Source organism: Clostridium sp., assembly GCF_032576335.1.
GTDB lineage: Bacteria > Bacillota > Clostridia > Oscillospirales > Acutalibacteraceae > Faecalispora.
This window is the reverse complement of record NZ_JAWFXC010000001.1, coordinates 230,687-288,357: the sequence shown is the minus strand read 5'-3', so window position 1 is coordinate 288,357 and position 57,671 is coordinate 230,687. Positions and strand designations below refer to the sequence as shown.

52 protein-coding genes and 3 pseudogenes (1 of these 55 cut by a window edge) are annotated in these 57,671 nt (G+C 43.8%); 42 read left to right on the top strand and 13 right to left on the bottom strand.

All coding sequences use genetic code 11. From position 1 onward, the window contains the following. The first annotated feature begins 21 nt into the window (after nt 1-21). The 3 genes from E7L17_RS01270 to E7L17_RS01260 all read left to right on the top strand — a co-directional run bounded on the left by E7L17_RS01270 (nt 22) and on the right by E7L17_RS01260 (nt 3,062). Nucleotides 22-723 (top strand): response regulator transcription factor, encoded by a 702-nt coding sequence (locus E7L17_RS01270; protein ID WP_316321445.1) that lies wholly within the window; start codon nt 22-24, stop codon nt 721-723. 4 nt (nt 724-727) lie between these two features. Continuing rightward, complete coding sequence (locus E7L17_RS01265; RefSeq protein ID WP_316321444.1) at nt 728-2,101, top strand: HAMP domain-containing sensor histidine kinase; 1,374 nt, start codon at nt 728-730, stop codon at nt 2,099-2,101. Between the two features lie 175 nt (nt 2,102-2,276). Further along, nucleotides 2,277-3,062: an N-formylglutamate amidohydrolase gene (locus tag E7L17_RS01260; RefSeq protein ID WP_316321443.1), complete on the top strand. Its 786-nt coding sequence runs from the start codon at nt 2,277-2,279 to the stop codon at nt 3,060-3,062. 313 nt (nt 3,063-3,375) lie between these two features. Here E7L17_RS01260 and E7L17_RS01255 read toward each other — a convergent pair whose 3' ends face one another. The 6 genes and pseudogenes from E7L17_RS01255 to E7L17_RS01225 all read right to left on the bottom strand — a co-directional run bounded on the left by E7L17_RS01255 (nt 3,376) and on the right by E7L17_RS01225 (nt 7,163). Further along, nucleotides 3,376-4,146, bottom strand: coding sequence for an ABC transporter permease (locus tag E7L17_RS01255; RefSeq protein ID WP_316321442.1), 771 nt, complete (start codon nt 4,144-4,146; stop codon nt 3,376-3,378). A gap of 9 nt (nt 4,147-4,155) precedes the next feature. Next, nucleotides 4,156-4,925: pseudogene (locus E7L17_RS01250) on the bottom strand (ABC transporter permease). Then, nucleotides 4,909-5,832: an ABC transporter ATP-binding protein gene (locus tag E7L17_RS01240; RefSeq protein ID WP_316321439.1), complete on the bottom strand. Its 924-nt coding sequence runs from the start codon at nt 5,830-5,832 to the stop codon at nt 4,909-4,911. The pseudogene E7L17_RS01250 and the gene E7L17_RS01240 overlap by 17 nt, the downstream one beginning before the upstream one ends. Before the next feature lie 130 nt (nt 5,833-5,962). Then, nucleotides 5,963-6,493: pseudogene (locus E7L17_RS01235) on the bottom strand (sensor histidine kinase); the annotation flags it as partial. Further along, complete coding sequence (locus E7L17_RS01230) at nt 6,465-6,965, bottom strand: response regulator transcription factor (protein WP_316321438.1); 501 nt, start codon at nt 6,963-6,965, stop codon at nt 6,465-6,467. The pseudogene E7L17_RS01235 and the gene E7L17_RS01230, both read right to left, overlap by 29 nt. 14 nt (nt 6,966-6,979) lie before the next feature. After that, a pseudogene (locus tag E7L17_RS01225) lies at nt 6,980-7,163 on the bottom strand (DNA-binding protein). A 464-nt stretch (nt 7,164-7,627) separates the two neighbouring features. Between E7L17_RS01225 and E7L17_RS01220 the strand changes: the two are divergent. The 21 genes from E7L17_RS01220 to E7L17_RS01120 all read left to right on the top strand — a co-directional run bounded on the left by E7L17_RS01220 (nt 7,628) and on the right by E7L17_RS01120 (nt 30,809). Beyond that, nucleotides 7,628-8,746, top strand: coding sequence for a helix-turn-helix domain-containing protein (locus tag E7L17_RS01220; protein ID WP_316321437.1), 1,119 nt, complete (start codon nt 7,628-7,630; stop codon nt 8,744-8,746). 14 nt (nt 8,747-8,760) lie between these two features. Beyond that, nucleotides 8,761-9,669, top strand: coding sequence for a CPBP family intramembrane glutamic endopeptidase (locus tag E7L17_RS01215; protein ID WP_316321436.1), 909 nt, complete (start codon nt 8,761-8,763; stop codon nt 9,667-9,669). Between the two features lie 512 nt (nt 9,670-10,181). Beyond that, nucleotides 10,182-11,030 carry a PhzF family phenazine biosynthesis protein gene (locus tag E7L17_RS01210; RefSeq protein WP_316321435.1) on the top strand — a complete coding sequence of 283 codons (849 nt, stop codon included), beginning with the start codon at nt 10,182-10,184 and terminating at the stop codon, nt 11,028-11,030. Nucleotides 11,031-11,481: 451 nt separating this feature from the next. After that, nucleotides 11,482-12,015: a glycosyltransferase gene (locus E7L17_RS01205; RefSeq protein ID WP_316321434.1), complete on the top strand. Its 534-nt coding sequence runs from the start codon at nt 11,482-11,484 to the stop codon at nt 12,013-12,015. Nucleotides 12,016-12,177: 162 nt separating this feature from the next. After that, complete coding sequence (locus E7L17_RS01200; protein WP_316321433.1) at nt 12,178-12,759, top strand: DUF1697 domain-containing protein; 582 nt, start codon at nt 12,178-12,180, stop codon at nt 12,757-12,759. A 4-nt stretch (nt 12,760-12,763) separates the two neighbouring features. Beyond that, a complete protein-coding gene (locus E7L17_RS01195; protein WP_316321432.1) occupies nt 12,764-13,396 on the top strand; it encodes a Vat family streptogramin A O-acetyltransferase in 633 nt (210 codons plus the stop codon). A gap of 272 nt (nt 13,397-13,668) precedes the next feature. After that, nucleotides 13,669-15,978 (top strand): ATP-dependent helicase, encoded by a 2,310-nt coding sequence (locus E7L17_RS01190; protein ID WP_316321431.1) that lies wholly within the window; start codon nt 13,669-13,671, stop codon nt 15,976-15,978. 374 nt (nt 15,979-16,352) lie between these two features. Beyond that, on the top strand, nt 16,353-16,856 hold the full coding sequence (locus E7L17_RS01185) for a nitroreductase family protein (RefSeq protein ID WP_316321430.1): 504 nt from the start codon (nt 16,353-16,355) through the stop codon (nt 16,854-16,856). A 17-nt stretch (nt 16,857-16,873) separates the two neighbouring features. Further along, nucleotides 16,874-17,164 carry a putative quinol monooxygenase gene (locus E7L17_RS01180; RefSeq protein WP_316321429.1) on the top strand — a complete coding sequence of 97 codons (291 nt, stop codon included), beginning with the start codon at nt 16,874-16,876 and terminating at the stop codon, nt 17,162-17,164. A 14-nt stretch (nt 17,165-17,178) separates the two neighbouring features. Next, the gene (locus E7L17_RS01175; RefSeq protein WP_316321428.1) at nt 17,179-18,027 is read left to right on the top strand and encodes a nitroreductase family protein; all 849 of its coding nucleotides are present in this window, start codon (nt 17,179-17,181) and stop codon (nt 18,025-18,027) included. 232 nt (nt 18,028-18,259) lie between these two features. Further along, nucleotides 18,260-20,089, top strand: a complete 1,830-nt coding sequence (locus E7L17_RS01170) for a glycoside hydrolase family 3 protein (protein ID WP_316321427.1) — start codon at nt 18,260-18,262, stop codon at nt 20,087-20,089. 216 nt (nt 20,090-20,305) lie between these two features. Then, nucleotides 20,306-20,923 carry a hypothetical protein gene (locus tag E7L17_RS01165; RefSeq protein WP_316321426.1) on the top strand — a complete coding sequence of 206 codons (618 nt, stop codon included), beginning with the start codon at nt 20,306-20,308 and terminating at the stop codon, nt 20,921-20,923. A 267-nt stretch (nt 20,924-21,190) separates the two neighbouring features. After that, entirely contained in the window at nt 21,191-21,898 is a 708-nt protein-coding gene (gene vanR / locus E7L17_RS01160) for a VanR-ABDEGLN family response regulator transcription factor (RefSeq protein ID WP_316321425.1), read from the top strand. Nucleotides 21,899-21,926: 28 nt separating this feature from the next. Beyond that, complete coding sequence (locus E7L17_RS01155) at nt 21,927-23,006, top strand: HAMP domain-containing sensor histidine kinase (protein ID WP_316321602.1); 1,080 nt, start codon at nt 21,927-21,929, stop codon at nt 23,004-23,006. A gap of 302 nt (nt 23,007-23,308) precedes the next feature. Then, nucleotides 23,309-24,040, top strand: a complete 732-nt coding sequence (locus E7L17_RS01150) for a M15 family metallopeptidase (protein ID WP_316321601.1) — start codon at nt 23,309-23,311, stop codon at nt 24,038-24,040. 123 nt (nt 24,041-24,163) lie between these two features. Then, entirely contained in the window at nt 24,164-25,171 is a 1,008-nt protein-coding gene (locus E7L17_RS01145) for an FkbM family methyltransferase (RefSeq protein WP_316321424.1), read from the top strand. A gap of 280 nt (nt 25,172-25,451) precedes the next feature. Continuing rightward, complete coding sequence (locus E7L17_RS01140; RefSeq protein WP_316321423.1) at nt 25,452-26,069, top strand: uracil-DNA glycosylase family protein; 618 nt, start codon at nt 25,452-25,454, stop codon at nt 26,067-26,069. A 36-nt stretch (nt 26,070-26,105) separates the two neighbouring features. Further along, on the top strand, nt 26,106-26,900 hold the full coding sequence (locus tag E7L17_RS01135; RefSeq protein WP_316321422.1) for a polysaccharide deacetylase family protein: 795 nt from the start codon (nt 26,106-26,108) through the stop codon (nt 26,898-26,900). Between the two features lie 578 nt (nt 26,901-27,478). Beyond that, nucleotides 27,479-28,669, top strand: coding sequence for a GGDEF domain-containing protein (locus E7L17_RS01130; protein ID WP_316321421.1), 1,191 nt, complete (start codon nt 27,479-27,481; stop codon nt 28,667-28,669). Nucleotides 28,670-28,787: 118 nt separating this feature from the next. Further along, a complete protein-coding gene (locus E7L17_RS01125; protein ID WP_316321420.1) occupies nt 28,788-29,840 on the top strand; it encodes an ElyC/SanA/YdcF family protein in 1,053 nt (350 codons plus the stop codon). A gap of 219 nt (nt 29,841-30,059) precedes the next feature. After that, the gene (locus E7L17_RS01120) at nt 30,060-30,809 is read left to right on the top strand and encodes a ferric reductase-like transmembrane domain-containing protein (RefSeq protein WP_316321419.1); all 750 of its coding nucleotides are present in this window, start codon (nt 30,060-30,062) and stop codon (nt 30,807-30,809) included. A 97-nt stretch (nt 30,810-30,906) separates the two neighbouring features. On the opposite strand, the gene E7L17_RS01115 is transcribed toward E7L17_RS01120, so the two are convergent. The 4 genes from E7L17_RS01115 to E7L17_RS01100 form a co-directional block, all read right to left on the bottom strand. Continuing rightward, nucleotides 30,907-32,844 (bottom strand): ABC transporter ATP-binding protein, encoded by a 1,938-nt coding sequence (locus tag E7L17_RS01115; RefSeq protein WP_316321418.1) that lies wholly within the window; start codon nt 32,842-32,844, stop codon nt 30,907-30,909. Further along, nucleotides 32,837-34,588 carry an ABC transporter ATP-binding protein gene (locus tag E7L17_RS01110; protein WP_316321417.1) on the bottom strand — a complete coding sequence of 584 codons (1,752 nt, stop codon included), beginning with the start codon at nt 34,586-34,588 and terminating at the stop codon, nt 32,837-32,839. The genes E7L17_RS01115 and E7L17_RS01110 overlap by 8 nt, the downstream gene beginning before the upstream one ends. Continuing rightward, nucleotides 34,585-35,046, bottom strand: coding sequence for a MarR family winged helix-turn-helix transcriptional regulator (locus E7L17_RS01105; RefSeq protein ID WP_316321416.1), 462 nt, complete (start codon nt 35,044-35,046; stop codon nt 34,585-34,587). The genes E7L17_RS01110 and E7L17_RS01105 overlap by 4 nt, the downstream gene beginning before the upstream one ends. Before the next feature lie 340 nt (nt 35,047-35,386). Continuing rightward, nucleotides 35,387-35,779, bottom strand: a complete 393-nt coding sequence (locus E7L17_RS01100; RefSeq protein WP_316321415.1) for a pyridoxamine 5'-phosphate oxidase family protein — start codon at nt 35,777-35,779, stop codon at nt 35,387-35,389. 146 nt (nt 35,780-35,925) lie between these two features. On the opposite strand from E7L17_RS01100, the gene E7L17_RS01095 reads away from it, so the two are divergent. From E7L17_RS01095 to trpA, 8 genes are all read left to right on the top strand, one after another. Continuing rightward, nucleotides 35,926-36,264: a helix-turn-helix domain-containing protein gene (locus E7L17_RS01095; protein ID WP_316321414.1), complete on the top strand. Its 339-nt coding sequence runs from the start codon at nt 35,926-35,928 to the stop codon at nt 36,262-36,264. Nucleotides 36,265-36,680: 416 nt separating this feature from the next. Beyond that, the gene (trpE, locus tag E7L17_RS01090) at nt 36,681-38,168 is read left to right on the top strand and encodes an anthranilate synthase component I (RefSeq protein ID WP_316321413.1); all 1,488 of its coding nucleotides are present in this window, start codon (nt 36,681-36,683) and stop codon (nt 38,166-38,168) included. Further along, the gene (locus E7L17_RS01085; protein WP_316321412.1) at nt 38,152-38,739 is read left to right on the top strand and encodes an aminodeoxychorismate/anthranilate synthase component II; all 588 of its coding nucleotides are present in this window, start codon (nt 38,152-38,154) and stop codon (nt 38,737-38,739) included. The genes trpE and E7L17_RS01085 overlap by 17 nt, the downstream gene beginning before the upstream one ends. After that, nucleotides 38,732-39,757 (top strand): anthranilate phosphoribosyltransferase, encoded by a 1,026-nt coding sequence (gene trpD, locus E7L17_RS01080; protein WP_316321411.1) that lies wholly within the window; start codon nt 38,732-38,734, stop codon nt 39,755-39,757. The genes E7L17_RS01085 and trpD overlap by 8 nt, the downstream gene beginning before the upstream one ends. Beyond that, a complete protein-coding gene (trpC, locus tag E7L17_RS01075) occupies nt 39,754-40,536 on the top strand; it encodes an indole-3-glycerol phosphate synthase TrpC (RefSeq protein WP_316321410.1) in 783 nt (260 codons plus the stop codon). The genes trpD and trpC overlap by 4 nt, the downstream gene beginning before the upstream one ends. Further along, nucleotides 40,533-41,168, top strand: a complete 636-nt coding sequence (locus E7L17_RS01070; protein ID WP_316321409.1) for a phosphoribosylanthranilate isomerase — start codon at nt 40,533-40,535, stop codon at nt 41,166-41,168. The genes trpC and E7L17_RS01070 overlap by 4 nt, the downstream gene beginning before the upstream one ends. A 5-nt stretch (nt 41,169-41,173) precedes the next feature. After that, nucleotides 41,174-42,358, top strand: coding sequence for a tryptophan synthase subunit beta (trpB, locus tag E7L17_RS01065; RefSeq protein WP_316321408.1), 1,185 nt, complete (start codon nt 41,174-41,176; stop codon nt 42,356-42,358). Then, nucleotides 42,355-43,146, top strand: a complete 792-nt coding sequence (gene trpA, locus E7L17_RS01060) for a tryptophan synthase subunit alpha (RefSeq protein ID WP_316321407.1) — start codon at nt 42,355-42,357, stop codon at nt 43,144-43,146. The genes trpB and trpA overlap by 4 nt, the downstream gene beginning before the upstream one ends. A 40-nt stretch (nt 43,147-43,186) precedes the next feature. On the opposite strand, the gene E7L17_RS01055 is transcribed toward trpA, so the two are convergent. Next, nucleotides 43,187-44,377, bottom strand: a complete 1,191-nt coding sequence (locus E7L17_RS01055) for an MFS transporter (RefSeq protein ID WP_316321406.1) — start codon at nt 44,375-44,377, stop codon at nt 43,187-43,189. 273 nt (nt 44,378-44,650) lie between these two features. Here E7L17_RS01055 and E7L17_RS01050 point away from each other — a divergent pair, with 273 nt between their 5' ends. Next, entirely contained in the window at nt 44,651-45,385 is a 735-nt protein-coding gene (locus E7L17_RS01050) for an MBL fold metallo-hydrolase (protein WP_316321405.1), read from the top strand. Between the two features lie 326 nt (nt 45,386-45,711). Here the strand turns inward: E7L17_RS01050 and eis are convergent, their stop codons facing one another. Together eis and E7L17_RS01040 are read right to left on the bottom strand one after the other, a co-directional pair. After that, nucleotides 45,712-46,923, bottom strand: a complete 1,212-nt coding sequence (gene eis, locus E7L17_RS01045) for an enhanced intracellular survival protein Eis (RefSeq protein ID WP_316321404.1) — start codon at nt 46,921-46,923, stop codon at nt 45,712-45,714. A gap of 25 nt (nt 46,924-46,948) precedes the next feature. Beyond that, nucleotides 46,949-47,779: an aldo/keto reductase gene (locus E7L17_RS01040; protein WP_316321403.1), complete on the bottom strand. Its 831-nt coding sequence runs from the start codon at nt 47,777-47,779 to the stop codon at nt 46,949-46,951. Between the two features lie 302 nt (nt 47,780-48,081). Between E7L17_RS01040 and E7L17_RS01035 the strand changes: the two genes are divergently transcribed. The 9 genes from E7L17_RS01035 to E7L17_RS00995 form a co-directional block, all read left to right on the top strand. Further along, on the top strand, nt 48,082-48,837 hold the full coding sequence (locus E7L17_RS01035; protein ID WP_316321402.1) for a YitT family protein: 756 nt from the start codon (nt 48,082-48,084) through the stop codon (nt 48,835-48,837). A gap of 391 nt (nt 48,838-49,228) precedes the next feature. After that, nucleotides 49,229-49,795, top strand: coding sequence for a glycerol-3-phosphate responsive antiterminator (locus E7L17_RS01030; protein WP_316321401.1), 567 nt, complete (start codon nt 49,229-49,231; stop codon nt 49,793-49,795). 452 nt (nt 49,796-50,247) lie between these two features. Beyond that, complete coding sequence (gene glpK, locus E7L17_RS01025) at nt 50,248-51,741, top strand: glycerol kinase GlpK (protein WP_316321400.1); 1,494 nt, start codon at nt 50,248-50,250, stop codon at nt 51,739-51,741. 56 nt (nt 51,742-51,797) lie between these two features. Beyond that, on the top strand, nt 51,798-52,505 hold the full coding sequence (locus tag E7L17_RS01020) for an MIP/aquaporin family protein (RefSeq protein ID WP_316321399.1): 708 nt from the start codon (nt 51,798-51,800) through the stop codon (nt 52,503-52,505). A 157-nt stretch (nt 52,506-52,662) separates the two neighbouring features. Beyond that, on the top strand, nt 52,663-54,111 hold the full coding sequence (locus E7L17_RS01015) for an NAD(P)/FAD-dependent oxidoreductase (protein ID WP_316321398.1): 1,449 nt from the start codon (nt 52,663-52,665) through the stop codon (nt 54,109-54,111). Then, a complete protein-coding gene (locus tag E7L17_RS01010; RefSeq protein ID WP_316321397.1) occupies nt 54,108-55,379 on the top strand; it encodes an NAD(P)/FAD-dependent oxidoreductase in 1,272 nt (423 codons plus the stop codon). The genes E7L17_RS01015 and E7L17_RS01010 overlap by 4 nt, the downstream gene beginning before the upstream one ends. 3 nt (nt 55,380-55,382) lie before the next feature. Further along, nucleotides 55,383-55,748, top strand: a complete 366-nt coding sequence (locus E7L17_RS01005; protein ID WP_316321396.1) for a DUF1667 domain-containing protein — start codon at nt 55,383-55,385, stop codon at nt 55,746-55,748. A gap of 283 nt (nt 55,749-56,031) precedes the next feature. Next, nucleotides 56,032-57,444 (top strand): MATE family efflux transporter, encoded by a 1,413-nt coding sequence (locus E7L17_RS01000; protein WP_316321395.1) that lies wholly within the window; start codon nt 56,032-56,034, stop codon nt 57,442-57,444. Between the two features lie 185 nt (nt 57,445-57,629). After that, a protein-coding gene (locus E7L17_RS00995) for a methyl-accepting chemotaxis protein (protein ID WP_316321394.1) crosses the window boundary here: on the top strand, nt 57,630-57,671 show its 5' portion. Its footprint extends 2,106 nt past the window's final position; 42 of the gene's 2,148 nt are visible here — the first part of the coding sequence; it begins with the start codon at nt 57,630-57,632; the stop codon falls past the right edge of the window.

Below are 57,671 nucleotides of genomic sequence, written 5' to 3'. Positions count from 1 at the left end.
TGCTTTGTTGGAGGTGATATCTTGAATCATTCGTTCTTACATGATAAAAAGCTCCTTCTGGTGGATGACGAGCCTGATTTGCTTAAACTGGTGACCGCCATCCTGACGGATGACGGGTTTGAAAATATCGTCTCGGCAAACTCCGTCCAAGCTGGTGCAACGGCCGCTAAAGAGGGAAAACCGGATTTGGCTATTCTGGATGTAATGCTGCCGGACGGGGACGGGTTTTCACTTATGCGGCAGCTGCGGGAATTTACAGATGTGCCGATCATTTTTCTGACGGCAAAGGACGAAGCAACGGACAAGCTGGCTGGTCTTGGACTTGGTGCGGATGACTATATTGTAAAACCGTTTTTGCCCCAGGAATTACTGCTGCGCGTCTATGCTGTCCTGCGGCGGTGTTACAAAGAGGATGCTCCGCTTATTAAGCTGGAGGGGTCTACGGTTGACTTCAGCCGCGCCGAAGTAATAAAAGGAAACGAAGCAATTCCATTGACAGCAAAGGAACACTTGCTGCTGGAGACGCTTGCTCGGAACGAGGGAAAGATTGTAACGGTTGACGCACTGTGTGAGGCTCTTTGGGGCGATAACCCATTTGGGTATGAGAACAGCCTGAATGCACATATACGGCGCATACGTGAAAAAATCGAAACCGACCCATCAAGGCCAGTTTCTCTCATAACGATTAAGGGGTTGGGCTATAAGCTCAACACAAGGAAGTGATGCCATGAAATCATTTGGGAGTTATATTGCAAAGCATTTGGCCTCCTTTGCTGTCTTTGTGATAGCCTTGTTTCTGATTAATGCAGTCTCTTTTGGCTCTACGTTTCATAATGTCATTACCAAAGATTACGGTGAGACTTCTCCGCAAAATATGTTAGAGGAAATTGCAGAATCCTCTAATTTAGGCGGCATATCGGAAGATGCCCGCCAAAAGCTCCAAAGCAATCACATTTGGGCCATGTTTCTGAACCCAGAGGGACAATGTGCGTGGTCGGTTGATACGCCGGAGGATATTCCAGACAGCTATACCGTTCAGGATGTAGCCGTTTTTTCCAGAGGGTATCTTGCGGATTACCCTGTTTTCGTCTGGAACGCTGAGGATGGCCTGCTGGTATTGGGCTATCCCAAAAACAGCTACACAAAACTCACAAGCAATTACTTCTCCATTCAGGCAATTCAGACTTTACCGCTGTATTTTACAGGAATGCTTGCGATTGATTTGCTGCTCCTGTTCCTTGCATATTACCTATCAAAACGAAAAATCATCAGGAATACCGAACCGATCGTCGCCTCTATCGAAACACTCTCACACGGGAAGCCAGTATTGCTTTCCATGAGTGGGGAGCTGTCTGAGGTGGCTGAAAGCGTGAATAAAGCATCGCGGATATTAAGCAGGCAGAATGAAGCGCGTGCCAATTGGATTAGCGGCGTTTCCCATGACATACGAACACCTCTTTCTATGATTATGGGGTATGCAGGGCGTATCGCGGACAGCAACTTTGCAGACAGTTCAATTAAGGAACAGGCAGAAATTATCCGAAGGCAAAGCATTAAGATAAAAGAACTGGTTCAAGATTTGAATCTGGTATCACAGTTGGAATATGAAATGCAGCCGTTACACAAGGAGCCTGTCAGATTATCAAAGCTGCTGCGTTCCTATTTAGCAGAATTATTCAATACAGGTATTTCCGATCTTCATTCCATTGATATTGAAATAACTCCCGCTGCCGAAACAGCCGCAATTAACTGTGACCCCCGCTTAATCTCACGGGCTGTAAGCAATTTGGTACAGAATAGTATAAATCATAATCCGCAAGGCTGTCATATCAGGCTGTCGCTTGAATGCTCCGATAGTTCCATTATCTTGATTATCGCTGATGATGGTATTGGATTATCGGCTGAAAAGCTGCAGGAATTAGAGGAAAAGCCTCATTACATGAACAGCACGGATGAAAGGCTGGATGTGCGGCATGGTTTAGGGCTGCTGCTTGTCCGGCAAATTGTGGAAGCCCATGAGGGAACCATGCAGATAAAGAGTGTTGTGAACCATGGATTTACAACAACCCTGACCTTTCAAAAATTAGCACTTGGTTTATAATAAGACATAATTCAATGTGTAATATATCCGGGTTGGCGGTCAGAGATAATCTTTTATATAGGCTTGTTCAGGAGCTTGGAATGCCAGCCGATGCGATTTTTATCCTGACTAATTGATGGGTTATCCATAGATTTCAAAGAAACACAAAGTGTTAGAAAGATTGGGATGAATGAACTTGGAACACTTCACAATTTTGAATGAAAATGTACATCAGTTTCCGGTGGTGATTGATTTATCCCACAGCGGTACCCTTGTTCCCGAAGACATTCGCAGCCGCTTCCTTGATGGCACCTGTCTATCAAACACAGATTGGTTTTTGCCGGAGCTATACGATTTTCTTCCCGCAATGGGATGTACGACTATAATCAACCGTCTAAGCAGATATGTGGTGGACATGAATCGATCAGCCGAGAATACAAGCATTGGAGATTATCGTAAAACCGTGGTCTATCAGGAAAATACCCAAGGCAGTCCATTGTACTCTTCACTGCTAGATGAAAATGAAATTAACCGCCGGGTAAGCCTATATTATGATCCTTACCATCAGGCGCTTGAAAAGCTGTTACGCGAGAAATTAAAGGTGTATCCGTCAGTCCTCTTTATGGACTTGCACAGTTTCTTCCTTGATTTTGGCGATGGCGGCAGTCAGGATATTTATTTATCCAACCGACGCGGTTTTACGTCCTGTGAACAGACATTGCATGGACTGCATGAAAGTCTTACGGCACAAGGCTACAGTGTTATAGATAATGCAAACTTGGGAGGACACATTATAAACCACTACCGTGAGCTTTTTGGTGAGCGGATTGAGGGTGTGATGATGGAACTGAGGTATACAAAATATATCGCAGACCGCTACTTTGGAGAAGAAGAGCTGACGGATAGAAACGAAATGCTTTTTCAGTCGGCAAAGCAGAAGCTAAAGGAAGCGTTTATGCGACTGCCATATTTTCGAGAGTGAAGCAGTAACAATATTTCTTGATATATGGCAACTACTACAACTGCGATGAACAATCTATGCAAATCATCAAGACTACTGTGCAAGCCACTGTAGAGAGCCAAAAAAAGTAAAAAGAAAGCAGGGCCGATAGCCATGAGAATTCTCAACGGTTATCGGCTCTGCGTCTTAATCGTTTATTTACAAGCGGGGCATAACAACAGCCCTGACCTTTCTAAAATGAGCAGCTTTGTATAAAATTATTGGAACAAATACAGTTATAAACGAAATGATGCTTAAAATTTTATCTTTCATAATGATATACCACATTTTTAATTTATGATTGCGTCCGTTGTTTCTTTCCTGTAGTTTTAGATACCTTGGCGTTATCCTCAAAGCCTTTCATAGAAAGCAGCATAAAGATGGATAGTACTGCCATAATGAGCAAGACACCGATTTCCACAGAAAGATTAAAAGTGAGTGTGCCGTCTCCCGTAAACTTAATAATTCCAAGGCCAGCGGTAATAGGATAGTAATCAGTCAATGCTCTGCCGGCGATAAAGATGCCACAGAATCCGTAAACAAAGGCCAACCCGGTCCCGGCGAGGAAACCGTTTTGTTTTTTGCTAAAAAAAAGAATGATCGGCAACACGGCAAGATAACAGCAAAGTCCTAATACAACGAGTTGAAAAAAGGATTTCATTACAAGAGCCGGAGATGTATTTCCATGACAGAAAATCGCCCCTATGACAAATGTACATAGAAAGCTAAAAAGCCCATACAATGCGGTGATAAGCCCAACTGTAATCACTTTTCCGGCCAATAATTTGCGAAACGGAACCGGTACAGTCAACATATTTTTTAATGTATGATCCACATACTCACGGTTTATAATATAGCCTCCGATCAGAACAATCATAAACGGAAAAGCCATGCTGAAGTTATTCCATAAGACGCTGTTTGCATAACTTTCATACTGCATTATTTCATTACCGCTGTTCTGCTGAAAAACGGCTAAAAGTGCAGAAAACAACACGGATACAATGCCGACCCAAAGAATGCTGTAGCGCTTAAGCTTTTGAAATTCCGTGATAACTATATTAATCATAGGTCCCTCCTAATCTTCCTGTTTTTTATATACGAATGAAATCAGCAAAACTGATATTACCGCAATTAAGATCAGTATGCCTGCACAAACCGGCGTGGAAAGCATATATGGTTTTCTCATTGCAAGATATTCCGCAGTCAGTCCGCTCCAATAAGATGTCCACCAGCGCATAATGACCGGTGCGGGCAACACGGTAATGAGAGCATTGTTAGGTGCGAAGTTTAACATATTAAGTGATATGCCAAAATTAAAGATAGAATATATAAAGGCGATTAGAATAGAAAAAATATAACTTTTGTTAAAGTAAACAATAATAATAACAACGGGAAGAACTGAAACAAACAGCATCAGGCCAAGGATAGCACTTAGTCCTAATTTAAAAGCAACTCCTTCCACAGCACCCACAACCAGTCCGCCTAGGATGGTAGCTCCTAAGCCAGCTATGGAATATAGTACGGCAACAATCAAAAGCACGGATAGCTTTGCTGCCACAAGTTTGGTTTTGTGAACCGGTACGGTCATCAGGTTTTTTAGCGTGTCGCTGTCTCTTTCCATGAAGAACAGAATGCTTGCCACTACACTGAGTACGCATGGCAAAGGAGAAAATCTCCGAACGTAACGACCAGCTTAAAAAGCTGTTCAAAATGCAGACTGTCTTTTGCTGCTAATGCGGTCAGTGGGATAGGAAAAATGCAGGCCGCTAACAAACAAAATAGAACAAACTTCTGCCGTTTGATTTTGGCAAATTCACAAATGATTAAATCAAGCAATTCCCTCACCCCCGGTGACGTGCTTAAAGTAATCCTCTAAGGTATCATTTTGGGTATGCGCTTCTGATATATTGAGGCCGCTTTCAATCCATTTGCGGGTAATAGCCGCTACTTCTATTTCCGTATCGTAAAGCCGCAAATTATGGTCGTCATCAATATGAAAATTGGATGTATGAAAGTCAGCCTCCAAAATCCGGGAAGCCTGGGACGTGTCCGTTACGATGAAATGAACATATCTGCTGTTTTTCTTCTCTAATTCTGCCAAGCTTTCTTCTTCCAGTAAAACACCGTGGTCAATGATGCCAATATCGTCCGCCAACAGGGCCATTTCAGACAGAATATGGCTGGAAATTAAAACTGTTTTACCTTGTTCCGTACTAAGCCGCTTTATGAAATCACGGACTTCCACTATACCGATGGGATCAAGTCCGTTAATAGGCTCGTCCAAGATTAAAAGCTCCGGATCATGCAAAATAGCATTTGCGATACCAAGCCGCTGCTTCATTCCAAGCGAATACTGTGAAAACAGTTTTTTATCTTTATAAGGCAATCCCACCACATCCAATGCGTTTTTAATGGAATTGCTACTCGGTACTCCACGGAGCCTCGCCATAATCTTAAGGTTTTCCGTGCCGGTGAGGTTAGGATAAAAGCCAGGCGATTCAATCAGGTTGCCAATTCGGGAAAGAATTTTCTTATCATTCGTACGCATGTTTCTCCCGAAAATACGTACTTCGCCAGATGTAGGACTTGTCAGCCCCAGTAGCATTTTCATAGTAGTCGTTTTTCCCGCGCCGTTGCGTCCTAACAGACCGTAAATTCTGCCTTTCTTCACATGGATACTTAAATTGGCAACACTCTTTTGTTCACCGTATTGCTTTGTCAAATTATTGGTCTCAATTACAAGATCACTCAAGATATAAAGTCCTCCTTATTTTTATAGATCTCATAAATCTGATTTTATCCCCTCAACCTTGCAAGGACCTTGCACGAACCTTGAATTAACCTTGAATCTCACGAGAGAAGTAAAAAAACCTGCCTTTCATTCAGCAGGTTTTTTCATTAGTCAGTGGAAATCGCACGATAAATTCTGTTTGTCGATACGGCTCGCTTTGGACTGAAATCGAACCACCCATCTTTTCTGCAAGCTGCTGTACAATGGACAGCCCCAATCCGCTTCCTTTTTCAGAACGTGCCGTATCGCATTTATAAAGCCGTTCAAAAACATGCGGCAAATCCTGCTTGGAAATTCCTTTACCATCGTCTGCAACAGAAATCATTACATCAGCAGTAAGGAGGGACACCTTGATTTTAACGTGGGTTGCTCTACTATGGGAGATTACATTCTGAATTAGGTTATTTATAATACGCGTATAGGCATCTGCATCTAAATTGACCTTTATGCGTTTTTCTGGGACGTCTATGTCGAAATCAAGTTGATTGTCCTCAAAGATCGGAATCCAGTCTTTCAGCAGGTTTCTGGTGAACTCCGCAAGCTCCACTTCCCGAATAGTAAAGGTTTCTTCATTGGAGTTCAGTTTAAACCATTCAAACAGCACATCTACATAGTCTTTCATATACTTGTACATCTCCAGTGTGAACAATCCGGGTGTCCAAGTCGATAGTAAGCTTCTGAAAGGAAAGCCGATGAGGTTCTTCGTTTACGCTGATATTGTTGTTTAAGGTTGTATATCTTCGAATTAAGGATAAAACGCGGGCGATAAATTCTTCCACGTCAAAAGGCTTTGTCAGATAGTCATCGGCACCGGAACGAAGGCCATTTACTTTATCGGTGCTTGCTGTTTTTGCCGTAAGCATCAACACTGGGACGGCACTAATGCTTCTAATTCTTTCCAGAACCTGAAAACCATCCATTTCAGGGAGCATAACGTCCAAGACAATCAATTGATAATTGCCTTGCAATGCTAACTTTAAGCCATCTGTTCCGGTATGTGCAAATTCAGCAGAGACGTTCTCTTTCTCTACACATTTTTTTAGTAATTGACATAGCCCCATGTCATCGTCAATAATCAGAATATTATTTTGCATTCCACGAACCTCCCTTACTTTTTACTTTGAGATTTCGTTCTCGCATCAGCAGGCTTTTCCGAATCTTTCGGTATCGCCCAGGCATGAGCGAAGCGAATTAGCACCCTCAATACGGTTTTCTTCGCAGAGCTTCTGTATCCTGCGCTCTGAAATTTTCCATTTGTCAACGGCCTGCTGAACAGATATATAATCAAGCATACTTGTCTCTCCGCATAGTAAATATTTATCCATAAGTATATACGGAGAAGCGTATGAAATCAAGTTTTTGCGTTCAGCTTTTGTGCCCTGTCAGGCAGGAACTATAAACTGCTATTGGAGGTGAACTGATGGAACACAATCTTGACAACCTTTGAACCAGAAGAGTTTCGAACAAATGGTTAAAGTGAGGATTCGAACTCACATGAAAGCAGAATAAATCGACGAAAGGCACGACTGTTAAAAAGCTGTCGTGTCTTTTTGTATTCACATTTTAGAAGGGATGTTTTTACAATGATATGCCGTTGAGCTGAGTTTATCTGTTGTACTATTTACCCCATCTAATGCGATATAACAAAAGCTCCGATTAAAAGTATCGCATAGGTTGATTTATTCAACCGTTATCAACTGCAAATCCATTGATTTCCTTCTGCTTACCAACTAAAATATAGTCAGAGGTGATTGATATGAAAGAAATTAATATTGCAAAAGTGCTTGTAAATAAGCGCAAGGAAAAGGGCATCACCCAGGATGAGCTTGCAAATTACATTGGCGTGTCCAAGGCATCCGTTTCCAAATGGGAGACGGGTCAAAGTTATCCGGACGTAACCTTTCTTCCACAGCTGGCTGCGTACTTTAACATCAGCATTGACGAATTGATAGATTATAAACCGCAGATGACAAAAGAGAATATTCAAAAGCTATACCGAAACCTTTCGGCTGATTTTGCCTCAAAACCGTTTAATTTGGTGATGGAAGACTGCCGAAAAACAATTAGAAAATACTATTCATGCTTTCCGCTGCTGCTGAATCTAGGAATACTAATGATCAACCATGTCGAATTGCTGAAAGACCCCCGAGAAACTGCATCTTTGACTGAGGAAGCCAAGGGTCTTTTTATCCGTATCAGAGAGGAATGTGATGATGTATCGATTACCAGGCAGGCTTTGTTTATGGAAGCCCTGTGTAGCCTCATTTCCGGTGATGCCAATACCGCGCTGGAGCTGCTTGATGGATCAGTCGTGCCTGCGCTGCCCCCTGAATCGCTTATGGCTTCCGCTTACCAAATGACGGGGCGCACCGAGGAGGCGAAATCCGTTTTGCAGGTCGGAATGTTTCAGAACATCGTTGTCCTGTTCAACTTCTTTCCCGCCTATCTTACTCTATGTGCGGATGTCCCATCGAAATTCGACGAGGTACTTCGACGCTCGCTTGTCGTAGCGGAAACGTTTGACATGAGGCATCTGCACCCCGGTGTCCTGGTCGGCCTTTATATTTCAGCCGCGCAGGGATTTATTGCTCAGAAAAATTATGATAAGGCGCTTGAAATGCTGCAAAAGTACACCGAGATTGTAATAAGCGATATTTATCCCCTGCGCTTGCATGGCGATGCTTTTTTCGACCGTCTGGACGGATGGCTGGATCAGCTTAATCTGGGAACCGACCTTCCCCGGGATGAAAAAACAATCAGGAAAAGTATGTCTGATGTGATTGTTAATAATCCGGTGTTTTCAGTTCTCTCAGATGAGCAGCGTTTTCAGGATATAACTAAAAAGCTTCAACATAACTGCGAATCATATAAATAAGGGGTAATGTTACTATGGAACACGAAAAATTGGCGGCAAAAAAAAGACTGATTATATTTATTGCGCTTACATTCATCCTTACCTGGATCGTTTTTTTGTTGGTACCGATCTGTGGACTCACCTATGGTAGCGGGGCGGCAGTAGTAATTTTGGCAGTCGCTATGTTTATGCCTGCGCTATCCAATTTATTAACACGGCTTATAACAAAAGAAGGATTTGGGAATATGTATCTTCGTCCCCACTTCAAGGGACATGTGAAAGAGTATCTGCTTTTGTACTTCGGCCCGACAGCCTTGTTGATTCTGAGCGGAGTGCTTTATTTCCTGATTTTCCCCGGTTCGTTTGACCCGGAGCTTACAACTTTAAAAGGGATGGTCGCTTCAAGTGGTAAACAGGGACTTGCCGTGTCCACTCTGCTAATTGTTCAAGCTCTGATTTTTGTTGTTATCGGCCCGATTGTAAATATCATACCAACCATGGGTGAAGAACTAGGCTGGAGAGGGTATTTGCTCCCCAAACTGCGCATTTTTTTATCTGACAGGACCGCGTTAATTATAACAGGGGTAATATGGGGGATCTGGCACTTGCCCGTTATCGTGATGGGCCACAATTACGGAACCGGTTATTGGGGCTATCCATGGCTCGGCATTCTGGACATGATCGTTTTTTGCGTTGTGCTTGGCATTATCGAAGGCTATATATCAATCAAACTGGAAAGCGCCATTCCAGCTGCCATGATCCATTCAACGGTGAACGCGGGCGCGGCACTGCCAAGCATTTTTGCAAAGAGCGGATATAACCCACTACTTGGCCCAGCAATCACCGGCCTTATTGGAGGACTTCCGTTTATCGTTTTAGCTGTTATATTGCTAATAAAGGCGGGCCGTAAAATGACGTTGGGTAAAAACGAAGCGCATCGGTAAGAAGAGGGGTCGTTGGGGCAGAAATAAGGTTTTGCTCCGTTAGAAGCCTGCAACTAAATTGAGCAAGTGACACAAGAAAGACATAGCTCTTCGCCAAATAAGAAAATATGTCTTTTTTGTGCTAAAAAAGCGTGGTATCATAGACTATGCCATGCGGTCAAACCCACAGGCATCTGACTTTTCGGTTTTTTTGTTCCACAGTTTCATAGATGACATCGGCTATTTTTGACATACTAAGGGGATTTGAACTAAAGAACGGTACGAATGAGAAATCGGTGTTAAAGTAGTGAAAAACTTGTTGTGGTACAATATGGATTGAATATGAGAAATCATTGAGTTAAATTTTCTATTAAAACTAATATAGACGTTGGATAAGCGGACGATTGATAGAAGATGTGATGAAAGGCTTTGCAATGAATGATGAATGCCTGAAGGAACTTGCTTGCTGGAGAATACGATATAAAAAACAACTTGTTATAATAAGCTCTATTTGGTGAAGAGGGGGAAGGCAAATGATTTATTATCATGTAGATGTATTTAGTTCTAAAATTCTTTCTGGGAATGGATTGACCGTTATATTTCATGAAGAAGATATGGATACGCAATATATGCAGGCAATCGCGCAGGAGTTCAAGCAATTTGAGACTATTTTTCTCAGACAGACCGCGGGAAATCGTTTTCGCGCTAGAATTTTTACGGTGGAAGAGGAATTGGATTTTGCCGGGCATCCAATATTAGGAGCTATGGCCGTCATTCACGAGAAACTGTATGCAGAAATACAAAACGCGACCGCAGTCTTTGAGCTGAATAGTAAAACTTTGCAAGCAGAATCAGTAAAAAAAGAAGGCTATTTTCAAGCTACGATGAATCAAGGGGTACCCGAATTTTTGGGAAAGGTTGACGGTGAATTGGTCAATCAGTTTTTGCACGCACTAAATCTTACACCAGACCATCTTCATCCCACACTTCCAATGGAGGTTGTTTCAACTGGATTACCATATTTGATTGTTCCTCTTGCTTCAGGGTTAGAAATAGCAAAAATCAAAACCAATGATTTTGAAAAACAATTAGAAAAAATTCAAGCCAAATTTGTTTACTTATTTAGTGTAGATAGAATGGAAGGGCGTACTTGGGATAACAGGGGATTGATTGAGGATGTAGCAACCGGCAGTGCAGCTGGTCCGACTGGAGCTTATCTCTATAAATGGAATATTTGCAATGCTGATGAAGATATAGAAATTAATCAAGGCAGTTTTGTGGGAAGACCAAGCAAGATAAAAGTATTTTCGGAACAATCTACAGGTTACATCAAGGTGGCCGGAGATGTTAAAATAATTGCAAAAGGGCAACTTCTGATTTAAATGTAAACTACGATCAATGCCTCACTCGATTGATGAAGTATCTTTATCACTACTTCCACTTATCTTAAACAATAAGCCACAGGCATGAATGCTTGTGGCTTTTAATTTAACGCGTAGTGATGGGACTTTAGTAAATCAAAGGGGGATAATTAAGGTTATGTAAAGATGGCAATAAGAGAAGTAGAAAACGAACCATAATTTAATTGAATTATTTTATAATTTGAAATAGAATAAGTTAAGTACCAAGTTACGAAATCTAAATATGATACACTTATGAATATAATCAAGATGCGAACGCAAAAACAAAAAAGTGAATAAGCTTAGACTTAGAGAAGTAAATTAATGTGCGAATAATTTGTTAATACATAATGCTGTAGGTTTTTTATCAATTGTCCCACGCTCTAATAAAATGGATTTTATAAGTTTATAATTTATGTTAGGAGAAATTCACTTGGAACATAAGGCTTTTTTATTGGATGAGAAAACCTTTCAAAATGAGCTTTCCCCCATACTATATGAAGCGTTGGAGCATAACAACGCCGCCCCGCTTCAGTCTTTTATGGAGGAAAACCTAGAACAGTTGACAGACCCCTATGAGGGTGAGCCGCTGGATGAGGATTGGGAAACCATGCTGGAGCTCCGCACGCCAGAGGAATACGGGGATTTTGCGCTGACGAAATATTACCGTGTTTGCGACGATATTGGCCTTGGAGAAGACTGGGACGAAATGGACGATTATTTCAGAGAGTGGCAGGAGGATTTATCTGTTACGATACTCGGTAAACCTTTCGGCCCAACGGAAGATTATTTTGATCCCGGGAAAATGGGTTCCTATTTTCAGTCACCGGAAGAAGTGGCGGAAAGTTTGGAGAAGCTCATAGAGCATGCCCGGGCATTTCCCCAAAGAAAGCATCAGCTGGCACAGGCAATAGAGCTTTTGGAAAAAGCGGTACAGGCAGGGCAGGGTTTATATGTAACCTTTTAGCATAATCAAGGGTAATCTGAGGGGCTTTCTTAAAATCATATGAATTAAATAACAGGATTCATGTTATATCAATTTTGGACTTGAAAAGAGAACAGGATAGGTATTAAGATTTTTTGGTGTGCACGGAAGCTGGACTTAATTGAGATAGAAGAGGTGAAGCGGATGAAATATGTAGTATTGCTTCGTGGAATCAATGTTGGTGGCAAAAACATCATTAAGATGAACGACTTAAAGCAATTGCTGCTTGACCTGAATTTCAAAAATATTCAAACCTATGTCCAAAGCGGTAATGTGGTTTTGGATTCCGATCTTGATGAAGCCTCTTTACACAATAAGATTAGCGATGGTTTCGTGAAACAGTTTGGGTTTGAAATTGTCATGATTATCAGAAATATAGATGAGATGCAGTATCTTATTGCACAAATGCCGTTTTCGCCAGATGAGATGATTGCTGCCGAAACAGCCGACCCTAAAGTAGAGCACCTTTATGTTTATTTTTTAGAAAGCCTACCGGAGGAATCGCAGATTGAGACCATTCGCAGGAAGTATGCCGGGTCTGACACACTACGAGTGGGAAAAAGGGAATGCTATCTTCTTTGCCACCAAAGTATACGAAAATCAAAACTAGCCGGCTACACTTCCAAGGTGTTTAATACGGCTACGGTACGAAATTGGAAAAGTGTTTGCAATTTATATGATATGATGACGGGTAGACAACCAAATTCGAAAAAAATAGAGAGGTAACTATATGCGGTATGGACCAGACCCCAATGCGATTTATCCGAACGAAAACATAAAAAGCGTGTGCTATATCAAAAATGTAATTACCAGACCGAATATCACGGTTGGTGATTACACCTATTATGATGATATCAACGAAGCGGAACGATTTGAAGAACACGTGACGCATCATTATGAATTTTTAGGGGACAAGCTCATTATCGGTAAATTCTGCGCCATTGCCAAAGGGATTGAATTTGTTATGAATGGAGCAAATCATCGGATGTGCAGTGTTACCACCTATCCGTTCAACATTATGGGGCATGGTTGGGAAAAGGCAACCCCGTCGCTCGAAGATCTTCCCATCAAGGGCGATACGGTCGTCGGAAACGATGTATGGATCGGGCAAAATGTCACCGTTATGCCGGGAGTACACATCGGAGATGGTGCAATCATTGCCGCAAATTCCGTTGTGGCAAAGGATATTCCGGCCTACCGTATCGCGGGAGGAAACCCCGCACGTATTATTCGCAAACGCTTTGACGATAACCTGATTTCCTATTTGCTGGAGTTAAAATGGTGGGACTGGCCTGCAGAGAAAATATTTGAGAATTTAGACGCCCTGTGCAGTGGAGATTTAACGAAAATCAAGGAAATATAAGGCGATGATTCAAAGGCACCCTACGAGGTAATCTCATAGAGTGCCTTGCTCGTTTTTTGCATGAGACTCAACGATTGCAATGCCGAATTGCTCACTGCGGAGAAATAATGATTCCGGCATAAAAGAAGTAATTTAAAATAGCTAATAATTTATCTGGATTTTTAATGATGTAGATATAAAATATAAAGCTTCTAAAAAAGCTTAGCGTAACAATTAGCACAGTGAAATTTTGCTTGATATTATTAGCAAGCAATATAAGGAGATTCGATGAAATGACACAAGAAGAGTTTTCGGAGAGATTTCTGTCTCGCCTAAATAAACAACAAAAAGAGGCGGTGCAGACGGTAGACGGAGCAATACTGCTTCTTGCCGTTCCAGGGAGTGGAAAAACCACTGTGCTTATTACACGGTTAGGTTATATGGTTTGCTGCCTTGGTATTGCTCCCGAGCGTATTTTGACCACTACATACACAGTAGCCAGCACAAACGAAATGCGCCAGCGATTCGGATCTCTATTTGGCGAAGGCTTCCAACGCTCAATGGAGTTCCGCACAATTAACGGCCTTTCAGCGAAAATAATAGATTACTATAATCGGAACAACGGAAAAGGCCAACCATTTCAATTACTTGATGAAGACGTGGTTTTAGCACAATTGGTTGGCCAGATTTACCAAACAAGGAACAACGATTATGCTACCGAAAGCATTATAAAAGATATTCGCACTTCTATTACTTACATTAAGAATATGATGCTCTCAGAGGAAGAGATAGAAAATTTTGATTTTGGCATCCCTCATATGCCCGAAATATATAAGCAATACTGCACGGAGCTTCGCTCGAACAAACAAATGGATTACGACGACCAGATGATTTATGCACTACGGATTTTGGAACGGTACCCAAGTATTCTTGCGTATTTTCAAGACCAGTATCGTTATATTTGTGTAGATGAATCGCAGGATACCTCAAAGATACAGCATAAAATCATTCAGCTGTTGGCAAATAGGCACGGCAATCTATTTATGGTTGGCGACGAGGATCAAAGTATATATGGTTTTCGCGCTGCATACCCAGATGCGTTACTGAACTTTAGCAACGACTACCCGAACGCAAAAATCATGTTGCTTGAGAACAACTATCGCTCTACAAACGAAATTGTTAGTGTGGCAAACGCATTTGTCTCAAAAAATCGCTATCGCCATAACAAGTCCATCGTGCCAACGCGCGGCAGTGGAGTACCCATACAAGTAATTGATGCTGTAGACCGTGTCACGCAATACCAATACCTTTTTACTCTGGCTGAAAATTGTGAATCTGAAACGGCGATTCTTTATCGGAATAACGATAGTGCTCTGCCACTCATCGATGTGCTTGAGCGAAACGGAATTCCCTATAATTGCAGGCAGTTTGACGGAGCCTTTTTCTCGCACCGTATTGTTGCGGATATAAGGGATATCATTCACTTTTCGTATGACCCGCACGATATTGATACTTTTATGCGAATCTACTTTAAATTTGGAAGCCCTTTGTCAAAGAAAGCGGCGATCTATGCTTGTGAACAAAGCAGGAGAACGGGAAAGTCGATTCTTGAAGAGTTAATTCAATTTCCAGAGCTGAATAGCTATGCCAAAGAAGGCGCAATCAATTTACGAACCGTCCTGCCTATGATTGTGGAAAGTGGCGCAACAAAAGCCATTCAACTCATTTGGAACACAGCGGGTTATCGGAACTATGTTAATGAAAATAAGCTGGACGAAGGAAAGCTTGCTATTTTGTGCATACTTGGTGAGAAGGAACCTAGCCCGCGCGATTTGCTCCGTAGGCTACAAGAGCTGCAAGATATAATAAGAGCGCACAAGAACCGCAACTCGAACAAACTCGTTCTATCTACCATACACTCGAGCAAGGGCTTGGAGTATGAGCGAGTTTTTTTGCTTGACATATTTGATGGTACGCTCCCGAAAAATCCCGTTCCAGATTTTTCGTCTCAGGATGAGTTAAAGCAGTATGAAGAAGAAAGACGTTTATATTATGTCGCCATGACCCGCGCAAAAAATGAGCTTTCTCTTTTTCACTGTCGCGGTGTGGAATCTGCTTTTACAACGGAGGTTTTACATTCTTTGCCGGTAGAAGTGTTAGATGCAGACAATATTATGGCATTGTTTCAGCAAAGATTATGTGGCAAAACCTACGTACATAAAGAGAATGGTAAAGGTACTGTGGTTGCACAATGCGGTTATTCTGTGCTTGTGGAGTATGAAATGGGCAGGTTTCAGCTTCTAACACTTTCACAATTATTAGAGCAGCGAGAGCCAACCGTCACCTACGAAGTCGCACGAAAAAGCAAGGCTAAAAATCCTCATAAACGCACAGAAGTTAGAAAAATGGATATTTCTGCGCAGCCTCCTAAAATCGTGCTTACCAATGTAGAAGCGGGTAGGAGCGTTACGCATTCCAAGTTTGGGAAAGGTGTAATTACAGAATTTGACGGTACCTACGCCATCATCCGGTTTGATGAAATGGTTGGGGAAAAAACGATTGATATGGCTATGGCAGTACAAAATAAATTTATTCTACTATAAAAATTATAGAGCGGGAGCAAATTCCATCGTTTTGCAGCCAGTTGTCTTTGTATCGTCTCAATCAACACAATCAATACTTATAAATAAGTAATTTGTGAGGTTTCAAAAGGAACGGTATTATTAAGATTCGAAATAAGAGAGAAGCCGATTATAAGTAGTAGAAGAAATTACGAGGGAAGTATTCTGAATTTTATATATTCCAGGGCTGTGAGTTCGTTACTAATAAGCGAATTTATAGCTCTAACTTCAAGTAACAGCAAAAAAGGTTGACAAATTGTTTTTCTAACATTATATTTGTATGTACAAACAATAAGCAAATGCAGTTTTATAAATGAATTAAAGACTAATTAAAAATTAATAGGAGGCTATTTGTTATGGAAGAAATTTTTAATAGAAGAAGTATTCGTAAGTTTAAAAATCAGCCAGTTGAGCCGGAGAAAATTGAGAAGCTGCTGCGAGCAGCCATGCAGGCTCCGTCTGCCGCCAACCAACAGGTGTGGGAATTTATAGTCGTTCAGGAAAAAGGGATGCTGGAAAAGTTGGCACAAATCTCACCATATGCAAAGCCCGTTGCTGGCTCTTCAGTGACCTTTGTTCTTTTGGCAGATGAAGATAAAATGAAAGTGCCTACTGGTTGGGAGCAAGATCTGGGTGCCGCCGCACAAAACATGCTGCTCGAGGCAGTACACTTGGGTCTCGGTGGTGTATGGCTTGGTGTAGCCACAGTAGATTCTGTAATGGATAGTGTGCGTAATTTGTTTGCACTTCCCAAAAACATTCGCCCCTTTGCATTTATTTCAGTAGGCTATCCAGATGGGCAAGAAAATCACTTTGTAGACCGCTATCAAGCTGACCGTGTGCATTACGAAAAATGGTAAAGAGGGAAGAGAAACAAATGATAAAACTTGTTGCCCAAAATACGATTAAAGCAGATAAAGTGGAAGCTTTTATTGAACTTGCTACGCAATTGGTGCATGCCACCAGAGAAAATGATACCGGCTGCATTCGGTATGAATTGCTGCAAGACGTAAAGAATCCGCAGGTTTTAACGATGCTGGAAGAGTGGGAAGATGAGGCCGCCCTCAGCAGGCATGGTGCTTCCCAGCATTTTAAAGAAGCGATTGCAAAGTTTGCAGAATACATGGAAAAACCAGGCGAAACGCATCTGTACAAAACATTGGTATAATCGGAGAGTGGTGCATGATGAAAATGGATTTCCCTGTGGAAGAAACAGTAAAAGCACGCCATAGTATCCGCTCCTATCAGGAGAGCCCTATTCCGGCTGAGGTGATGGAAAAAATAAGAAGCTATATGCAGGAACTGTCAAATCCTTTTGCCGTAGAGGTTTCTTTTCATTTGCTGGAAAAGGAAGTGACTGCCGATGGCGAAAAGCTTGGCACCTATGGCGTAATTAAGGGTGCTTCACACTTTATTGGTGCTTCGGTTGCTCCGTGCGAACTGGGTTTAGAAGCCTTGGGTTATTCTTTTGAAAAGCTGCTTCTATATATCACCTCACTAGGCCTTGGAACCTGCTGGCTAGGCGGTACGTTTGACCGAAGTGCCTTTGCCACTGCCATGAAGCTTAAGAATGGCGATTTGTTCCCCGCGATTTCTCCCTTTGGTTACCCGCAGGAGAAAAAACGAATGATGGAATCGATGATGCGGTGGCTGGCAAAGTCTGACCAACGGCAGGAGTGGAGCGCTTTATACTTTGAACAAGACTTTGCGCACCCGTTAACGCAGGCTGCGGCGGGCAAATATGCTTTTCCGCTGGAAATGATGCGTTTAGCTCCATCTGCAGTGAATAAGCAGCCTTGGCGCATTGTAAAAACCAATGATTCTTTCCATTTTTATAAAACACACTCGGAGAAAGAGAGCAAGCTCGGTATCGATATTCAACGTACGGATGTAGGTATTGCGGCGTGCCACTTTCATTTGGCAGCACAAGAACGTGATTTACCCGGTCACTTTACCCGCCTGCAAAATCCTGTAATCAAAACGGCGGAAAATGTGGATTATTTATTTTCATGGGTAGAGGATGTGATTTAAGGCTGTTTGGTAAATTGTAATTTCATTTCTCTCATAAAAATGGAATGATTGAAAAGCCCTGTATTTTTTAAAATACAGGGCTTTGTTTATTTTAGAATAAATCCCCTCGTAACTTTGTAAGAAGTATAATTGTAATTTATTGCCATTAGCATTAGAATTATCACAGTGAGTTTTATCGGCTTTAAAGTAGTCATTGGCATAGTTCAATCTTACTTTATAAGGGGCGTTGAATATGAAACGAAGACTAATTGGTGTGCTTTTCACGTTGGCACTGGTACTAACCGGCTGCAATGGCAGTTCGATTTTTAGCGCAAATCACTCAAACGACAATACGATGGGGAATCAAAAGGTAAGCAAGCTACTTGCTCAGCTAACCCTTGACCAAAAGGCGGCCCAAATGGTACAGGGAGCGGTGTACAACTTAACTGAGGATAGCATGAAAGAGCACGACTATGGTAGTATTCTTTCCACCTTTGGTACCAATTCGCTCAATGCAGCAGAATGGAAGAATCTAATTCTTAAATACCAGAGAAGTGCGCTGAATTCACAAGCGAAAATTCCATACATTTATGGCAACGATGCGGTGCACGGTATAAATACCTGCAAGGGCGCCGTTATCTTCCCGCACAACATTGGGATTGGTGCTGCAAATAATGAGGAGCTAACTTACAAAATGGGTTTAGCAGTAGCCGATGAAGCTAAGCTGACCGGTATGCTGTGGAGCTTTTCCCCCTGCCTTTCTGCTGCGCAAGACCCAAGATGGGGGCGCACGTATGAAAGCTATTCTTCCGAGAATAGCATAGTCACAAAGCTTGGAACTTCCTTTTCAAAGGGGTTAATCGATGGCGGAATTCTTCCTTGTGCAAAGCATTTCTTTGCAGACGGCAATGTGCTGTATGGAACAGGGGAAAGCTTGGATGGCGAAAAAAGACTAATTGACCGTGGAGATTCTCAGCTAAAGGAATCTGAAATTCAGGACTTATTAAAGGTGTATCAAGCCGAAATAGACGCCGGAGTTAAATCCATTATGATTAGCCACAGCAGTGTAAACGGAACCAAAATGCACGCCAATGAAAAGTATATCTCTTACCTGAAAAAAGAAATGGGTTTTCAGGGCTTTATTGTGAGCGATTGGGATTCCATTCATAATATACCCGGTACGAACCTCAAAGAGCAGACGATAACTGCAATCAATGCCGGCATCGATATGCTAATGGAAGATTCTAGATTTGAAGATTGCCGGAGGTATATTGTAGAAGCCGTCAACGAGAAGAAGATTCCTCTGGAACGTGTGAATGATGCGGTGACCCGTATTTTAACGGTAAAGGATGAAATGGGAATTCTGGATGACCCCATGATGGAGAAAGTAACCACAAAGCAAAACAGTGTGGGTTCAACCGAATACCGCGATTTGGCCAGAACCTTGGTGGAGCAGAGCCTTGTTCTGCTGAAGAATGAGAATTCCGTATTGCCGATTCGAAAAGGGGCAAAGGTATTTGTAACGGGTCCTGCCGCCAATGATGTTGGAGTGCAGTGCGGCGGCTGGACGATCACTTGGCTGGGTGGTTCGGATGCAAACCTCAACAATCGCAAATGGATACCCGAGGGAAAAACAATACTGGACGGTTTTAAAGAGCTTGCAGGGGAATATCAGCTTACGATTATTACCGACCCTAAGAAAGCCGCAGATGCCGATGTAACCTTGCTGTGCTTGGGTGAGCGGACGTATGCGGAGTGGAAAGGGGACAGCGCAGTCATCAGCATCACCAGAAACCTCGCCCTGAGCGGGAACTCCGACGCAATTCAACTTGCTCAAAAGGTAGGGAAGCCAACGGTCGCCTGTATCGTAGCGGGCAGAAATGTAATCATCAGCGATGTTATGAAGCAATGGGATGGCATCGTTATGTGCTACCTGCCCGGCAGCGAGGGCGATGGTATAGCCAACGTTCTTACCGGGAAAAGCCGCTTTCAAGGCACCTTGCCAATGCCCTATTATGCAGATGTAAAGGACATTCGAACGGAGAAGGTACTCTTCCCGGTTGGTTATGGGCTAAAATATTAAAAAGGAATGGTGACGATACACTTTCCGTCACCATTCTTTCATGCTGCTAAAATAGAGCATAAATGAAACAAAATACAAAAGATTTTTTATTGAATTGACTATGTTGTTATGTTAGAGTATGATTCATTTCACGAGCCGATTACTTTTGAACAATCCTAGTTTTAAGTAAGAGAACTTACTACTTTTTTAATTCATGTTTTGAAGGAGTTTATTCGTATGAAAAAGGCACTCTCTTTGTTTCTGTCCGTTTTACTAATTGGTTTGACTGGGTGTAGTTATGGTGCAATATCGAGCTCAAAAGCAGTAAACAGCTCTTCCACAGGCAGTTCTTCCGCTAGTGCTTTAACAGGAGCAGAAAGCGAGCTGGAGAGCGGTGCTCCATGGGATATGACAGAGCCCTTTATCGGGAGAAAGGCGTTAGACAGCGAAACCGAACAGTTCATCTTAGGAACTTGGAAGGTAGAAAAACTGTTGGGTTTTGGGGATTCCTATAATGACGCTTCGGAATACCCAAACGGGCAAAAGATCATTGGTGATGAGATTACAATACAAAAAGATTTCTTTTCCTCAAAGGGGTTAAAAAACTATGAACCATATCAATTTGAATTAAAGAATCCGTCTTATCAAATAGAGGAAATACACTACAATAAAGACTCATTTTATCGTGTAGATAAAATAGATATGCCAAGCATGAATGACAATGATCACGTGGTAAACGTGAGTGTATCTGCCTCACCCGATGAACTTGGAATACCCATGCTGTTTTTAGTTATCAATAATAAAAGACTAATTTTACAATTAGAGGCAACGGTATTTGAATTAAAAAGAGTGTAGCAAGAGTTTTATAGAGAAACGGCAGCTTTTTTACAGGGTTGCCGTTTTTTCTCTATTAATGCAGGTGAGAACAACGTATTTTGTCCCTTTCTATGGGAAAGATTGGTTTTATTCTATCATTCGTATATAATAAATTAGTAGAAAACAGATTTATAAGTTTTGTTTTTATGTGTTTTAACTTGCAATAGATAAGTTCATACTTGAAAGAAACGAAAAGCAACAGCATTTTGGGTGTACAATTACGTCAAAAAGGAAGGAGTGTATACGTTGCAGGAGAAAATAATCATTGTAGACGATGAGCATGAGATTGCGGACTTAGTGGAACTATTTTTAAACAACGAAGGCTACAAGATCTTTAAGTTTTATTCGGCACAGGATGCGTTGGCTTGTATTGAGAAAACAGAGCTTGACCTTGCAATACTGGATGTTATGATGCCAGAAATAAGCGGGTTTGAGTTGTGCCGAAAAATCCGTGAGAAATATACTTACCCGATTGTGATGCTCACAGCAAAAGAAGAGGAAATTGATAAAATCACAGGCCTGACCCTCGGAGCGGATGATTATATTACAAAGCCCTTTCGTCCGCTGGAGCTGGTTGCCAGAGTAAAGGCACAGCTTCGCAGGTATAAGAAGTATAATCCATCCTACGCGGTGGAAGCGGAAGAAAGCGTAATCACTCATTCGGGCTTAGTAATGGATATTAAAACGCACCAGTGTTTTTTAGACGAGCGTCCCCTTACGCTTACTCCCACCGAATTTTCTATTTTACGCATTCTATTGGAACAAAAGGGCAATGTGGTAAGCGCACAAGAGTTGTTTCATAAAATTTGGCAGGACGAGTACTACAACAAAAGCAACAATACCATTACCGTTCATATTCGGCATTTAAGAGAGAAAATGAACGATACCGTTGAGAATCCCAAATACATTAAAACAATATGGGGAGTAGGGTATAAAATTGAAGGGCAAGTATAAGGCAGATTATACGCAATTAAAACTGAAGATGAGCTTTCGTCTTCTGGGAATGGCCGTTGTCGCTTTTGGTGTTATTTACGCTCTTTACTTTCTATTTTGGAAGGGTAAGGGCGGTAACTGGATTGTTTCTATATTGCGCAATGTGGTTGGCGTCGATGACGAACGTGCGCGGGAATTCTACCAACAAGTATTTCGCAATTATATGGATGTAATATGGCTGGCGGCAATTACGGTAGTGTTTTTAATCTTTCTTGCCTTTTTTCTGGAATGGTTTACCCATTATTTCAATGCAATTAACAAAGGAATCGACGCGTTGCTGGATGAGAATGCGACCATCCATTTGCCGGCAGAAATGGCTGCCATTGAGAAAAAGTTAAACACTGTTAAGCAAACATTAGAGAAGCGTGCCCTTGCTGCTCAAACTGCGGAACAGCGAAAAAACGAACTGGTTATGTATTTGGCTCACGATATTAAAACACCGCTTACCTCCGTTATTGGCTATTTGAGCTTGTTAGAGGAAGCGCCGGACATGCCCACGGAGCAAAAAGCCAAATACGTTCATATTACGCTAGAGAAAGCATACCGTTTGGAGCAAATGATTAACGAGTTTTTTGAGATTACACGGTACAATCTTCAGCAAATCCAAATTGAGTACGAGAAAATTGACCTGTATTTTATGCTGGTGCAAATAACAGATGAGCTTACGCCCATCCTTTTTGAAAATGGGAATACAACAACAATTTTGGCAGACGAAAATTTTACAATATATGGTGACCCCGGGTATTTGGCAAGGGTGTTTAATAATATACTAAAAAATGCAGGGGCATACAGCTACCCCAATACCGATATTTTAATCTCAGTAGAACAGCTCAAAAATGAGACTATCATTACCTTTCAAAACCAAGGACAAACCATTCCGCGTGAAAAGCTGACCTCTATATTTGAAAAATTTTACCGCATGGATGAAGCCCGCACTTCCAATACCGGAGGGACAGGCTTAGGGCTTGCAATCGCAAAAGAGATTGTTACCCTGCATGGCGGTACGATTAGTGCGCAAAGTGAAAATCATATGGTTCAATTTACGGTTACTCTTCCGCAGCCAGATTAAGGGCTGCTTTCAATAATAAAGAAATTGTTTGTTTTGGTTAAAATAAGCTGTAACTGCTAGGAATACGGAATGTATTCCTACTCTTTTTGCTTGCTTCGCACTGTTTATTTTTGAACAGTGTTTTTGAAATTAAAATCAAGCCCTAAGAAAACTAAGAGAATCTAATAAAAACTTAGGATTTTCTTAGGAATGAAACAACGAAATATTAAAATAAAAAAAGCACCCGTTTGGTATGATACATACAGAACAGGTGTTTTTCTTTTTATGGACAAAGAAAGGAGGGTTTTGTGAAAGAGAAAAGAATGAAGCGGATTTCATTTTTGTTTTATGCTTGTTTTATTATTGCCGTTGTCGCCTTGCTCTACTGGCTGGTAACGGGTAATAATCCGCTGATAAAAGAGCTAAAGCAAAAGGCCTCCATCTCTGCCATGCAAGGCAATCACAACAAATATAATATGACCATTACAAGCAGTGGGGACGGGGACTCAGCATGGTATTTAATTTTGGTCAATAAGTGGAATCCCATTCCCGATAACTATAAAATGGATTTAGAAGAGCTTTCCAATGGAGAATCTGTCGATAAACGTATTTACCCATCCCTGCAAGAAATGTTTGATGCTGCCAGAAGCGAAAACATTTACCCTGTGGTAGCCTCTGGGTACCGGACCAAACAGGTGCAGCAAAGCATTATGAAAGAAAAAATACAGGAGTATAAAAAACAGGGTCTTTCCAACCATGAGGCGCAAACCAAAGCAGAAGCGTGGGTTGCTCTTCCCGATACCAGCGAGCACCAGTTGGGCCTCAGTGTAGACATTAATGCTGACGGCATTCATTCAAAGGGGGAAGAGGTTTACCGCTGGCTGGATCAAAACAGTTATAAATATGGATTTATTCGTCGGTACCCAGCCAATAAAACGGAGATAACCGGTGTCATCCATGAGCCTTGGCATTACCGCTATGTAGGGGTGGATGCGGCAAAAGTAATGCACAAGCAGGGCATTTGCCTGGAAGAATACCTGAATAAAACATCATGAAAGACTGCCCGTAATAGTTCGGGCAGCCTTTTTTAATGATTTTTTCAAAAAGGATAACTACACCATTCAATTTGTAAATACATATGATACTAAGAATACACTTTTTAAGGAGAATGATAGCGAATGACCAATGAATCACAATTACCAGATGAGAATGATCTTGATACCAGCGTAGCTTCCTCCGAGAACTTACCAAACCAAATAGATACTGAATTTGCGAGCTTTCTGCAATTTGTAAAAGAAAGAAACGCAAAAGAATTAACCGAGGCAATTAAGCAAAACTTAGCGAATTTCAAAAATACTAATTATCAGCTTTACCAGAATACCATCAACTTTATTAATGAGCAGAAGCTATGGGGAACGTACTACCCCGAGCAAGGAGACTATGAACTGGCAGAAAACAGAGCAAATTCATTAGCGGAGCATTGGCAGGATTTTGAATGGGTTTACAATAGCCTTAGTGATAACCGCTCCAAACGAATTTTTGTAAATATTCTGTATTATTGGCTCATGTGCAACCCCGAAAAAGTCGATCAAATTCACGACAAAACGTACTACCAATATTTCGATTTGGATATCATCTCTTGCAGCAAGGACGAAGTGTTTGTTGACATTGGTGGCTTTATTGGCGATACGCTGGTTTATTACCAAAAAACATTTGGACCAAACTGCTATAAGAGAATGTATTGCTACGAAATAGCTCCTGCAAACATTGAATACATTGAGAAAAATATTGAATTGTTCCACATGGATAACGTTATTATTCGGGATAAGGGAGCAAGCAATCGCAATGGGTCAATGTATCTTTCGGGCAATGATTTGTCTTCTGTAAATCACTTAACAGAGAGTGGCTCAATGGCGGTGGATATTGTTAAAATAGATGATGACATTGCAGAAGATGTAACGTTTATTAAAATGGATATTGAGGGTGGGGAAGAAGATGCACTCATGGGTTGTTTGGAGAAAATAAAGAAAAACCACCCAAAGCTTGCACTAAGCGTTTACCACAATTATAAAGATATGTGGAAGCTGCCGCGCATTATTTATGAAGCAGACCCAACATACCGTTTTTACCTGCGGTATTACGGGTCACAGGTATACCCAACCGAATTTATTTTATATGCAATCTAAATTGCCGGGTCATCATTCCACTCTTTTAAGCCCTAAAGAAAATATTTTGACTAGGGCATTGGCAATAACGTATCCCAGTAACTGCGGGAATAATGGAAGAAAAACCACCAGCGAAACGGTGGTTTTTCTTTTTTCACACAAACAATTTATTTAAAAATTAGCTACCATCCATTCTCTATTTGCAGTAAAATAGATTGTGTAAAATATTTATGATAATAGAATCCAAAGAAGAATGGGACATGCTTATGTAAGAATGGATTCATGCAAAGGAGGAACAAGAGTGTGTTTGAATCATGATAAGACAAAGCAGGAGCTAACTCTTTTGCAGGAACAAATAAAACAGTGTCGTTTGTGCCGAGAAGCATTTGGCTTTGAACCACACCCGATTATTCAGGGAAACTACAACGCTAAAATTATGCAAATCAGTCAGGCACCATCTCGAACCGTGCATGAAACGGGAAAACCCTTTAACGATGCCAGTGGAAGAAGATTGCGTGGGGAGTGGTACCGTATTTCTGACGATGAGTTTTATAATCCCGATTGTTTTTATATCGTTTCTATGGCGCATTGCTACCCCGGTAAATCTCCCGGCGGCGGTGACCGCCGACCACCGCCAATTTGCGCAAAGCATTGGCTGCATCGTGAAATGAAGCTAGTGCAAAATGAGATTTATATCATCATTGGCGGAATTGCCGCCAGTCATTTCTTCCCGAATGAGAAAATAACTAGCTTGGCGTTTGAGAATAGAACCTTGAACAGAAAGCCGTGCTTTATTTTACCGCACCCCTCTCCTCTGAATATGAAATGGTTTCGCGATTACCCAGAGTTCACGCAGAAAAGGATTTTTGAAATTCAAAAAGAGGTTCACCGTGTATTGGGAATCGACTCAATGCGATAGACGTATCAAAAGAACAAAAAAGACAGGGGGATAACTATGGATTTGAAGTTTTCACTTTGGCCGGGTGGTAAAAGCAAATGCCTTACGCTGAGTTACGACGACGGAAGAGTAGAGGATCTCCGCTTGGTAGAGATTTTAAACAAAAATGGGATACGAGCTACCTTTCACTTAAATACGGCGTTTGAAAGCAAAGCAGAGTATCTTCCGGTAAGCGAATTTTTTAATTTGTACCGTGGTCATGAAATTAGCGTTCATACACATTCACACCCATCCCTTACGCAGCTTCCGCCCTCCCTAGTACTTACAGAAGTAATGGAGAATAGGCGTATTCTTGAGCGTGCCTCCGGCGAAATCATCCTTGGTATGAGTTACCCCTTCGGCGATTATAACGACGAGGTCATTTCTCTGTTAAAAGGCTGTGGAATGGAGTACTCACGAACCGTGGAAGAAACCGGGCAATTTCGTGTGCCGGGTGATTTTATGCGCTGGAACCCTACCTGCCACCATAATCGGCTTGGAGGCCTGTGGGAGAACTTTATCGGCCGCCCGTTGGATTCACGCCTGCTGCTCTTTTACCTGTGGGGGCACAGCTACGAATTTACGCGTGATAACAACTGGTATGTGATGGAAGAATTCTGCCGTAAAGCGGGAAATCACCCAGAGGTTTGGTACGCAACCAATATAGAAATAAAAGAATATGTAACGGCAATCAAAGGAATAAGGCTTAACGCTGAGCAAACAAAGTTATTCAATCCCAGCGCAGTTACAGTTTGGTTTTTAGCAGAGGGCCGCCCGGTTTGCATAGAGCCGGGAGAATTAAAGGCCATTTAAACAGGCATACATGTTTCTAAAAAGCCGCCACAAAAGCTGTGTGCTTTTTGGCGGCAGGTTTTTTGGCTTGTTAAGAATTTAGACCATTTTTATTTAACTTTTCTTTAAATTTTATAAAAAGCTTCAATGTGTTTTTTTCTTCAAATGTAAGATTGACTTTAGAAATAAAAAGTGCAATGATTAAATAGTTTCACTATTATGAAAATATTTTTAAGGATTAGAATTGTTATTGTGTAGGCAAAATTCGCCACAATTCGAAGGTCAAAATAAACAGGTCTGGTGGCATGGTTTTGGGGAGGATGACTGGTGGTTTTCTACGCAGACAAATATAAGTTGAATATTATATGAAATAGGTGGTAATATAAACGTTATAGTTGAAAAAATGGAAAATAATGGCTATAATATGAATGAGATATTAACTAGATTGCAATACAATAGGGAATACATTTTGCTAGACAGTGCACAGCATGGCTTTGAGTCTTACCTAAGACTAGCGAAGGCAATTCGCAGTACAGGCTCCGAATAAAAATGTCAAATGGTAGTTTGATTATGAAGGGGTTTGGCCGGGAGGGAACAAAGTGGAGACACGTTTTCTGCAGCAAAAGCAGGAAGAGAAGCAAAATAGTTTGAATATGGAAGAAATTAAAAAAGAATACTCAAAGATAGATCGAGATTGGCTTTTTCTACATTACCAAATCTCATTTGCGATTGTGTTATTTGCGATATTATGCGAGTGTGTGGCGGGGGTACTTCTCTTTCGTTACAATATGATTGCTATTTCCGAGCAGAAGTATTTCTTTAAATATGCAATTGTACCGAGCCTAGCAAACCTTGCTTGTATAGCAATAGAGAGCTGTGTAGTAAAGTCGAAGAAAATCTCACAAACGAAGAAAATATACATGGTATCGCTTACCTATGTAGCGATTTCGTTTATTTTGTTCACAGTTCATTCTGCGTATCCTGCATTGTACTACACCTTTGCGGGTGCCACCATGCTTACCATTATTTACGCGCGTTACCGTGTTACGTTAATTACAGCAGTTACGGGTATTCTTGCTTTCATTTTTTCGGAATTATGTATTGAGTGGGATCCCGAGAAAGCGAGTGTTTTTGAGGATTCCTCGCGATTAGGTAATTTTTATACAACCATTTTTGTTCTTTTGGCGTTTTCGGTTGTGTGTTTGGTAACCATTCGTTTTGAAAAGGAACGCAATCAAGTGAGTATGCAAAACTCGGTGGAACGCTACCAGCTATGGGAAAGTGTGCGAACCGATGATATGACGGGTATTTATAACCGCAAGGCTCTTCATAATGCGTTTAAAGAGATGGAAGAGAACAGTAAAGATTTAGGGTATATCTTAGCGGTGGTAGATATTGACCATTTTAAGCAAATCAATGACTGTTGGGGGCACCATGTTGGTGACCGCGTATTGGTTAGCTTTGCAGAGGTTTTGCGTGAGAACTGTGGACTTTCTACACCGTATCGCTATGGCGGCGATGAGTTCTGCCTGCTGTTTTGTGAGGTAAGTATGGCGGAAGCCGTAAATACTTGCAATAAGATTCAGTGCAAACTCGATGCACTGCTGTTCCCCGGGCAACCGGATTTAAAGTTAACGGCCAGTTTTGGATTGGCCCCGTATTCCCTTCATATGGATGCGGTTCGACTTTTCCTCAATGCGGATTATGCTTTATACGAAGCAAAGAAAACACGCGCATCTATCTTTGTTTATGAGAAAGATGGCGAGCTTTCGGGTCATTTTCTGGAATAGAGAGAAATTAGGTTCATTGGCGTTTCGATTCAATCAAAGGTTGTATCCGCGGCGGTCAAAGATGGCTGCCGCGTTTTTTGTGCTATTTAGCGTATTTATTAGTTTAAGGGAGATTTGTATGGAGTATCAATGGTATATTTTGTTGCCGTTTTTAATAGCGGCAATAGTGGGTGTAGGCTGGTTTATTTGGCAGTATCGCAATGAGAAAAGAAGCATTAAGCTGGGAATCACGTTTTTGGCTGCTGTATTGCCAATTCTTTTTTTCATTGCGATTTTATTGCTTATGATAAATACTTATTGGGCGAATTTTATTTTAAGTGTAGGAGTAATTCTGGTTGTCTTTGGCATTATGCTGTTCCCGTTTGTATTATTTACCACACTGTTTGTTTCAGGGATTCAACTGATACGAAAAGAGGGTTTTTCTGTTTCGCATATGCTTTCACTCGGATTTGGTGTATTTTACATTTCTTTTTTGATTGTGTGGCCTTTGCTCAGCGATATTCGTACAAACAGTATTTATAGCTTTTTCTACGCTTATGTTTCCTTTGTCTTTCTGTTCACGTTATCCATTTTTGCGCTGTATACCATTAGCAGCTTTCTAAATTTAATTCGTAATCGGCGCAAAAAGTACCGGTATATTATTGTTTTGGGCTGTGGGCTGAGAAATGGCACGGAGGTAACTCCTTTGCTTGGGGGGAGAATCCAAAAGGGGATTGAGGCATATCAGCAAAATCCAGGCAGCAAGATTGTTTTTTCCGGGGGACAAGGGAGTGATGAGACCATTGCAGAAGGACAAGCAATGAAGCAATTTGCTCTGCAAAACGGAGTACCGGAAGAGGCAATTATTGTAGAAGACCGGTCTGTCAATACAAAAGAGAATTTATTGTTTTCTTACGAATGTATCGAGCAGGATGCACAAGGAGATGTGGGGAATCTGTTGCTGGTAACGAACCGGTACCATGTGTTTCGTGCTTTGCTTTTGGCCAAGCATTTGGGAATCTCTTGTGATGGTAGAGGATCCCGAACCAAGCTTTATTTTGCGCTAAATGCCTTTATTCGAGAGTGGATTGCCTACTTGGTGTTTTGGAAGAAGAAATATATTACAGTACTGGGAGTCTCATTTTTTCTGCTCGGTGCAGGCTACCTATTAAGATGGTTTCTGCATAAATAAATATGATATTGTAACGAGGAGGGCATAAGGCCCTCCTTTTTTTTTCAAAAATTTCTTAAGCAGAACATACAATTTTATGTTTAAAAATTAGTGTGAAACGCTTGACAATATTTGAGATAGTATGATATAGTCACTAAGTTAGCTTAAACTAACATTGAGCAATTTACAATTAGCTGAGGGGCGTACGGTGGAGTACGCATATTGAAAGGAGATATTTACGTGACTTTTTTAATCGCTTTGGTAGAGGCGCTTTTATTTGCGATTTTATGCAGGGGCGCAATCAAAAAGCACCCGGGGGTATTTTATGCTATTTCAATTGCTATGGTTGCTTTCCTTTTCTATTACAGGATTGCGAACCTATATCAGGTATTTCCAGAATGGACATATACATATCTAATCGCGCCCTTTTGGCGTGGTGCGTTTGCCACCGCCTTATTCGTGATTGTGATGTACCTAGGTGCAATTGAGAAAAAGCACGACGTTACAAAACAGTTGATGCAAATCCGTGGTGAGCTTGCCATTATTGGCAGTCTAATTACCTTGGCACACTCCATTGCATATGGAATTTACTATGTACCCGCAGTCTTTTATACACCGCAGGAGCTTTCACTGCGAGATATTGTAGCGCTTATTTTTACGGTACCCTTATTTGTTGTTATGATTTTGCTGATGGTTACTTCGTTCCGTACAGTACGACGCAAAATGAAAGCTCGCACTTGGAAGAAAATTCAACGGCTCTCATATGCCTGGTTTGCCCTATTATATATTTATATTATGGGCCTGATGGTTCCGTCTGCGATTGAACTGTTAAGTGAAGGCTGCGGAGGGGAGCTTTTCTATCAAGTAAGCTACGTGTTTTCCGTCGTGCTTTACACAGTAGTGTTTGGCACTTATGCGGTACTGCGTGTGCGTAAATATCGGCGAGACAAACAAAAACGTGTGGCAAGGCTACATTTAGTTACGGCGTAAAAAAAGCAGATGCGGGTTTCTTTCGTTTTGAAAGACCCGCATCTGCTTTTTTATTACACTTTCATTGGATAGGTTACAATCTCAAGGTCAGCTAGAATTATTCCAACTCAAAGGCTCCGGTGTAAAGCTGATAATACTTGCCCTTTTCCTCAATGAGCTGGTCGTGGCTGCCGCGCTCTATGATGCGGCCGTGCTCCAGAACCATAATTACATCGGCATTTTGAACGGTGGAAAGACGATGGGCGATGACAAAAACAGTACGCCCTTTCATGAGTGCGTCCATACCCTTTTGCACAATGGCTTCGGTACGTGTATCAATGGATGAAGTCGCTTCGTCCAAAATCATAACGGGCGGGTCTGCCACAGCGGCGCGCGCAATCGAGATAAGCTGACGCTGCCCTTGGGAAAGCCCGCTGCCATCGCTTTCCAATACGGTATGGTAGCCTTTTGGCAGCATCCGGATGAAGCCGTCTGCATTCGCCAGCTTCGCCGCAGCAATACACTCTTCATCTGTTGCGTCAAGCTTGCCGTACCGAATATTATCCATTACCGTTCCGGTGAATAGATTTACATCCTGAAGAACAATGCCAAGGGAGCGGCGTAAATCGGCTTTCTTGATTTTATTGATATTGATGCCATCATAGCGGATTTTACCGTCTGCTATATCGTAAAAACGGTTAATCAGATTTGTAATGGTGGTTTTGCCGGCACCCGTTGCACCAACAAATGCAACCTTCTGGCCCGGCTCGGCATACAGCGTAATGTTATGCAGTACCGGCTTGCCCTCTTCATACTCAAAATCCACGTCATGAAAGCGAATGTCCCCATGTAGAGGTGTGTAGGTAACACAGCCATCATTTCGAGGGTACTTCCAAGCCCACATTTCGGTTCGTTCCGTGCACTCGGTAAGCTCACCGTTCACCTCACAAGCATTTACAAGAGTGACTATACCCTCATCCTGCTCGCTTTCCTCATCCATTAATTCGAAAATGCGGGAAGCTCCGGCAAGAGCCATAACCACCATGTTAAACTGCATGGAAATTTGGCCAATGGGGTTAATAAAACTGCGGGACAGCGTTAAGAAAGAAATGATGGTACCAATAGTTAATACATTTATACCGGTCAAGCTCAGGTTCGGTAACCCGGCGATTCCTGCCGCACCACCGATAACAGCCAAAAGCACATAAAGCATATACCCCATGCCGCCTACAACCGGCATGGTAATATTGCCGTATTTATTTGCTTCCGTTGCACAGTAGCGCAGATCATCATTTTTAAAATCAAAATCGCTTTTGATTTTGTCTTCATGACAGAATACTTTAATCACCTTTTGCCCGTTGATCATTTCTTCAATATAACCGTTTACATCGCCCAATGCTCGCTGCTGCTTCACAAAAAATGTACCGCTTCTGCCCACCAGCGATTTAATCACCTTAAGCAAAAGGAAGGCAAATAGGGCAACAAAGGCAGTTAGGCCTACGCTAAGGTACAGCATAGAAACAAATGCCGCGGTAACGGAGATAATGGAAGAAAGCATTTGCGGGAAGCTTTGTGAAATTGCTTGCCGCAGGGTATCGGTATCGTTGGTATAGCGGCTCATGATATCGCCATGCGGATGTGTGTCAAAATAGCGAATGGGTAAGCTTTGCATATGCGTGAACATGGAATCGCGAATTTTCTTAAGAGTACCCTGCTCTACGATGACCATCACCCAATTGTAGAAGAGGGTGGAGCAAATACCAAGCAGAAAAATGAAGGCCATGGTTAAAATGGCTCGGAACAACCCGCTGAATTCCGGGTTGGTTTGCCCAAGCAAGGGTATGATATAACGGTCAACCAGTATTTGTAAAAACAGAGCAGAAGCCGCGGAGGCAGCCGCGCTGATGACGATACAGATGCCGACGATAATGAGCCGTACCCGGTATTCTGCCATGTAAGAGAGGAGGCGTTTGATTGTGCCGGGCTTAAAGCGCGGCATAGGCGGCCGCCCTGCCGGGTGCTGTTTTGTGTTTGCTGTTGTGGTTGGGTTACTCATGCAGGACCCCTCCTTTGTTTTGTGATTCATAAACCTCGCGGTAAATAGCGCAGGTTTCAAGCAAATGATCGTGTGTGCCAATTGCGTTAATACTGCCGTCGTCCAGTACAATAATTTTATCGGCATCCTGAACGGAGGAAATGCGCTGTGCGATAATAATCTTTGTTGTATCTGGAATGCTTTCGCGGAAGGCCTGACGAATTAGGCTATCTGTTTTGGTATCCACGGCGCTGGTGGAGTCGTCTAAGATTAAAATTTTTGGTTTTTTCAACAGTGCCCGTGCAATACACAGGCGCTGGCGCTGGCCGCCGGAAACGTTTGTGCCGCCCTGTTCAATGTGGGTGTCGTAGCCATCCGGGAATTCCTGAATAAAGCTGTCTGCTTGCGCAAGCTCGCATGCGTGCACCAATTCTTCGTCGGTTGCATTCTCATTGCCCCAGCGCAGGTTATCTTTGATGGTGCCGGAGAACAGCACGTTCTTTTGCAGAACCATTGCAACTTCATTACGCAGGGTTTCAATATCGTAGTCCCTTACGTTGACGCCGCCAACGGTTACCGCACCACTTACAGAGTCGTATAAACGGGGAATCAGCTGCACTAGGCTCGATTTGGAAGAACCAGTACCGCCAATAATGCCCACTGTTTCGCCCGACTGAATTTCAAAAGAGATATGATCCAATACTGGTTTGTCGGTTTGGCGTGCGTAAGAAAATATCACATCTTCAAAGGTGATAGAGCCGTCTTTTACAGAGTAAACCGGATTTTCCGGATTTCTAAGGTCACTTTCTTCGTCTAAAATTTCTACCATGCGCTCTGCGGATGCACGAGAGATGATAATCATGACAAATACCATTGAGAGCATCATCAGGCTCATTAAAATCTGCATGGCATAGGTAATTAGGCCGGCAAGCTCACCGGTGGAGAGCCCCAATGCAGGGTTGTTGCCGCTGGCAACAATTTGCTGCGCACCGAACCAAGAAAGCAGGAGCATACCTGTGTAAAGACAGAACTGCATAAGTGGCATAATAAAAGACAGGCGCTTTTCGGCAATTGTAAAATCATTAAAAATAGTTTGAGATACATCCGTGAATTTTTTCTCCTCGTGCTCTTCACGAATATAAGATTTTACTACGCGAATGCCATGCAGATTTTCCTGTACGATGCTGTTGAGCTTATCGTAGGTTTTAAAAACACGTACGAAAATCGGGTGAACGCGAGACATAATGAAGTATAGGCCCACACCCAGCACCGGCGTAATTGCCAGAAAAATAAGAGAAAGCTTTGCGTCAATTCGAAAAGAAAAAATAAGGGCGAATACAATTACCATGGGTGAACGAACCCCAAGGCGCATCAGCATTTGGTAAGCGTTTTGTACGTTGGTTACATCCGTAGTTAGGCGCGTGATTATGCTGGCAGTTGAAAATTTATCAATATTTGAGAATGAAAAATTTTGAACATTGTAGAACATATCGTGCCTAAGGTTCCTAGCAAAACCTGCGGAAGCAACCGCCGCACTGCGGCCTGCCCATATTCCGGTGAAAAGGGAAAAGGCTGCGGCAATTACCAGAACCATCCCCATTTTAAACACATAGGGCATATCGTTCTTACTAATTCCATTATCAATTAAGAAAGCCATAATGGTTGGAATTAAAATTTCAATAATTGCTTCAATGGTTACGAGAATTGGTGCGAGTATGGAGTCTTTTTTGTACTCTCGCACACTAGAGAGTAGTTTCTTAATCATGTGTTATTATGCTCCTCCTGCGTATTGGTTAAGTTGGTTTTCATTCGTTCAATGTAAGAAAGCAGGGCAACTATTTCGTCGTCGTTAAAACCCTGTACGAGTGTGGCTTCCATTTTCCTGGCGTCTTCCAGTCTCATCTGCCGAATATCCATTGCTTTTTGGGTGAGTACTATTTTTTTAAGCCGTGCATCCTGTGCGACGGGGTGCCGTTCAATCAGTCCCTTTTGTTCCATTAGGCTAAGCACACGGGATGCGGTAGAGCGAGTAATCGTAAAGTAATCTTCAATGTCCTTTTGGTACACATCCTGTTGAATTGAGCGCTCTGCAATAAAACCGATAATCCAACCGTTGTTCCCGGTTACGGTGTCTACTTCGTTACGGGGTGCTGAAAACTCAATATAGCGCCGTATCAAGTTGTTTAGCGAGCGCAGCTCGCGACCAACTCTCATTTTATTCATAGGTTGTTTTCCTTTCTGATTCCCCATTTTTATGTTTTTATAGAATTTTATTAATGTGTTTAATTGTTTTATATAGAACTGTTTAACATACAACATTATATTAAAAAAAACAGGTATTCGTCAAGAGAAAAAATGAATGAAAAAAAGCGTCTTTTTTGAAAAAGAAATTAGTGAAAATGATGTGATTTCACGCCGTTATTTTAAATTAGGTTGCCCATAGAATTACGCTGTATCAGGCGTAATCAATATGGGTTTAGTTAAAATGATTGAGAAATATAAATGAACAAAATAGAAAAAGCAGCGAGCCAGATAGCTCGCTGCTTTTTTATAAAAAGAAGGATTAAAAACGAATGACTTTCGGCTCTTCCGTAAAGGAGCAAATGGTGGCGGTGGCGTTTTCCAAGGAAAAAACAACGGTATTGCCGTCATCGGCACGATACATGTTTGCTAAGGATGGGTAGGAGTCCAGCATATGCTGCCGTGCTTCCATCCGGTCATCCTCTACTGCAGTAGCTTGCAGGCGAATCCAACGCCCGCCATTCATTCCGCTAATTTCTATGAGGGGGTTTTCTTTCATTTGACGATACACATTTTTTACCTTGCCGGTTTGAATGTAAAGCTTGCCTTCAAAAATTTCTGCTGTGCCAAAGGGGCGAACTCGAGGCTGATTACCTTCCGTCGTGGCTACATAATAGGTTCCGCACTGCTTTAAGAATTCACATATTTCCTTCATGAATATTTCTCCTTTTATTGACTTGTTATCTTTTTCTTGCTACTATTTAAACATAGTACTCGATTTTATTCAAGTACAATTATTTTGTATTGTTAGTATCTTTTCGGATACTATTTATATCAATTTTCAAGGGAGCGATATATTGTATGGAAAAAGACTTGTTCGGAATTTGCCCCTATGTAACGGTGCAAAAGATGTTAACCGGCAAATGGACGATTTTAATATTATACCAGCTTAGCATGAAAACTATGCGATTTAACGAGCTGCAGCGGGCATTGCCCCGCCTAACACAGGCCACACTCACCAAGCAACTGCATATGATGCAGGATAACGGGCTGATTGAACGCACAGTTTATAACCAAATACCGCCCAAAGTAGAATACTCGCTCAGTCAGCTTGGCCGCAATTTTCAGCCAGTGTTAGATGCCGTGGGAGTGTGGGGCGAAGAATACATTGCCTGCATAAAAGAAAAGGTAGCGCAGTAACAAATAACATAGTTTTGAATATTGTGTTCCAAAGACAAAACGAGTTTTTTCTTCTAACAGAGTATTGACAACAAGACTTTTCTGTGGTAACTTAGTGAAAATTAAATAATCAAAACCGTTGATGCGGAGATAACGGTGATTATGCTCTTACAGAGAGCCCGCGGTGCTGAGAGTCGGGCAGAAAACAAGTCATCAAATGGACCGCAGAGGGCGCAGTCAAAGGGGAAACCCGAGTATTCTGCGACGCGTAGGCATGCGTAAGTTGCCGGGGATATGTTAGTATCTCGCTAAGAGCACGGTTGTTATACCGTGAATCAGGGTGGCACCGCGAGCCTTCAGCTCGTCCTTGACAAATTTTACTTTGTCAGGGGCGGGCTTTTTTGTCGTCTTCTGGCAAGAAGAAAGGTTGATGAAGTATGGCAAACCCCACTTTTCCAGAGGCGAAGCGCATGGCACAGTCTGGCGAATACCAAGTCATCCCGATTCACTGTGAGCTGTATGCTGACTGCCTAACCCCCATAGAGGCGCTGCGGAAGCTGAAAAATGTGAGCAGCCATTGCTGCTTGCTTGAATCCGTTGAGAATAGCCGAGTGTGGGGCAGGTACAGCTTCCTTGGGTTTGATCCCGCCCTAAAGCTAACCTGTACAGATGGAGTTCTCACCCTGCGTGCCGGTTCTTCCATTACAGTACAAACAAAGCACCCCAAAGAAGTAATTCGACAAGTGCTGGCAGACAACCGCAGCCCGCGTATGGAAAACCTGCCTCCTTTTACCGGCGGACTGGTGGGTTATTTTTCCTACGACTACATCAAATATGCAGAACCATCCCTGGTTTTAGACGCCAATGATGAGGAAGGATTTCGAGATGTTGATTTGATGCTGTTTGATAAGGTGATTGCCTTTGACCACTACCGTCAGAAGGTGATTCTGATTGTAAACGCACGGTGCGAGCAACTTGAGACCGAATACCACCGTGCAGAAATGGAACTCAAAAAGCTGCGGGAGTTGCTTGTAAATGGCGAAGCGAAACAGGAAGAACTGGGGAAAATGACCTCCCCGGTGCACGCTCTTTTTAATGAAACGGAATATTGTGCGATGGTACAGCGGGCAAAGGAGCATATTCTCGAGGGAGACATTTTTCAGGTAGTGCTCTCCAACCGGCTGGAAGCAAGCTTTGAGGGGAGCCTTTTGGATACCTACCGTGTACTACGCACCACAAACCCCTCACCCTATATGTTTTATTTTTCAAGCGACGACATGGAGGTTGCCGGTGCATCGCCAGAAACACTGGTTCGCCTGCAAAACGGTGTTTTGCACACGTTCCCGCTGGCTGGTACCCGCCCGCGCGGCAAAACGGTGGAGGAAGACAAACGGCTGGAGCAAGAGCTGCTCGCAGACGAAAAGGAATGTGCCGAGCACAACATGCTGGTGGATTTGGGGCGTAACGACATTGGCAGAATCAGTGAGTTTGGCAGTGTTCAGGTAGAGCAATACATGCAAATTGAACGCTTTTCGCATGTAATGCACATCGGTTCCACCGTTCGAGGTACCTTGCGAAAAGACTTCGACGCGGCGGATGTGATTGACGCGATTCTGCCTGCGGGTACGCTTTCGGGCGCCCCTAAAATTCGTGCCTGCCAGATTATTAATGAGCTGGAGAATAGCAAGCGTGGTATCTATGGAGGTGCCATTGGGTACATCGATTTTACCGGGAACCTCGACACCTGCATTGCCATTCGCATGGCCTACAAAAAGAATGGCAAGGTGTTTGTTCGCTCCGGAGCTGGAATTGTGGCAGACAGTGTGCCGGAAAACGAGTATCGGGAATGTATTCAGAAAGCCAAGGCCGTAATTGGAGCGTTGGAAGCAGCGCAGGGAGGGCTGAACGATGATTCTGCTGATTGATAACTACGACAGCTTTTCGTATAACTTGTACCAGTTTGTTGGAGCAAATCAACCCGATGTTCGTGTTGTGCGCAATGATGAGCTTACGGTGGAACAGGTAAAGGAGCTTGCTCCCTCGCATATCATCCTTTCGCCCGGCCCGGGTTACCCAGCAGATGCAGGTATTTGCATAAGAGCCGCAAAAGAGCTGGGGCAATACATTCCGCTGCTTGGCGTTTGTTTGGGGCATCAGGCAATTTGCGAGGTATACGGTGCTACAATCGCTCATGCAAAGCAGTTGATGCACGGCAAGCAGTCTGTGATTACATTGGAAGAAGATTGCCCCCTGTTTACAGGGCTTCCCAGACAGATAAAGGCAGCACGCTACCACTCTCTTGCTGCCGTACCGAGTACAATGCCCGACTGCCTAAAAGTGACTGCATTAACAGATGATGGTGAAATAATGGCGGTAATGCACCGAGAGTTCCCCGTTTATGGGGTGCAGTTTCACCCCGAGTCTATCCTAACCGAAAACGGAATGCAAATCATTCAAAATTTCTTGTACTGTGAAAGGGGCGTTCGCCATGATTAAAGAAGCAACCTCAAAACTCATTGACCGCAAAGATTTAACGTACGACGAGGCAATGGCTGTCATGAATGAAATCATGAGCGGCGGCACATCGCCCGTGCAAACTGCGGCGTTCCTCGCGGCACTCTCTGCCAAGGGAGAAACGATAGAAGAAATTACCGCCTGCGCCGCCGGAATGCGCGCACATGCTCTTCCGGTAAATTACAAAGAGGATTTACTTGAGATTGTTGGAACGGGTGGGGACGGCTCCAATTCATTCAATATTTCCACCACCTCATCCATCGTGATTGCGGCGGGTGGGGTTCGGGTGGCAAAGCACGGTAACCGTGCGGCCTCCTCCCGCAGCGGCGCGGCAGACTGCCTCGAAGCGTTGGGCGTGAATATTAGTCTTTCGCCAGAGCAATGCGTTTCCCTCCTCCAAAATGTTGGCATTTGCTTTTTCTTTGCGCAAGCCTACCATTCTTCTATGAAGTACGTTGGCCCTGTTCGCAAGGAGCTGGGGATTCGTACGATTTTCAATATTCTGGGCCCGCTTACGAACCCGGCTCATGCCAATATGCAAGTGCTTGGCGTATATGCCGAAGAGATGGTGGAACCGCTTGCTCACGTGCTTCACAATTTGGGGGTACGGCGTGGCATGGTGGTCTACGGACAGGATAAACTTGATGAAATCTCTCTTTCGTCGCCAACTACCGTATGCGAATTTGAGGATGACTGCTTTACCACATATGTGATTCGCCCGCAGGATTTTGGCCTGACCGCCTGCAATAAAACAGAGCTGGTTGGCGGCACTCCGCAGGAGAATGCACAAATAACGCTCAATATTCTAAATAGTGTAAAAGGCGCGAAGCGGGATGCGGTTCTGCTCAATGCGGGAGCAGGGCTGTATGTGGCGGGAAAGGCAGATTCCCTAGCAGAGGGCGTTCATTTGGCGGCAGAGTTGATAGACAGCGGTAAGGCCATGGCAAAATTGCAGGAATTCATTAGGGAGTCCAACCGGAAGGAAGAGGCGGCGTCATGATACTGGATGAGATTGCGGCACATGCTGCCCAGCGTGTGGCAACAGCAAAAAGATTAATCTCTATGGAAAAGCTGCGTAAAGCGGCACTTCAATTTCCCAAAGGAGAGCTTCGATTTATTCAGGCATTACAAGCCAAAGAGATGTCTTTTATCTGCGAGGTGAAAAAGGCGTCTCCCTCCAAGGGCATTCTTTCAGAGGACTTTCCGTACCTTGCCATCGCACAGGAGTATCAATCTGCGGGAGCAGATTGCATCTCTTGCCTGACGGAACCAAAGTGGTTTCTGGGGTCCGATGAGATTTTTCGAAGCATTCGAAATGCGGTTGCTACCCCCATGCTGCGCAAAGATTTTACAGTGGACGAATACCAGCTTTATGAGGCTAAGGCACTGGGAGCGGATGCGGTACTGCTGATTTGTTCTCTGCTTCCTACCAAAACCATTGCACATTACCTTGAGATTTGCGATGTGTTAGGGCTTTCTGCCTTGGTGGAGGCGCACGACGAAGCCGAAATTGAATCTGCGGTTCAGGCGGGTGCACAAATCATTGGAGTGAATAATCGTAATCTCAAAGACTTTACCGTCAATTTTGAGAATGCCGTTCGCCTGCGGGAGAAAATTCCGGCAAAAGTTCTTTTCGTAGCGGAGTCGGGTGTTACAGGAGTAAAGGACATTGCCCGGCTGAAAGCAGCAGGAGCCGATGCGGTTTTGGTAGGGGAGGCACTGATGAAAGCACCGAATCGGTGTGCGTTACTTGAGGAATTTCGGAGGGCTGCAATATGACAAAAATTAAAATCTGCGGGATATTTTGCCCGTGCGACGCTGACTACGTTAATAAGGCGATGCCAGATTACGCAGGCTTTGTTTTCTACGAAAAAAGCCACCGCAATGTAACAATGCAGCAGGCCGAGCAGCTTCGAAAATGCATTCATTCGTCCATACCGGCGGTGGGGGTATTCGTAAATGCGCCGCAGGAACAGATTGCAACGCTATGCCATGAGGGTGTGATTCAAATAATTCAGCTGCATGGCGGCGAAAGCAAGGAGTATATCGACGAGTTAAAATTGCGGATTCCCGGTGTTCCCATTTGGCAGGCATTTCGTGTGCGAGCCATAGAAGACTTGCAAATGGCAGAAAAAAGCACAGCAGACCTCATTCTGCTCGACAATGGCTATGGAACAGGAGAAGCATTTGATTGGTCGCTGATTTCGGGGATGAGCCGCCCCTTTGTGCTGGCGGGCGGTTTAACACCGCAAAACATCCCGCAGGCGATTGCCCGCTTTGCCCCTTTTATGGTAGATATCAGCTCTGGGGTAGAAACGGATAAACAAAAAGACCCGGTAAAAATACTCTCCGCCGTAGCTGCGGTGCAAAAAGCAGGAGATAAGACAGAGCGAATCAATACAAAGGAGTGAAAGTAATGGGAAAAGGCAGGTTTGGCGTACACGGCGGCCAATACATTCCAGAAACGCTGATGACGGCTGTGATTGAGCTGGAAGAGGCGTATCAGCACTATAAAGACGACCCGCAGTTTAACAAAGAGCTGACAGAATTATTGAACAATTACGCAGGGCGCCCGTCATTACTCTACTATGCAGAGAATATGACGAAGCACCTTGGCGGGGCAAAAATATACCTCAAGCGGGAGGATTTAAACCACACCGGAGCGCACAAAATCAACAACGTGCTGGGGCAGGTACTTTTGGCAAAGAGAATGGGGAAAACACGTGTGATTGCCGAAACCGGAGCGGGGCAGCATGGGGTAGCTACGGCTACCGTCGCCGCGTTGATGGGCATGGAGTGTGAAATCTTCATGGGGGAGGAAGATACAAAGCGGCAAGCATTGAATGTGTACAAAATGCGTTTGCTTGGGGCAAAGGTAAACCCCGTTACGAGCGGCACTGCCACACTTAAGGACGCCGTATCCGAAACGATGCGGGAGTGGACCAGCCGGGTTGCCGACACACATTATGTGCTCGGCTCCGTGATGGGGCCTCACCCGTTCCCAACCATCGTACGTGATTTTCAGGCTGTCATATCAAAAGAAATCAAAGAGCAAATTTTGCAAAAAGAGGGGCGATTGCCAGATGCGGTTCTGGCCTGCGTAGGCGGCGGCTCCAATGCAATTGGTGCATTCTATCATTTTATTGATGATACCTCTGTGCGGCTGATTGGCTGTGAGGCCGCAGGGCGTGGCATAGATTCTTTTGAAACAGCGGCAACGATTTCTACCGGTAAGCTGGGGATTTTTCACGGAATGAAATCGTATTTCTGCCAGGATGAATACGGGCAAATTGCGCCGGTCTATTCCATTTCCGCCGGGCTTGATTACCCGGGGGTGGGGCCAGAGCATGCAAATCTTTACGATATAGGCCGTGCGGAATATGTGGCCATTACGGATGATGAGGCTGTAAACGCGTTTGAATTCCTTTCTCGAACAGAGGGGATCATCCCTGCCATTGAGAGCGCGCATGCCATCGCTTATGCGCTAAAGCTTGCACCTACGATGCAGAAAAACCAGATTATCGTTGTAAACCTTTCTGGTCGCGGCGATAAGGATTGTGCCGCCATTGCGCGGTACAGGGGGGAGGTTGTAAGCGAATGAACCGACTAAAACAAGCATTTTCAAACGGAAAGGCATTTGTAGCCTTTTTAACCTGTGGAGACCCGGACTTAGAAACGACGGAGCGGCTGATTGAATCCATTGCGAATGCGGGTGCTGATGTAATTGAGCTGGGGATTCCGTTTTCAGACCCCACAGCAGAAGGGCCTGTGATTCAAGCGGCAAATCTGCGTGCCTTAAAAAACGGTGTTACGACAGACCGCGTTTTTGAGATGGTACGTCGTGTGAGAAAAAAGGTTACTGTTCCACTGGTGTTTATGACCTATGCAAATGTGGTGTTCTCTTATGGAACGGAGCGATTTCTCAAAACTGCCGCTGAAATTGGTATGGATGGCTTGATTTTGCCAGACGTACCCTTTGAAGAAAAGGAAGAATTCGAGCCCGTTTGCAAACAGTATGGCATCGACTTTGTTTCTCTCGTTTCCCCTACCTCTCATAGGAGGGTAAAACAAATTGCGCAGCAGGCTCAAGGCTTTTTGTATTGTGTATCTTCCTTGGGAGTTACCGGAGTACGGTCAGAATTTTCCACTGAGGTACAAGAGATAACTGCTTTGGTACGAGAAATGACAGATACCCCCGTAGCGGTGGGCTTTGGCATTTCTACCCCGGAGCAGGCAAGACAGATGGCGGCAATTTCAGACGGAGTGATTGTTGGCTCTGCGATTGTTAAAATCATCGGAATTTATGGAAGAGACAGTGTACCACATGTGGAGGAATACGTTCGAGAGATGAAGCAGGCGATTTGCCGCCTGAGCACCGTAGCTCATTAATAGAGAAGCCGGAATCGCAAATGCGATTCCGGCTTCTCTATTAAACTTCTTCTATGGGCAATTCGGGTTTTTGCTTTTTTTCGTCCTTTAAGGTAAAGGACATAATCGCCGGTATTGCCGATATGGCTGCCAGTGCATACATAGCGGCCAGCAAGCCATGGGAATCTGCCAAACGCCCTAGTAAGGGGGCAACCATCCCGCCTATACTCACGGAGAGCCCTAGCGTAATTCCTGAGGCAAGGCCCATGCGGTTGGGCAAGTACTTCTGCCCCAGTACCACCGTAAGACTGCTGGGGGAATATAGAGCAAAGGCAAGTGGAATGAGAAGCAATACGGTGGGGACTAAACTGCGGGTGATTGCCAAAGCGGCCATTATTGGCACAAGGAGCGTAAAGCCAATGCGGGTAATTTTAATAAAACCATAACGGTCTCCCAGCCTGCCGCCAATTAAGGTGCTGGCGGCGCCAATTACAAAGTAAAAGCTGAGAAGCGCGCTGCCTACCGTATCGGATTGTTGCAATATTTGTATGAAAAAGAGTGGTAAAAAGGTGCTTAGTCCGCAAAATACAATGGAGCGGCCAAATAGCAGAATGCTGAGCAGGGAAAAAGGCTTCCATTGATCCGGTTCAGGGGAGCTTTCAGTGCTATGTACTGCGGTGGCAGTGGGAGCGGAAACAGCGTTCATTTTCCTTATTTGTGTAAAGAATGTAATCGCCATGAGAACACAGGGGATAGCCAAAATAGCGGTTCCCTTTAGGCCAAACATGGCAATGGATGTCGCAGCCAATATAGGCCCAACGGCAAAGCCTGCGTTACCGCCAAAGGAAAAGATGCTGACGCCGGCGCCCTTTTTCTCACCCGAAACCTTATTGGCCATCCGCGCACCCTCGGGGTGAAATGCCGCAACGCCAATACCACTAATCATAATGGATAAAAACAAAAGGCGGTAATCGGAAAGAAAGCCAACGGCCGCCATTCCGCCGCCAGCCAGCAAAACACCCACTGCCATCATCCATGGCCTTGGTGTTTTATCTGCCATACTTCCAAAAACCGGCTGTATAATGGAAGAAACAACGGTGGATGCCAAGACAAGGCTTGCAACCTCCGCATAGGTAAAATGGTATGCCGTTATTAAAAATGGAAGTATGATTGGCAGTGCTCCTTGGTTCATATCGGTAAACAGGTGCCCTGCGGAAAGTAAATAGATGTAACGATTCGGTTTCTCCTGCAAATAGAATTCCTCCGTTCTGGTTGGCGTGGTTCTTAGTATTTTAGAAAAGTCTTTTTGTGTTTCCCAAAGTATCTTCTTACTTTTATAACACTTTTTCAAATAAAAGGGAAGAATAATGCCAAATTTTGAAAGGAATCACTTCAAAATATAGTATTTGCAGGCCCGCTTGCCTTTTAGGTTCTTTTCCATTACACTATTTAAAATGAAAATATATAAGTAACAATGAAAAAAAGCTAGACTTGAAAGCCGACCAGAGAGTGGAAAGGACAAAAAATGAGCTCAATTACCATGCTAACCATCCATGCACAATTTAGAGGGGTAACCGAAACAATTCATCCTGTTGTATTGCAGGATGAATCTCATTTAGTGCTGATAGACTGCGGATATGTTGGGTTTCTTCCTCAAATAGAGCAGGCACTTACAGAAAACGGGTTTTCAGCAGCAAATTTAACCCATGTATTTATTACGCATCAAGACCATGATCATATGGGTGCATTGGCAGATTTAATAAAAAAATACCCCCATATAAAAGTGGTGACCAGCAGAAGAGAGGCACCGTACATCTCCGGTGCGGAAAAATCCTTGCGACTCACACAGGCAGAGGAGATGCAAGAAAAGCTGCCGCCGGAGCAGCAGGAGTTTGGCAAAGCCTTCTGCGCACTTTTAGAAAGGGTACAGGCTGTTCCAGTAGATGTTGAAGTAAGCGACGGTGAAGAGTTGAATTGGTGCGGCGGCTGCACAGTAATTGCAACGCCGGGCCATACACCAGGGCATACCTCTTTGTATCTAAAGCAGTTTCAAACCATTATTACCGGTGATGCCGTTGCGCTGGAAAACGGAGTGCCGGTTATTGCAAACCCGCAGTTTGCGCTCGATTTAGCGCAGGCAGAAAAATCGATGCAAATGCTTTTCAGCTACGGGGCAAAGGAATGGATATGCTACCATGGTGGCCGGTGGATTGCCAGTCTACAAAATGAAGCCGAATCTGACAAGTTTTTTATAAAATAAAAAAAGAAAAGCAGCGCGAGTCGGTATATCCGGGCTCACGCTGCTTGGTTTTTATAACTTGCATTTACGTTGTCTTGGTCTGTCGGGCCACAGCCAAGGCGTTCTGGCGGTAGAGAACGATCATTGACTCTTCCTGTAACAGAGGTAGCATATTCGGGCTAATCTAAAACAGGAGTATTCCAAAAATGAATAATAATTGATGAGATAGACGGGGAAGCTTGTCTACTTCAATGATTCATTTCTCTTTGTAATAATAATACAGAAAAAAAGAAGCGAAGTTGTATATAAATTATGAATTTTTTGAAAACAATAATAATTCGCAAATATTAGAAATAATCCGAAAAATAAGGAGTTTGCTGCTCAATGGCGTCTTCTAACAGATCTACTGTGGTGGGGCTGCATTGGATGCGCCCAATTTTATGCAGGTAATCCGGTCTTTTATAGCCTAACAGCATAGTCGTCATGGTTTGAATATCAGTTTTATCGGTTCCGTGCTCTGTACTGCGAGTGATACTGCCTTTGCCTTCTGGCGTAATTTTGAGTGTGAAAACGCCTTGGTTCCATGAGAGCATCGGGTCATCGAGCGTAAATGTCCATTCCCGCTCACCGGTATCTGGCTTAAAGGGATATTGCGCAATAAACTGCTCAATATCTACAATACGTGCCATAAAATAAGGGGAGATGGTTTCTTTAATATCGCCGTCCTCCAAAAGGAAAGCCAATGGTTCATCTGTATAAATATCTCCAACCACTTTAGAAATCATGGAAAAGTGCGCACTAATAAAATTCCAAAGACCACTGCGTGCTTCTTCGTTCATAAAAATCATGTCTTTAATACGAAAAATCTCGTCTGAAATCCAATAGAGCACGTAGCCGTCCGGCTCGCCCTTTTCGTTATAATAAATTGCCGCCATGAGGTCATCCAAATCCCACCGCCAGTATTCTTCCCACGCTAGGTCATCCCGCAGCATGGAGCCATGTGTTTGCATGGCGTAGCGGTGGTAAGCCCGCCGCAGCTCCTTGCTTTCAATATCTACGCGTTCTACCTCGCCGGGAACCTGCTTGTTTTTGGGAAGCTGGTAGTCGTTAATCTCATACGTGATGCGGTCAGAGATAATCTCCCATCCCTTTCTGCGGTAATAGGGGATGGAATAAGGGTATAAATAGGAGATGGACTGTTTTTTATTGCGCATGTTCTCCAACGCTTTAAACAGCAGCTTGTGCATAAGACCTTGGTTGGAGTATTCCGGGTAGGTACCAACGCCGGTTAGGCCGCCCATGTGATAGGTGCGGTCAAAAATACGCACTTGGCAGGGGTATACTGCCACCTGCGAAATGAGCTTATCGCCATCGAACCAGCCGAGTACATCGGCCTGCTGAAGAACGGGAAATTTGGTCTTCATTATTTCGTCGTCTTCCCAGCCGGTTTGGTGCAGCTCCCGGTCCGTTACCTGAAACACATACCGCAAAAGCTGATTGTATTGCTCCAAATGCTTTACGCCAACTGGCTTCATTTTTAGCTGTTTTCTTCTGCTCATTGTGGCCACAGCTCCTTCGCTTCGTTTACAGCATATCGAGTTTGGTTTTTTGGGTAGGCGGTGCGAAATCCTGATTTATCGCATTTATATCCTCTGCGGTTAAGTGAATGTTCAGGCTTTTTATATTTTCTTTTATATGTGATAGGCTGGCTGCTTTGGGCAAAGAGATAACAAACTCCTGTTGTGCCAAAAACGCCAGCATTATTTGATAAATAGAGGCTTCGTGCATCTCCGCAATTTCCCGTAAGGCTGTACTGGCGGCAACTGTCTTTCGGTAGTGCTCCCCATGTGCCAATGGGGAATACGCCATGAGAGGGATACGGTGCTCTCGATGCCACGGGAGAAGGTCATACTCCACTCCGCGGGAAGCAATGTGATAAAGCACTTGGTTTGCGGCACAAGCATTCCCACCTGGTATGCTCCACAGCTCTTCCAAAGCGGCTACATCAAAGTTTGATACACCCCAGTTGCGGATGCACCCCTCCTGTTTTAAGTCCTCAAAAGCAGCAACGGTTTCTTCCAAAGGAATATCTCCACGCCAGTGCAGTAGGTATAAATCCAAAGTATCGGTTCCAAGGCGCCGTAAAGACGCATGGCAGGCTTTTTTCATCTTTTGTTTGGATGCATTGTGCGGGTAAACCTTTGAAACCAAATAGATGGATTCCCGAGGAAAGGGATGAATCACCTCGCCCACTAACTCTTCCGAGCTTCCGTTACCATACATTTCAGCGGTATCGATTAGAGTTAGGCCGTTTTCTAAGCCAAAAGAGAGTGCTTTGTGTTCCTCCGAGCGAGGGCTGTGATTTTCAGCCAACTTCCAGGTTCCCATCCCCATTTTATAATCCTTTAATTCCATCTTATGTTCCTCTCTTTCGGAATTCCTTTTTAATATTCTACTATATAAACTTAAAAAAAATAGGTTATGCTTTCTATAATTTAGAGAGAACTCCTTTTTCTACTCTATTATAACCGTATTGGCAATGTGCGCGTCAATGGTAAAATGGCAATGGATAGAAATTTTTTCTTACAGTAGACTTTTTTTCTAATAAATGCTTTTATTTAAAGTTCTTCCATCCCAATAGCAACTAAGCTAGGATTGGGGTATACTCAAAGTAACGTAACATTCAGCAAGAGATTGATTGGGAGAGGTAGAGAGCGATGACGGTTACAGATAAATTGCGTGATAGCTATCTTCGTAATAAAGAATTGTTTACTGCTAAACGAATTCTATTTATTATGCTTGGCACAGCTATCGGTTCGTTTGGCATTACAAATATTCACCAAAGGGTAGATATTACAGAGGGAGGCGCGCTTGGTCTAATACTCCTGTTAAACCATTGGACAGGCCTATCGCCTTCTATTCTTTCTCCCATTCTCGATTTGCTTTGTTACACATTAGCGTTCCGTTTATTGGGTTGGCAGTTTATTAAGGTATCTGCCTTTTCAACAATTAGCCTAGCTGCATTTTTTCGCTTTTGGGAGAGTTTACCTCCGCTATTGCCGAATCTTACTCCCTACCCTCTATTAGCGGCTCTTTTGGGTGGCCTGTTTATTGGTGTTGCTTGCGGTCTAATTTTGCGGCAGGGTGGTTCCAGTGGGGGAGACGATGCCTTGGCTCTTATTATTTCAAAGCTGCTGCACTGCCGCATTTCACGGTCGTATTTAGCTACTGATTTGAGTGTGTTACTGCTCTCATTATCTTATATTCCTCTAGAGCGCATTGCGTATTCGCTGATTACGGTAACGGTATCCTCTTTTTTAATCGATTATATCCATACGTATGGCAAAAAAGAGGCTCAAGAACAGGGAGTTAGGCAAAAAGAATTCGATGTTCTTGAAGATGATAAGGAAGAGCCATCGCAAATAGAAGATGAAGAGCTTGGTATCGCTCCAAGTGATGCAGAACAAGCTTAGGCATTTTTCTCAGCTAGAAAGGAATAAAAAGAGCGGTTTATCGGCGCATAACAAACTTGGATTTGTGAATAAATAAACATATAATGTGAATTAATTATCAAATGCCATGATGAAGCAAAATATGCTAATTTATGGTAATTGCCACAGATGGACTATGTGTATTTTGTATGTTTTGTGCCTTGAACTTATTCAAAAAACAGGGTATAATGCTTAAAAGATTAAAAAGTACATTGTGTATAGGTACCAAATGTCTGCGTTGAGAATTGTGACGTGCAGAAAACGGCCTGGCCGTTTTTTGTGCGCTTTTTTATTCAGTTTTTCATATTTGCTGCATATATATGTTATGGCGGTGTAGTTCGAAGGAATAGAGAAGAAAACAAGAGGTAGAAAAATGAATTCAGAATTTACGGAAGCACTGGAACGCAACCCGTTAATTGCGGCAATTTTTGAGTCCTCCGATTTAGAGGAGGCGTTAGAGTCACCTTGTGAAGTGATTTTTCTTTTGTCGGGTAATATCTGCGAGTTAAAAGAGCTCATCCATAAGGTGCACCAAAAAGGCAAGAAGATGTATATACATATAGACCTATTGGAAGGCGTAGCAAATGACCGCAGTGGAATCCAGTTCTTAAAAACACATTTTGGCCCGGACGGAGTCATCACAACTAAAGCGGTTGTGGCAAAGCACGCCAGAGAAGAAGGGGTATTTGTGATTCAGCGCTTTTTTCTTCTCGACTCCAAATCGTACGAGACCGTTCGCAAAACGGTACGCAATGGCGATGCAGATGCAATTGAAATATTACCGGGTATCATTCCTGAAATCATTCACCAAATCAGCCAGTGTTCCTCCGTGCCGGTCATTGCTGGCGGCTTAATTCGAACCAAGAAAAATGCGGTAGACAGCCTTGCGGTAGGAGCGATGGGTGTGTCAACAAGTTGTAAGGCACTTTGGAATATGTAGGCTTTTCCAACATACAATTGAATGAATTGCGAGATATGAGAGCAGCAAAAAAAACAAGGGGATGCCCTTTTGGTTTTTGCTGCTCTTTTTAACAAGAGAAATAAAAGAGTGACCCCACGTTTGCACTGCAAACGGTTTCAACTATAAAATATATGGAAATAGGAGGTAGCGGTATAAATTTAACGGAGTTTCAAAGCCAGAGTACGGCGTTTGTTTGCCAAGTGCGCCAAACGGCAAGGGAGGGAGGCTAAACGAAGCTGTAAGCCTTATAGCGTAGGTTACAGCTGGCCGTTAATGGTGTATACCGGTATTGGTACGAAAGAAGCCAAAACCAGAGCAAATCACCGAATCTGGGATGCGTAACGTTTTTGCAAAAGCCACCTGTTGGGCGGCACGATATGAAAAATGAGTGATATTGGAATTGTTGAGTTAATTTAAGGAGGAGTTTGTAAATGGGTAAATACTTAATCGCTTTGGATCAGGGAACCACGAGCTCACGCTGCATTATTTTTGATAAGCAGGGGAACATCATCAATGTGGCGCAGAAAGAATTTACGCAGATTTTCCCCCACCCAGGCTGGGTGGAGCATGACCCCATGGAGATTTGGTCGAGTCAGCTTGCGGTTTTAACCGAAGCAAAAGCCCGGTGTAACGTGGATGTTTCTGACATAGCTGCGATTGGTATCACAAATCAGCGCGAGACAACCATTGTTTGGGATCGCCACACCGGTCAACCTGTTTACAATGCAATTGTATGGCAATGCCGCCGTACTGCGGAATACTGCGACGAGCTCAAGGCGAAAGGCTTAGAGAAATCAGTCAAAGAAAAAACCGGACTGATTATTGATGCTTACTTCTCCGGTACAAAAGTTCGCTGGATTTTGGAGAATGTGGAAGGTGCTCGTGAAAAGGCTGAAAAAGGCGACCTGCTGTTTGGTACGGTAGACAGCTGGCTGATTTGGAAGCTGACAAAGGGCAAGCGCCATGTTACCGACTATACCAACGCCTCGCGTACCATGCTATTCAATATACATACGTTAGAGTGGGATGACGAAATCCTGAAAGAGCTGGGAATTCCCAAGAGCATGCTGCCAGAAGTAAAACCGTCAAGCTATGTGTATGGCAACGTGGATCCCGAGTTTTTGGGAGGAGAAATCCCGATTGCCGGTATTGCCGGTGACCAGCAGGCGGCCTTGTTTGGCCAGTGCTGCTTTGAGTCCGGTCTGGTGAAGAACACCTATGGAACAGGCTGCTTTATTTTGATGAACACCGGCGAAAAAGCGGTTGATTCCAAGAATGGTCTGCTCACCACCATCGCGTGGGGACTTGACGGCAAGGTGGAATACGCACTCGAAGGCAGCGTGTTCGTAGCCGGAGCGGCAATTCAGTGGCTGCGTGACGGCCTGCGGATGATTGATAATGCCGCCTTTACAGAGACTTATGCAAAGAAAGTACCAGACAGCGCCGGTGTTTATGTTGTACCTGCGTTTGTTGGCCTTGGCGCTCCCTATTGGGACCAATACGCAAGAGGAATTATTGTTGGTTTGACCCGCGGCGTTGAGAAAGAGCATTTCATTCGCGCTACGGTTGAAAGTCTTGCTTACCAGAGCTACGACGTTATGAAGGCGATGGAAGCCGATGCGGGCGTAGTGCTAAAAGAATTGCACGTAGACGGTGGCGCATCTGCTAACAACTTCTTAATGCAGTTCCAGTCAGACATTTTAGGCATTGATGTTTTGCGGCCTAAGGTGATTGAAAGCACGGCTCTGGGTGCGGTGTACCTTGCTGGTCTTGCGGTTGGTTATTACAAAGACAAAGAAGATATTCGACAAAACGTGGCGCTTGATAGAACGTTTACTCCGAACATGGAAGAAGCCAAGCGTGAAGAACTGGTTAGCGGTTGGAAAGATGCTGTGAAGCGTTCCTTTGGCTGGGCAGCCAAATAAAAGTGTACTGCGTGCTTTAAAACACGGTTTTAAAAGCAAATAGAGGAGGATTTGTTATGCAAAACTATCTATATGAATTTTTAGGTACCGCTCTTTTGGTTCTGTTAGGCGATGCGGTTGTTGCAAACGTTATCTTAAATAAAACAAAGGGTCAAAACTCCGGGTGGGTTGTTATCACTCTTGGTTGGGCTTGCGCAGTTTTGATTCCCGCACTTATCTTTACCGTCAGCGGTGCAATATTTAATCCTGCCTTAGTCATTGGCTTTGCGGCGATTGGCAAGCTTTCATGGTCGGTTGTTCCTGGATATATCATTGCTGAAATGCTGGGCGGATTTGTCGGTGCCATTTTGGTTTGGGTAATGTACAAAGACCACTTTGACGCTACGGAAGACGCCAGCACAAAGCTTGGTGTGTTCTGCACTGGCCCTGCCATTCGCAGTTATGGCAATAATTTTATCAGTGAAGTAATTGCCACTTTCGTATTATGCTTTGCCATTTTGGGCATTTCTCAAACTCCAGTGGGAGAGGTTGCCGCTATGGGAACCTTTGGTGTAGGCGCAATTATCTTTGCATGCGGCGCCAGCCTTGGCGGTACCACTGGTTATGCAATGAACCCTGCTCGTGATTTAAGCCCTCGCATTGCCCATGCAATTCTTCCTATTAAAGGCAAGAGAGACTCCGATTGGAGCTACTCCTGGATTCCCGTATTAGGCCCTGTTTGCGGCGGCCTTCTAGGCGCTTGGCTGGCAGCAGCAATCTTTTAAACAAAGAAAGAATCCCTTGACAATCCCCTTACAATGGCATAAACTGAAATTTGCCGAGAATTGAGAGAAAGAGCCGGGCAAAACTAGACTCATGTAAAATTGGGTCTGCTTTGCTTGGCTCTTTTTGCCCGAATCGTTACTTTTAGGAGGTTTACAGATGTTTGATGTAGCAATCATCGGTGGTGGGGCGTGCGGCTGTTCGATGCTGTATGAACTGAGCCGCTACAAGGTGAACGCGGTGCTTTTGGAAAAGGAGAACGATGTTAGCGTCGGCACTACCAAAGCAAACAGCGCGATTGTTCACGCAGGGTACGACCCTGAGCCGGGTACTGTAATGGCCCGCTGTAATGTGGAGGGAAACCGGATCATCGAGCAGCTTTGCAAAGATCTGGATATTCTATATGATAAAATCGGTTCGCTGGTACTTGGGTTTTCGGAAGAAGACCGTAAAACAGTAGAAAAACTGTACCACAGAGGAATAGAGAACGGCGTTCCGGGACTGCGAATCGTTGAAAAAGAAGAATTGCACCAAATGGAGCCCGCCCTGAGTGACGATGCTTTGTTTGCACTTTGGGCACCCAGTGGAGCAATTATAAACCCGTGGGAGCTTGCAATCGCACAGGCCGAGGCTGCCGTGGATGGTGGTGCAAAAGTGATGCTGGATGCACAAGTGACCGACATCAAGAAGAATGGAGATTTCTTTACCCTACAAACCGCAAAGGGAGAAGTTCAAGCGCGATTTGTGGTAAACGCTGCCGGTGTGTATACAGACCAAATTGCAGCAATGGTGGGCGACCATAGCTTTAAAATTACCCCGAACCGTGGCGAGTATTTTGTTTTAGATACCACACAGGGCAAGCTTGTAAAGCATGTAATCTTCCAATGTCCTACCAAAGTAGGGAAAGGCGTTCTTGTTTCACCTACGGTGCATGGCAATTTGATTGTTGGCCCCAATGCAGAGGATGTGGACGCTGATGATGCAGACACCACCTCAGGCGGGCTTCATGCCGTGCGTCAGGCAGCAGTTCGCAGTGTGCCGAACATTAATTTCCGCGATTCCATCCGCAATTTTGCGGGAGTGCGCGCGATTTCTACACAAGATGATTTTATTGTGGAGGAATCAAAGGCTTGCAAGGGCTTTTTCCATATGGCAGGCATTAAATCGCCCGGTCTTACCTCCTCACCTGCCATCGCACGTGAAATCGTACAGATGCTGCACAAGGCAGGGTTAGAGCTTGCGCCGAATCCAAACTTTGTTGCTAAGCGCCGCGTGTTGCGCTTTAAATCGCTTAATGCGAAGGAGCGTGGCGAAGCGATTCAGCGCAACCCACTGTATGGCACCATTGTGTGCCGCTGTGAAACCGTTACGGAGGGCGAGATTGTAGACGCAATGCACCGCCCGCTCCCGCCACGCTCGGTAGACGGCATCAAGCGCCGCTGCACCCCTGGTATGGGGCGCTGTCAAGGCGGCTTCTGCGGGCCGAGAGTACAAGCGATTATTGCCCGTGAATTGGGAATTCCGGAGAGCCAGGTGCCTCTGGATCGCGCAGGGATGGATATCATTCTTGGCCGGACGAAAGAGCAGAAGGAGGCGGCGGAACAGTGAAGCAGATATACGATGTAATTGTGGTTGGCGGTGGGCCGGCAGGTTTGGCGGCTGCCCTCTCTGCACGGCAGAATGGCGCCGAAAGCGTGCTGCTTCTGGAACGCCAGAGCGACCTTGGCGGTATTCTAAACCAGTGCATTCATAACGGCTTTGGTCTGCATTATTTTAAGCAGGAGCTGACCGGCCCAGAATATGCTGAACGCTTTATTGAAGAAATTAAGAAAACAGATATTGAAGTGCTCACCGGCACAATGGTACTTGAGCTTGACTTGAGTGAAAAACGCACCATCTATGCCATTAACCCACAGCGTGGGTATATGGAGCTGAAAGCAAATGCCATTGTAATGGCGATGGGTTGCCGTGAAAGAACCCGTGGAGCCATCGGTATTCCCGGAAGCCGCCCAGCAGGTGTGTTTACAGCGGGCGCGGCTCAATTGTATATGAATCTAGAGGGAGACCGAGTCGGTAACCGTGTGGTCATTCTTGGTTCGGGAGACATTGGTCTGATTATGGCGCGCCGCCTGACTCTGGAAGGTGCTAAAGTGCTTGGCGTTTATGAGGTAATGCCTTACTCCGGCGGGTTAATGCGTAATATTGTGCAGTGCCTTAACGATTACGATATTCCGCTCCATTTGTCGCACACCATTACAGATATACGAGGAGATAAGCGTGTTGAGCAGGTGGTTGTGCAGAAGGTAGACGAAAACCGGGTGCCGATTCCGGGAACGGAAGAGGTTCTTGACTGCGATACCGTGCTTCTCTCCGTTGGCTTGATTCCGGAAAATGAGCTGTCGCGGCAGGCTGGACTTGCGATTGACCCGCGCACCAATGGACCGGTTGTGTACGAAAATATGGAGACCAGCGCCCCCGGTGTGTTTGCGTGCGGCAACGTAGCCCATGTGCACGACTTAGTGGATTTTGTTACAGCCGAAAGCCAGCGTGCTGGTAAAGCCGCCGCTCTTTGCAGTAAAAACGGAAGTGCCAGTGAAGAGGGGTTATTAAGCCTTACCAATGGCTTTGGTGTGGGGTACACCGTACCACAGAAAATCCGCCCGCAGGGTGTTGAAAAATCGGTGGATGTGTTTTTCCGTGTGAATCAGGTATTCCGCAGTGCTAAAATTATGATTAAGAGCGGCGAAACCCGTATCGCTACGTATCCGCGGGAGCACCTAGCCCCTGGTGAAATGGAGAAAATCTCTCTGCCGCTGTCTTTGCTGCAAAAAGCGGAAAACGGTGAGCTAACTGTTTCGATTGAGAAGGAGGAATGACGCATGACAGAGCTGGTTTGCATTGTTTGTCCCAAAGGGTGCCGCCTGCATGTGGATGAGAAGAACGGGTATAAAGTAACGGGCAATTCTTGCCCACGGGGAGAGGCATATGGCAAAAAGGAACTGACTGCTCCCACCCGTACGGTTACCTCCACGGTGAAAATAGAGGGTGCCTCCATTGAGCGTGTTCCGGTAAAGACAGACCGTGAAATCCCCAAAAAGGATATTTTTGAAGCGATGCGTCTGCTCAATGGTATTACGCTGAAAGCTCCTGTGCACGTAGGCGATATCGTTGTGCCAAATTTATTAGGGCTCGACGCCAATTTTGTGGTAACGCGCAGTTTAGCAAAAAAGCCGGATGTCAAATAATAAAAACGAATAGCGACTCGGCAAAAAAAGCAGGCAGTGCTTTCGGAACTGCCTGCTTTTTTTATTTATAAACAAACTTTTAAAAGCAATTTTGGAGGATAACCTCATACAAAAAATAGAAAAATATGGTATAATTACCTTAAATAGCTATTTTATTGTAATTTGCTATGAAAAATCCGCAAACGGCTTTTTACCAGCTTCGCCAATTTAAAATATACCACAACGGTGCTTTGCACCTGTGGTATAATATAGCTATTTGTAACCCGGGAGGTTCACTTTTACTATGGCATCCAACATCACACTATCCGAGGGGAAGATACAGCCAATTTTAGTGCGGCTCGCTCTTCCACTCTTATTCGGCAATATATTACAGCAATTCTACAACATCATTTCTTCCATCATTGTAGAACGGTACCTTGGCGAAGCTGCTTTTGCGGCCATCGGTATAGCGGGAACGGTAATGAATCTGTTCATTTTTATACTGGGCGGCTGTTGTACTGGCATTGCGGTTATTATGGCTTCCCTATATGGGAAAAAAGATCATCCGGCTTTACGGCAGGCAATTTTTTTATCACTGGTATTTGGTATTTCGTTTACACTGCTCATCAGTATTCTGGGGTTTACTTGCACGCCGTTTCTACTGCGCTTAATTCAAACGCCGCCGGAGGTTTCTGCCTTCGCAGTTGAGTATTTGAACACCATTTTTCTCGGGCTTATCGCTTCCTTTCTTTATAACTTTTTTGCAGCGGTACTGAGGGCAATTGGCAATACGAGTGCCGCATTGGTATTCCTTCTAATATCCATAGCGATTAGCTTACTATTGGCGATTTTATTCGTAGCACACCTGAACCTTGGTGTGCGGGGCGCAGCGCTTGCCACGGTGCTGGCACAGGTTATTTCGGCTCTGCTATGCTTTTTCTATATTCGTAAAACGCTTCCCTTTTTGCGGGTAGGGCGTGAAGATATGCGGTACGATGGCTCGTTAATAATGAAAATTACTCGTTATTCGCTTGTTTCAGCTTTGCATCAATCCAGCCTTTACATAGGCAAGCTGTTGGTTCAGGGTGCAGTGAATACGATGGGGCTGGCGGCAATTTCGGCCTATACGGCTACTACACGCATTGAGGGAATTGTGTTGTCGGCAGGTGAAAGTGGGGCAGAGGCCATCTCTGTTTTTGTAGCGCAGAATACCGGTGCGGGAAAACGCCCGCGCGCGAAGAAAGGCTTTTTTACAGGGTTGAGAGGAATGCTTCTCATAGCGGCACTGCTTTCATTTATTTTGTTCTTTACGGCGGAACCGCTCATGCGCGTGTTTGTGCCAAGCGGCAGTGCAATGACTATTTCGTATGGAACCACTTACCTTCAGATTCTTTGCTTTTTCTATTTCTTAAGCTACACGGGAAGTGCCTTTGTTGGGTTTTACCGCGGCAGCGGTATGGTAAATATACCGCTGATTGGTACAACGATTCATATTTCACTGCGGGTTATTTTATCGTATCTATTTATCTCCAGCATGGGGATGAACGCAGTGTCTTATGCTACTGGAATTGGCTGGATTGTGGTTGTGCTTTTCCACAGCCTTACCTATGTTTATTTAGCGAAAAAGGAAGTAAAGACACAGCAAATCACCAGTTTTAATACGTTGGAAAAGGAATTAAAGCAGGAAGAAGAGGCAGGGCTGCCTGAAAACACTTGACTCGAAAAATTAAAAATCTTCTCTAATTAAAATGTATATGCTTTTGTTATTTTTACCTCAAAGAAAAAATAGAACGAAACATCAAAAATCAAATCCGTATATTTTTTATTGTTGGTCGATATACAAATAAATACTATTATAAATTATTATCTTATTATCATTTTTTAAAAGGGAGATGTGGAACAATGTTTAGAAGAAAAGAAAAGTTGTCTTCAAAAGCAAACACA

What these genes read in the sequence shown, in the direction of transcription:
- E7L17_RS01145 (WP_316321424.1), top strand. Translation starts at nt 24,164, where the DNA reads ATGACCAATGAATCACAATTACCAGATGAGAATGATCTTGATACCAGC.
- E7L17_RS01040 (WP_316321403.1), bottom strand. Translation starts at nt 47,779, where the DNA reads ATGGAATTAAAGGATTATAAAATGGGGATGGGAACCTGGAAGTTGGCT.
- E7L17_RS01155 (WP_316321602.1), top strand. Translation starts at nt 21,927, where the DNA reads ATGAGCTTTCGTCTTCTGGGAATGGCCGTTGTCGCTTTTGGTGTTATT.
- glpK (WP_316321400.1), top strand. Translation starts at nt 50,248, where the DNA reads ATGGGTAAATACTTAATCGCTTTGGATCAGGGAACCACGAGCTCACGC.
- E7L17_RS01015 (WP_316321398.1), top strand. Translation starts at nt 52,663, where the DNA reads ATGTTTGATGTAGCAATCATCGGTGGTGGGGCGTGCGGCTGTTCGATG.
- E7L17_RS01000 (WP_316321395.1), top strand. Translation starts at nt 56,032, where the DNA reads ATGGCATCCAACATCACACTATCCGAGGGGAAGATACAGCCAATTTTA.
- E7L17_RS01100 (WP_316321415.1), bottom strand. Translation starts at nt 35,779, where the DNA reads ATGAAGGAAATATGTGAATTCTTAAAGCAGTGCGGAACCTATTATGTA.
- E7L17_RS01255 (WP_316321442.1), bottom strand. Translation starts at nt 4,146, where the DNA reads ATGATTAATATAGTTATCACGGAATTTCAAAAGCTTAAGCGCTACAGC.
- E7L17_RS01265 (WP_316321444.1), top strand. Translation starts at nt 728, where the DNA reads ATGAAATCATTTGGGAGTTATATTGCAAAGCATTTGGCCTCCTTTGCT.
- E7L17_RS01035 (WP_316321402.1), top strand. Translation starts at nt 48,082, where the DNA reads ATGACGGTTACAGATAAATTGCGTGATAGCTATCTTCGTAATAAAGAA.
- E7L17_RS01165 (WP_316321426.1), top strand. Translation starts at nt 20,306, where the DNA reads ATGAAAAAGGCACTCTCTTTGTTTCTGTCCGTTTTACTAATTGGTTTG.
- E7L17_RS01215 (WP_316321436.1), top strand. Translation starts at nt 8,761, where the DNA reads ATGGAACACGAAAAATTGGCGGCAAAAAAAAGACTGATTATATTTATT.
- trpC (WP_316321410.1), top strand. Translation starts at nt 39,754, where the DNA reads ATGATACTGGATGAGATTGCGGCACATGCTGCCCAGCGTGTGGCAACA.
- E7L17_RS01050 (WP_316321405.1), top strand. Translation starts at nt 44,651, where the DNA reads ATGAGCTCAATTACCATGCTAACCATCCATGCACAATTTAGAGGGGTA.
- E7L17_RS01220 (WP_316321437.1), top strand. Translation starts at nt 7,628, where the DNA reads ATGAAAGAAATTAATATTGCAAAAGTGCTTGTAAATAAGCGCAAGGAA.
- E7L17_RS01110 (WP_316321417.1), bottom strand. Translation starts at nt 34,588, where the DNA reads ATGATTAAGAAACTACTCTCTAGTGTGCGAGAGTACAAAAAAGACTCC.
- E7L17_RS01105 (WP_316321416.1), bottom strand. Translation starts at nt 35,046, where the DNA reads ATGAATAAAATGAGAGTTGGTCGCGAGCTGCGCTCGCTAAACAACTTG.
- E7L17_RS01020 (WP_316321399.1), top strand. Translation starts at nt 51,798, where the DNA reads ATGCAAAACTATCTATATGAATTTTTAGGTACCGCTCTTTTGGTTCTG.
- trpB (WP_316321408.1), top strand. Translation starts at nt 41,174, where the DNA reads ATGGGAAAAGGCAGGTTTGGCGTACACGGCGGCCAATACATTCCAGAA.
- E7L17_RS01200 (WP_316321433.1), top strand. Translation starts at nt 12,178, where the DNA reads ATGAAATATGTAGTATTGCTTCGTGGAATCAATGTTGGTGGCAAAAAC.
- E7L17_RS01150 (WP_316321601.1), top strand. Translation starts at nt 23,309, where the DNA reads ATGAAGCGGATTTCATTTTTGTTTTATGCTTGTTTTATTATTGCCGTT.
- trpD (WP_316321411.1), top strand. Translation starts at nt 38,732, where the DNA reads ATGATTAAAGAAGCAACCTCAAAACTCATTGACCGCAAAGATTTAACG.
- E7L17_RS01115 (WP_316321418.1), bottom strand. Translation starts at nt 32,844, where the DNA reads ATGAGTAACCCAACCACAACAGCAAACACAAAACAGCACCCGGCAGGG.
- E7L17_RS01190 (WP_316321431.1), top strand. Translation starts at nt 13,669, where the DNA reads ATGACACAAGAAGAGTTTTCGGAGAGATTTCTGTCTCGCCTAAATAAA.
- E7L17_RS01135 (WP_316321422.1), top strand. Translation starts at nt 26,106, where the DNA reads ATGGATTTGAAGTTTTCACTTTGGCCGGGTGGTAAAAGCAAATGCCTT.
- E7L17_RS01230 (WP_316321438.1), bottom strand. Translation starts at nt 6,965, where the DNA reads ATGCAAAATAATATTCTGATTATTGACGATGACATGGGGCTATGTCAA.
- E7L17_RS01180 (WP_316321429.1), top strand. Translation starts at nt 16,874, where the DNA reads ATGATAAAACTTGTTGCCCAAAATACGATTAAAGCAGATAAAGTGGAA.
- E7L17_RS01125 (WP_316321420.1), top strand. Translation starts at nt 28,788, where the DNA reads ATGGAGTATCAATGGTATATTTTGTTGCCGTTTTTAATAGCGGCAATA.
- E7L17_RS01195 (WP_316321432.1), top strand. Translation starts at nt 12,764, where the DNA reads ATGCGGTATGGACCAGACCCCAATGCGATTTATCCGAACGAAAACATA.
- E7L17_RS01005 (WP_316321396.1), top strand. Translation starts at nt 55,383, where the DNA reads ATGACAGAGCTGGTTTGCATTGTTTGTCCCAAAGGGTGCCGCCTGCAT.
- eis (WP_316321404.1), bottom strand. Translation starts at nt 46,923, where the DNA reads ATGAGCAGAAGAAAACAGCTAAAAATGAAGCCAGTTGGCGTAAAGCAT.
- E7L17_RS01175 (WP_316321428.1), top strand. Translation starts at nt 17,179, where the DNA reads ATGATGAAAATGGATTTCCCTGTGGAAGAAACAGTAAAAGCACGCCAT.
- E7L17_RS01210 (WP_316321435.1), top strand. Translation starts at nt 10,182, where the DNA reads ATGATTTATTATCATGTAGATGTATTTAGTTCTAAAATTCTTTCTGGG.
- trpA (WP_316321407.1), top strand. Translation starts at nt 42,355, where the DNA reads ATGAACCGACTAAAACAAGCATTTTCAAACGGAAAGGCATTTGTAGCC.
- E7L17_RS01030 (WP_316321401.1), top strand. Translation starts at nt 49,229, where the DNA reads ATGAATTCAGAATTTACGGAAGCACTGGAACGCAACCCGTTAATTGCG.
- E7L17_RS01070 (WP_316321409.1), top strand. Translation starts at nt 40,533, where the DNA reads ATGACAAAAATTAAAATCTGCGGGATATTTTGCCCGTGCGACGCTGAC.
- E7L17_RS01185 (WP_316321430.1), top strand. Translation starts at nt 16,353, where the DNA reads ATGGAAGAAATTTTTAATAGAAGAAGTATTCGTAAGTTTAAAAATCAG.
- E7L17_RS01095 (WP_316321414.1), top strand. Translation starts at nt 35,926, where the DNA reads ATGGAAAAAGACTTGTTCGGAATTTGCCCCTATGTAACGGTGCAAAAG.
- E7L17_RS01170 (WP_316321427.1), top strand. Translation starts at nt 18,260, where the DNA reads ATGAAACGAAGACTAATTGGTGTGCTTTTCACGTTGGCACTGGTACTA.
- E7L17_RS01085 (WP_316321412.1), top strand. Translation starts at nt 38,152, where the DNA reads ATGATTCTGCTGATTGATAACTACGACAGCTTTTCGTATAACTTGTAC.
- trpE (WP_316321413.1), top strand. Translation starts at nt 36,681, where the DNA reads ATGGCAAACCCCACTTTTCCAGAGGCGAAGCGCATGGCACAGTCTGGC.